Origin of the sequence: Nocardioides ginsengisoli, from assembly GCF_039537225.1 — a bacterium.
Classification (GTDB): domain Bacteria; phylum Actinomycetota; class Actinomycetes; order Propionibacteriales; family Nocardioidaceae; genus Nocardioides; species Nocardioides ginsengisoli.
The window spans coordinates 173,761-230,347 of record NZ_BAABAC010000006.1 but is presented as its reverse complement, the minus strand read 5'-3'; the positions used below and the strand labels follow the sequence as shown (position 1 = coordinate 230,347).

The following is a 56,587-nucleotide window of genomic DNA, read 5'->3' as shown; positions in this document are numbered from 1 at the left end:
GAGCAGCTTCTTGCGCAGCTTCTCGGAGATCGCGATCGGCGCGTCGGAGGTGGTGTCGACGCCGCCGCCGATGCCGGATTCGAGCTGGCCGAGCTTGATCTTGTTGGCGATGTAGTTGATCGCCTGCAGGCCGGTGCCGCAGGCCTGCTGCAGGTCGACCGCGGCGGTCTCGGGCGCGAGCTTGGTGCCGAGCACCGACTCGCGGACCAGGTTGAAGTCGCGGCTGTGCTTGAGCACCGCGCCACCGGCGACCTCGCCGATGCGTTCACCCTCCAGACCGAAGCGAGCCACCAGGCCGTCGAGCGCGGCGGTCAGCATCTCCTGGTTGGACGCGGTGGCGTAGGCGCCGTTGGAGCGGGCGAAGGGGATCCGGTTACCGCCGAGTACGGCGGCCCGACGAACAGTGTTGGCCATGCTTCTATCCTCACGCTCGGGGACCTGCAGGAGAACCGTTTGAGTGGCAGATCACGAAATGTGGACTCAGAGTTACACATCTAGTTACATAGGCTACGAGCGGGCGACGCCCGTGGACAAACCTTCCGCACCACCTCCTCACAGAATGCGACTGAGCATGAGCGACAAGTACCAGGGCTTCGTGAGCTCCCCGATCGGCAAGATCCTCGTCAAGAACCTCGGCCTTCCCAACCCGGTCGCACTCGACCGCTACACCGACGGCGACCCGCTGGTCAGCGGCACCGTCCTGGTCGGCGGCACCGGCCGCCTCGCCGAGTCGCTCCCGGGCCTGCTCGACCTGCTCGGCATCGCGTCCACCACCGCGCTCGAGGACGGCGCCAAGGTCAAGGGCATCGTCTTCGACGCCAGCGGCCTGCGCGACGCCGCCGACCTGGTCGCGCTCCGCGACTTCTTCACCCCGGTGCTGCGCAGCCTCGAGAGCTGCGCCCGGGTGGTCGTCATCGGCACCCCGCCCGAGCTGACCAAGGGCGGCGAGCGGGTCGCGCAGCGCGCGCTCGAGGGCTTCACCCGCAGTCTCGGCAAGGAGATCGGCCGCGGCGGCACGGTCCAGCTGGTCTACGTCGCCGAGGGCCAGGAGGCCGCGGTCACCAGCACTCTCGCCTTCCTGCTCTCCCCCAAGTCCGCCTACGTCTCGGGCCAGGTGGTCCGGGTCGGCGCCCACGGCCCGGCCACCACGACGTCCGTCGACGACTGGACCAAGCCGCTGGCCGGCAAGGTCGCCCTTGTCACCGGCGCCAGCCGCGGCATCGGCGAGGCCATCGCCCGGGTGCTGCACCGTGACGGCGCCACTGTGGTCGGCGTCGACGTCCCGCAGGCGGCCAGCGAGCTGCAGACGCTGATGAACGAGCTCGACGGCGACTGGCTGACCCTCGACATCACCGGCAAGGACGCCCCGCAGCGCATCGCCCACCACCTGCAGGAGAAGCACGGCGGCGTCGACGTCGTCGTCCACAACGCCGGCATCACGCGCGACCGCAAGCTCGCCAACATGGCGGCCAACGACAAGGGCGACCGCTGGACGTCGGTCATCGCGGTCAATCTCACCGCCCCCGAGCTGATCACCCGCGAGCTGCTCGACCAGAAGGTCATCAACGACGGCGGCTCGATCATCGGCGTCGCGTCGATCGCGGGCATCGCGGGCAACGTCGGCCAGACCAACTACGCCGCGTCCAAGGCCGGCGTGATCGGCTTCGTCGACAGCCTCGCCGACGAGCTCGACAACGGCATCACGATCAACGCCGTCGCGCCCGGCTTCATCATCACCCAGATGACCGCCGCCGTCCCGTTCGCGACCCGCGAGGTCGGCCAGCGCCTCAACGCGATGGCCCAGGGCGGCCTGCCGGTCGACGTCGCCGAGACCATCGCCTGGTACGCCAACCCCGCGTCGTCCGCCGTCAACGGCAATGTCGTCCGGGTCTGCGGCCAGATGATGCTGGGAGCCTGAGATGGCGCTGCCCGTCATGCTCAAGGCCGCGCTCCCCGCGGTCCCCGGCGTCAACCAGCTGCCCGGCATCAAGAAGACCGGCGGCGCGCTGCCCGACGTCACCCTGCGCCGTGACGACCTGGTCGTCGCGCGCGCCGAGGTCGAGCGGTACGCCGACGTCTGCGGCTTCCCGCACAAGGACGTCGCCCCGCTGCCCTACCTGCACATGCTGGCGTTCCCGCTGCACCTGCAGCTGATGACCGACGCACGCTTCCCGTTCCCGGCGATCGGCTCGGTGCACCTCGAGAACACCATCGTCCAGCACCGTCCGGTCGCGATCGGCGAGACCGTGTCGCTGGCGCTGCGCGCCGACAACCTGCGGGCGAGCACCAAGGGCCGCGCCTGGGACATGAACGTCACCGCGACGGTCGGCGACGAGGTCGTGTGGGAGTCGGTGTCGACCTACCTGCGCATCGGCAAGGGAGACAAGGACGGCGGCGACCCCGGCATGTCGCTGGCCCCCGTCGCGGCGAAGGGCCCGGTGTGGAGCCTCGGCAGTGACCTCGGCCGGCGCTACGCCGCGGTGTCGGGCGACCACAACCCGATCCACCTCTACCCGCTGACCGCGAAGGCGCTGGGCTTCCCGCGCCACATCGCCCACGGCATGTGGAGCAAGGCCCGCTGCATCGCGGCCCTGGAGAACCGACTGCCCGACGCGGTAAAGGTCGAGGTCGCGTTCAAGAAGCCGATCTTCCTGCCGGGCAAGGCGCAGTTCGGCGCCGCCCCCAACGGCGACGGCTGGGACTTCACGCTGGTCAACCCCAAGTCCGGCGCGCCGCACCTGCTGGGGCGCACCACCGCGCGCTGATCCTCCGTCTCACCCGGCATACCTGCTCCGTTTTCGGGCGAAGGACGACCGATATGCGGGGTGAGACGACGGTCAGTGGTGCCGGGGCGACACCTGCCTGGCCTGGTCCTCCGGCATCGGCTCGTAGTGCGCGAAGGCGCGGGTGAAGGTGCCCGCGCCTCGCGTTGCCGCGCGCAGGTCGACGGCGTACCGGATCAGCTCGCGCTGCGGCACGTGCGCGCGGATGAGGGTCCGGCCGTCGGCGACGTTCTCGTTGCCGAGCAGCCGGGCCCGCCGCGCGGACAGGTCGCTCATCACCGTGCCGACCAGGTCGTCGGGGATGAGGACGCCGACGTCGTCGTACGGCTCCAGCATCGAGACGCCCGCGGCTTCCGCCGCCTCCCGCAGCGCGAGGGCGCCGGCGCTCTGGAAGGCCATGTCGGAGGAGTCGACGCTGTGAGCCTTGCCGTCGGTGAGGGTGACCCGCAGGTCGACGACCGGGTAGCCGTTGCGCAGGCCGCGCTCCATCTGGGCGCGCACCCCCTTCTCGACGCTGGGGATGTAGTTGCGCGGCACCGAGCCGCCGACCACCTTGTCGACGAACTCGAAGCCGCTGCCCTCGGGCAGGGGCTCGACCTCGATGTCGCAGATCGCGTACTGCCCGTGGCCGCCCGACTGCTTGACGTGGCGGCCGTGCCCCTTGCCCGCGCCGGAGATCCGCTCGCGCAGCGGCACCAGCAGCTCGCGCTGCTCGACGGTGACGCCGTGGCGCTCCGCCAGCCGCTCCAGGACGACGTCGGCGTGCGACTCCCCCATCACCCACAGCACCAGCTGGCCGGTCTCGGCGTTGTGCTCGACGCGCAGGCTCGGGTCCTCGGCGGCGAGCCGGGCCAGCGCCTGGGAGAGCTTGTCCTCGTCGGAGCGGGTCGCCGCCTCGATCGCCACCGGCAGCAGCGGGTCGGGCATCGACCACGGCTTGAGCACCAGCGGGTGGTCGACGGCGGAGAGGGTGTCGCCGGTCTCGGCGCGCGAGAGCCGAGCGACGGTACCGAGGTCGCCGGCGAGCACCCGGCCGGTCGGCACCTGGGTGGCGCCGAAGGGGTGGCCGAGCGCGCCGATCCGCTCGTCCTCGTCGTGGTCCTCGTGGCCGGCGTCGGCGGCGAAGAAGGACGAGAAGTGACCGGACACGTGGACGGCGGTGTCGGGGTCGAGGGTGCCGGAGAAGACGCGGACCAGGCTGATCCGGCCGACGTACGGGTCGCCGGCGGTCTTGACCACCTCGGCGACCAGCGGCCCCGCGACGTCGCAGGCGAGGACGCCGACCGACTTGCCGGCGGGCGTGAACACCTCGGGCGAGGTCCGCTCCAGCGGCGACGGGAAGCCGTCGACGCACAGGTCGAGCAGCTCGCGCAGCCCCACGCCGGTGGCGCCGCAGACCGGGATCACCGGGTGGAAGGAGGCGCGCGCGACGGCCGTCTCCAGGTCGCCGATGAGGACCTGGAGGTCGATCTCGTCGCCGCCGAGGTAGCGGTCCATCAGGCCCTCGTCCTCGGACTCCTCGATGACCGCCTCGATCAGCTCGCCGCGGCGCGGATCGTCGGTCTCGCCGGTGATGAGTCCGATCAGACCGGACGGCGCCCCGGCGTCGGCTGAGTCGATGAGGTAGACCGGCAGCACCTTGCCGCCCAGGACGGCGCGCGCCTGCGCGACCACTGCGTCGACGTGCGCCCGGGGATGGTCGAGCTTGGTGACGACGACCGCGCGCGGCATGTCGACCTGGGCGCACTCCCGCCAGACCTGGCGCGTGCCGTCGTCGATCTCCTCGTTGGCCGCGACCACGAAGAGCGCGCAGTCGGCGGCCCGGAGCCCGGCGCGCAGGTCACCGACGAAGTCGGCGTAGCCGGGGGTGTCGATCAGGTTGACCTTCACCCCTCGGTGCGCCAGGGGCGCGACCGCCAGCGAGATCGAGCGGCCGTGCCGCCGCTCGGCGTCCTCGGTGTCGCAGACCGTGGTGCCGTCGACCGTGCTGCCGGCCCGGGTGATCGCCTTGGTGTGCGCGAGGAGGGCCTCCACGAGGGAGGTCTTGCCCGATTGCGAGGGCCCGACCAGAACCACATTGCGGATCCGATCGGGCCCGGTCGCCGCGAGGCCCTGTTCGCCTCGCTTGTCTGCGTGCTTGTCGGCCATAGGCTCACGAAACTCCTGCCGCGCCCAGGAAACAAGGGGCAAGCGGGACGCGAGCCTACGAGCGGGGCCGGATCAGCCCCTCCTGGGCGACCGTCGCGACGAGCGTGCCGTCCTGGGTGTACACGCGCCCCAGCGCGAGCCCCCGCCCGCCGCTGGCCGACGGCGACCACTGGTCGTAGAGCCACCACTCGTCGGCCCGGAACGGCCGGTGGAACCAGATGGTGTGGTCGAGCGACGCCATCTGCACCTTGTCGGGCGTGTGCCGCGGGTGCGCGGCGAGCGCGGCACCGAGGAGCGTCACGTCGCTGGCGTAGGTGAACGTCGCCAGGTGCTCGATCGGGTCGTCGCTGAGCCGGCCGTCGACGCGGATCCACGCCAGGGCCTGCGAGGGCCGGGCGGGGTCGACCGGCTCGAGCCCGTAGGCCGAGCTGCCGAGCCAGCGCACGTCGAGCGCCGCCCACTCCTTGCTCAGCCCGTCGTCGGTGCCGCGCTCGGCCATCAGGGCCATCAGGTCGAGGCCCTCCTCGGGCGCCTTGACCTCGGGCATCGCGTCCTGGTGCTCGAGGCCCTCCTCGGCACGCTGGAAGTTGAGCGACTGGTAGTAGATCGGCCGGCCGTGCTGGCGGGCGAGCACCCGGCGGGTCGAGAAGGAGCGTCCGTCGCGGATTCGCTCGACGTCGTAGATGATCGGGACGTTGTAGTCGCCGGGCAGCAGGAAGTACGAGTGCAGCGAGTGCACGTGCATGCCCTCGTCGACCGTCCGCGACGCCGCGATCAGCGCCTGCGCGGCCACCTGGCCGCCGTAGACGCGCTGCCGGATGGTCTCCGGCTGCTGGCCGCGGAACAGGTCGGTGTCGAGCTGCTCGAGGTCGAGCAGGGAGATCAGCTTCTGCGTCGCCTCCCCCATCACGCGCTCGGTCACGATGCTCCTCCGGTCTCGTCGGGGCCCTCGAGGCCGGCCAGGAACTGCTCGAACTGCCGGCCGATCTCCTCGCCCGTCGGGAGGGGCTCGTCCTCGGCGAGCAGGCTGCTGCCCTCCTCCTCGGCGCGGGCGAAGGTGTCGTACTGCTGCTCCAGCGCGGTGACGACGTCCTGGACCTCGTCGTTGGCGGACAGGTAGCGGCTGATCTCGTCCTCCCGCTCCTCGGCGAGCTCGCGGAGCTCGGTGAGGTCGATCGTCAGCCGGGCGGCCAGCTCGACCTGCTCGAGCACCGCCAGGGACGCGCGCGGGTAGTCGAGCTGCGCGAGGTAGTGCGGCACGTGGGCGACGAAGCCCTGCGCGTCGCGGTCCCACTCGCCGAGGCGCACCTCGAGCAGCGCCTGGGCGCTGCTCGGGATCCGCAGCTCGCCGCGCCACGGGCTGGTGCCGGTGAGCAGGTCGGGGTTGTTGGCGTGGTGGGTGATCGCGATCGGCCGGGTGTGCGGCACCGCCATCGGCACCGAGCCCATCGAGACGACGAGGGTGACGTCGAAGCGGTCGATCACCTCGAGCACCGCGCGGCAGAAGGCCTCCCAGCGGATGTCGGGCTCGGGCCCGTGCAGCAGCAGGTACGGCGAGCCGCCGGCGTCGCGCAGCATCCGGACGACGAGCCGCGGCGCCTCGTAGCCCTCGTAGTGGTCGCGGGCGAAGGTCATCGGGGGCCGGCGCGCCCGGTAGTCGTGGAGCTGGTCGACGTCGAAGGTCGCCACCACGACTCCCCCGCCCTCGGGCGAGGAACCGCCGACGCGCACCAGGTGCCGGGCGGCGAGCGCGCCGGCGTTGCCCGCGTCGAGGAAGCCCTCGAGCGCGACGATCATCGGCAGCGACTCGACGCCCTCGAGCTCGGGCACCTCGTCGACGATGTGGACGAGACGGGTCGATGAGGTCACGCGGAAAGCCTATTCCCTCCTACTCGGGCGCCGGCGCGAGCCTGCTGTGACGCCGTCCGTAGGCGAAGTAGACGACGAACCCGATGAGCATCCAGACCACGAACCGGATCCACGTGTCGCCGGTCAGGTTGAGCATCAGGTAGAAGCACATGAGGGTCGACACGGCCGCGACGACGGGCGCGAGCGGCGTACGGAAGCCGCGCGGCAGGTCGGGGCGGGTGCGGCGCAGCACGACCACGCCGATGCTCACCAGCATGAACGCGAACAGGGTGCCGATGTTGACCAGGTGGGCCAGCGTGGACAGGTCGACGAATCCGGCGAGCGCGGCGACGGCGATGCCCGTCGCGATCGTGATCCGGTACGGCGTCCCGTAGGTCGGGTGCACCTTGGCCAGCGCCCGCGGGAGCAGCCCGTCGCGCGCCATCGCGAAGCCGACCCGCGACTGACCGAGCATGAGGATCATCGCGACCACGACCAGGCCGATGCAGGCGCCGACCGAGATCAGGTTCGGCATCCAGTCGACGCCGGACGCCTTGAAGGCGTCGGCGAGCGGCGCGGCGCTGTTGGGGTCGATGTCCTGGTAGCTGCGCACGCCGGTGACGACGAGGCTGACCGCGGCGTAGAGCACGGTGACGATGGCGAGCGAGCCGAGGATGCCGATCGGGACGTCGCGCTGCGGGTTCTTGGTCTCCTCGGCCGTGGTGGCGACGATGTCGAAGCCGATGAACGCGAAGAAGACGATCGCGGCGCCGGAGATCACGCCGGCGAGGCCGAAGACCGCGGGCTGCAGGCCGAGCAGGCTGGTGATGAGCGGTACGTCGGCGAAGCCGCCGCTCGACGCGGGCGTGGGCTGGGCGTCGGGGATGAACGGCGTCCAGTTGCTGACGTCGATGTGCGCGATGCCGACGATGATGACGGCCGCGACGACGACCAGCTTGAGCGCGACCACGACCTGGTTGAAGCGGCTGGAGAACTTGGTGCCGCGGATCAGCATGAACGTGACGAGCAGCGCGATCACGACGGCCGGCAGGTCGATGAAGCCGTCGGCGGCCGAGCTGATCTGGGTCGGCAGCGTGACGTGCACGATGCCGAGCACCTCCTGCAGGTACGCCGAGAAGCCCGTCGACAGCGCGGCGGCGCCGACGGTGAACTCGAGGACCAGGTCCCAGCCGATGATCCACGCGACCAGCTCGCCGAGCGTGGCGTAGCTGAACGTGTAGGCACTGCCGGCCACGGGAACCGTCGAGGCCAGCTCGGCATAGCAGAGCGCCGCCAACCCGCACGCGACGGCGGCGATCACGAAGCTCAGCGCCAGCGCCGGCCCGGCGTTGCTCGCCGCGACCGTGCCGGTCAGCACGAAGATGCCGGCGCCGATGATCACGCCGACGCCGAAGACCGTGAGGTCGAGCGCGGACAGATCCTTGCGCAGCCGGTGGTCGGGCTCGTCGGTGTCGGCGATCGACTGCTCGACCGACTTGACGCGGAACAGGCTGGTCGGACTCATGGGACTCCTCGAGTGTCTCTAGCCGCTGTGTCTAGCCGCCGTAGGTGGTGGTCATCAGGGCGACGCCGCGCTGCGCGAGCTGCGCGGTGGTGACGCCGAGGACGTCGGGGATCACCGCATCCTGGTCGGCCTCGTCGCGCAGCCGGTCCATCAGCAGGAACAGCATCTGCTCACCGTAGACGCTCGCGACGTACTCGCAGACCCACCACGACAGGGCATACCACGCCTCGGCGTCGGGGCCGGCGAACTGCGCCTCACCGGGCAGGTCGCGCGCGGACGCCGCGACGGAGAGCGCGGTGGCGGGCAGCTGGCGGCGGTCGGGCGCCATCGGCCGCACCGAGACGTACTCGGCGATGCCCTCGTTGAGCCACAGCGGGATGCCGCGGGCCCGGCTGCCCAGCGTGGCGTGCGTCAGCTCGTGGCGCACCAGCCGGCCGAGCACGGACGACGGCTGGTCGAGGATACGCGGGTTGAGGAAGACCCGGTACGACGCGTCGCCGCGGCTCGGCTCGCGCACGTCGGCGGGGACGGCGATCGTCAGCCCGTCCGCGCGATCGGGGTCGCCGACGGTCTGGCCGGCCAGACCGCGCAGGAAGGCGGGGTCGCGCAGCGAGTAGACGACCACGCCCTCGTCGACCGACGCGGCGCTGCCGACGACGCTGCGCACCTCGTAGCGCCCGGTGCTCGCGGCGGAGACCACCCGGTCGGCGTAGCGACCGGTGCTGTCGTCGAAGATGCCGAGGATGCCGGGACGCTGGCGGACCTCGATCCGGCCGACGTCCCACGGCTGCGTGTTGCCGGGGTGGCCGGTCTCCCACTCGGCGTCGGTCGTCGAGGCGACGACGAGCCGCTGCCTGTCGACCGACGGCGTGAACCGGAAGCGGTCACGCGTGCGGACGGGCACGGCGTCGTAGCCGTCGAGGCGCAGCGCGACGGTGACCTCGGCCCAGTAGTCGTCGCTGCCCGCGACCGGGCGGATGGTCTCGGGGTCGACCTTGATCCGCAGCACGCCGACGGGCAGCTGCGCGATGTTGTCGAAGTAGACCTGTTGGTCGCGGACCAGCGACGCGTCCGAGCGGTCGAGGCTGCGGCGGAAGCGCGCGACGTCGTGCCGGCGCAGGCCGGCGGCGCGCAGGCTGAGTGCGCGCTGCATGAGGGTCGCGACGTCGTCGTACCCGTTGCCGGAGTAGGTGGGTGGCGGCGGGTCGTCGGAGCAGGCGGCCAGAGGGAGAAGGGCCGCCGTGAGCGCCCCGACGAGTGCAGCCCGCGCGCGCCTCGCGCTAACGCGAGCCGTCGACATCGAGGAGTGCCCGCCCCTCCGGTGCGGGCTCTGCGCTGATGTCGTGGAGGGTCTCGAGCGCGATCGCGGACGCCGACAGGCCGATCCGCTCCATGATCGCGTCGCGCTTGGCGTGGTCGAGGAACTCCTGCGGGATGCCGTGGAGCCGCACGGGCGTGCGGACGCCCGCGTCGGCCAGGGTCTGGAGCAGGACGGCGCCGACGCCGCCGACGATGCCGTTGTCCTCGATGGCGACGACGCGGCGGTGGGTGCGCGCGAGGTCGATCAGGGCGGGGTCGACCGGCTTGACCCAGCGCGGGTCGACGACGGTGACGCCGATGCCCTGGGCGATCAGGCGCTGGGCGACGTCGACCGCCGTCGGCGCCATCGCGCCCACGGAGACGACGAGCACGTCGCGCTCGCCCTCGCGGACCAGGACGTCGCAGCCGCCGGCCTTGCCGACCGCCGCGATGTCGGCGGGCGGCGGGCCCTTCGGGAAACGGACGACGGTGGGCGCGTCGGCGACCTCGACGGCCTCGTCGAGCAGCTCGCGCATCCGGGTCGCGTCACGCGGCGCCGCGAGGCGCAGGCCGGGGACGACCTGGAGCAGCGACATGTCCCACATGCCGTTGTGGCTGGCGCCGTCGTCGCCGGTCACGCCGGAGCGGTCGAGGACGAAGGTGACGCCGCACTTGTGGAGGGCGACGTCCATCAGCACCTGATCGAAGGCACGGTTGAGGAAGGTCGCGTAGACCGCGAACACCGGGTGCAGGCCGCCCATCGCGAGGCCCGCGGCCGAGGTGGCGGCGTGCTGCTCGGCGATGCCGACGTCGAAGGTCCGCTCGGGGAAGCGCGCCTGGAACTTGTCGAGGCCCACCGGGTGCATCATCGCGGCGGTGATGGCGACCACGTCGGGCCGGCGCTCGCCGATGCTGACGATGTGCTCGGCGAAGTGGTCGGTCCAGATCGGGCCCTTGGGCTTCTCGGCGCCGGTCTGGACGTCGAACGGTCCGGGCGAGTGGAACTGGTCGGCCTCGTGCCGCTCGGCCGGGTCGTAGCCGAAGCCCTTGCGGGTGATCGCGTGGACGATCACCGGGCCGCCGAAGCGCTTGGCCTGGGTGAGCGCCTGCTCCATCGCACCGCGGTCGTGGCCGTCGACGGGGCCGACGTACTTGAGGCCGAGGTCCTCGAAGAGACCCTGGGGCGCGAGCGCGTCCTTGAGGCCCTTCTTCATCGCGTGCAGCGCGTCGTAGGCCGCGGCGCCGACGCCGGGCACCGCGTTGAGGCGGCGCTTGACCACGTCGAGGACGTGCTCGTAGCGCGGGTTGGTGCGCAGGCTGGTCAGCGCCGTCGCGAGGCCGCCGATGGTCGGCGTGTAGGAGCGGCCGTTGTCGTTGACCACGATCACCAGGCGCGAGTCGTGCTGGATCGCGATGTTGTTGAGCGCCTCCCAGGCCATGCCGCCGGTGAGCGCGCCGTCGCCGATGACGGCCACGACGTGACGGTCCTCGCCGCGGATCGCGTAGGCCTTGGCCAGCCCGTCGGCATAGCTGAGCGCCGTGGAGGCGTGGGAGTTCTCGACCAGGTCGTGCTCGGACTCGGCGTGGCTGGGGTAGCCGCTGAGGCCGCCCTCGCGCCGCAGCGTGCCGAACTGCGCGGCCCGGCCGGTGACGAGCTTGTGGACGTAGGACTGGTGGCCGGTGTCGAAGACGATCTTGTCGCGCGGCGAGTCGAACACCCGGTGGACGGCGAGGGTGAGCTCGACGACGCCGAGGTTGGGGCCGAGGTGGCCGGTGTTGGTGGCCACGGTGCGGATCATCAGGTCGCGGATCTCGGCCGCGAGCTGGGTCAGCTCCTCCTCGTTGAGGGTTCGCAGGTCGCGGGGACCGGTGATCTTCTCGAGGACAGACATGGGTTCGAGTCTAGGGCGTGCTTCTCAAATCAGTGTCGTTGCGAGGGGGTCGCGGCGGCTTGGCCACATTCCTGCGGTGGTGCCGCGGTGTCTGGGCGTCCGCTTCCGGTTTGCTGAGTGCGGGGACCTTTTTACTGATGGCGTGGTGGCGCGCCGCGGTGGTCGAGCTGGTTGGCTGAGGTCGCCTGCTGGTCTCCGGCTGGTGCCGGTACACCCCTGTCCAGCGGTGGGTAGGTCGTTGCTCGTCTTATCGGCTCATGTTCGGAGTGGGTGGGTGCCGCGGTGGTCGACCTGCCACCCGAAGCCATTCAGACTCGTCCACTGATAGGTGCCGGGCATCGTCACCTCATAGCGCCACTCGGAGTGCGTCTTGGCGCGGTGGTGGCGTCGGCATAGCGGGACGAGGTTGCAGGGGCAGGTGGGTCCGCCTCGGCCGTGGGGTCGGGCGTGGTCGAGGTCACATCTGCGGGCCTTGCGGCCGCAATGCGGGAATCGGCAGGCGTGGTCGCGCAGCTCCACCTGGGTGCGGTGGCGGTCGGGGATCTCGTAGGACGTGACCGGGATGTGCTCGGCCAGGTCGATCACGGGCCGCACGACCACGGTGCCGACTCCGCCGAGCCACTCACGGACCTGCTCCGCACTCACCGGGCGGTCGTTCCACCGGGCGACCGGGTTCTCCCCGGCGAGCGTCGCCGGCGTGATGTGGACGTTGATCGAGGCCTTGCGGCCGGGGCTGCCGTCGAGGTCGACCATGAGGTCGGCGCGCGCCAGTTCGCCGACGGCCTTGGACCGGCGCACATCCAGCGACGTCGCGTCGCCCAGCGCCCCCAGCAGGCTCGCGCGGCGGGCCACCGCCTCGTCCCGGTCGCGGGCGTCGGCCGCGTCCAGCAGGCCGGACACGGAGGCCAGGCCGTTGGTGGTCGGCTCGTCGATGTCGACGTAGCGCTGGTCGGCGGCAGCCGCGCGCTCCGCCTCGGCGCGCTCGGGGTCGAAGCGCAGCACGGCCTCGGCGATCATCCGCTCGAGCTGGGCCCAGCCGACGCCGGAGGCGTTGAACAGTTGCCGGTCGACGAACGCGGCGGCCTCGGCAGACAGGGCGTGGGTCTGGTCGGCGATCTTCGCCGCCCGCCACGGCGCGAGCCGTCCGGCCATGACCGCGGCCCAGACGTTCGGCAGGCGCCACGCACAGCCGAGGACCTGGCCGACGTAGGCGCGGCCGCCGTCGGGCGAGCGGCCCAGCACGGCCACCAGCTCCATCAGCGCGAACTCCGACACCAGCGGCGCCCCGTCGCCCGCGATCGGCAGACCCGTGTCGACGAAGCCCTCCCGGATCGTCGCTGCGCCCTCGACACCGTCGACCACGTTGGCTTCAGCCCAGGTGGCGATGCGGGTCCACTCCCGGATCACCGAGGCCTCGCGGCCCGCGACTTCCGCGCGCAGCTCCGCCAGCACCGTGGCGGTGCTGGTGTCGGGAGCCGCGTTGGAAGCCATACCCCCATCCCAACAGGTTGGGCCGCCCTGGCCTACCCGCCAGCGGAGGAATTGCTGCTCCCACCCCGGATCTTGCCGAAACCGGCAATATCCGCCTCGCTACACCGTCGCTCGCGGGATCGCGGAAAGGTCGAGGCAGGCGATGGCCGGCTCGTGCAGGCTGCCCACCCAGAGTCGCCCCTCGTGCTCCCGCACGCCCGTCACCATGTGGTACGACGTGCCGTGCTCGCCCGGCGTGACGTCGATGTCGTGCACCCGGCGGCCCTTGTCGTCGTAGGCGACGGCGCGGACGGTCTGCTTGGGCTTGGGCTGCAGCGCCTCGGGGATCTTCGTGACCAGCTTGCGCAGCCGCAGCGGGCTGGTGTGCAGCCGCTCGACGAGCGGGTCGGTGGGGCTGGCGATGCTGATCCAGATCAGCCCGTCGGAGCCGCGCGCGATGTTGTCGGGATAGCCGGGGAGGTCGGAGCAGAGCCGGTCGCGCATGCCCTTGTTGGGGCCGGTGAGCCAGTGCCGGGCGACGGTGCGGGCGCCGGTCTCGGCGACGCAGACGTAGTCCTCGGCGGCCGACAGGGCGACGCCGTTGGCGAAGGCGAGGCCGTCGAGCACGGTGGTGACGGTGCCGTCGGGGTCACGGCGCAGCAGCCGGCCGGTGCGGGTGTGCTGGACGAAGTCGTCCTTCCACTGCGTGATGCCGTACTTGGTCGAGGAGTCCGACCACCAGATGGTGCCGTCGGACGCGATGGCCGCGTTGTTGCAGAACCTCATCGCGGTGCCGCCGACCTGGTCGGTGATCGGCTCGACCGCGCCGGCGGCGGGGTCGACCCAGAGCAGGCCCTTGAGCGCGTCGCAGACGAGGAGCCGACCGTCGGGGGCGAACTCGATGCCGAGCGGACGGCCGCCGGTGTGGGCCACGCGCTCGACACGGCCGCCGTCGGGGCTGATCCGGAAGATCGCGCCGTCCTCGGTGCCGGTGAAGACGCAGCCCTGGTCGGGGCCGTGGGTCGCGACGACGACGTCCTCGGCGCCGGGGCCGGGGACGGGGATGACGGTGAAACTCATCGGATCAGCTCCTGATAGCGGTCGGAGGCGAGGAACTCGGGCAGGATCCGACGGGCAGCATCCCCGATCCGGAGCGCGGGAAGGGTCGCGGGCTCGACGAACACGATCTGGCGCCCTTCGCCGAGCACGATGTCGGCGTCGGTGGCCGTCGTCGCGGCCGCATACACCCGAATCAGGTCGTCGGTGCCGTAGGCGGGGTGCACCACCGGGTACTCGCGCCACAGGCGCAGGGCCGGTGGCGCGAGCCGCAGACCCGTCTCCTCGGCGAGCTCGCGGTAGGCCGCGTCGTCGGGATCCTCGCCCTCGTCGACGTGGCCGCCGACCAGGCTCCAGCAGTCGGGCGAGATCACCGGGTGCTCGTCGCGCTCCTGCAGGAGCAGCCAGCCGCGCGGGTCGACGAGCAGCACGGACGCGAAGCGGGGCACGGGGCCAACCTACCGACCCCGTGCCCCGCTCCGGTCAGGGCGCGCGCTCCGTCACGGCACGAGCACGTAGAACCGCATCAGGTCGTGCTCGATCGGCGCGATCCGCACGTCGGCGAAGCCCGCCTCGGCCGCGTACTTGCGCAGCACCGACGGCCGGAAGAGCGCGCCGGTGCCCGCGGAGTCCGGCTCGGCCATCCCGACCGGCAGGCAGTGCAGCACGCTGGCCGCGCCGAGCAGCCGCTCGATCGGCGAGCCGTCGGGTGCGAACTCCTCCTCGGCGCGCTCGTCCATCACCAGGACCCGGCCGTCGGGCCGCAGCGCGCGTCGTACCGCCTGCAGGGCCGCAACGGGGTGGGCCATGTCGTGCAGGCTCTCGAAGAAGAACGCCACGTCGTACGACGCGACGCCGTGGTCGCCGTCCGAGGCCACCACCTCGAACCGGGCGCGGTCGCCCACGCCCGCCTCGAGCGCATGGGCCCGGGCGTCCATGACCGAGGCCTCGTCGAGGTCGATGCCCTGCGCGAGCAGGCCGTCGTAGCCCTGCGCGAGCGAGATCGTCGACCAGCCCACTCCGCAGCCGAGGTCGAGCGCCCGGGCGCCGTCGCGGCGGAGCAGCGCGTCGACGTCGGGCAGCGACGGCAGCCAGTCGTCGACCAGCCGCTGGGTGAAGTCGGCCTTGTTGAACAGGCCCTGCCCCTCACGCACGTCGTCGCCGTAGGCGCCGAACGACATGCCACTGCCGGTGCGCCAGGCCTCCAGCACCTGCGGCAGCGACGTCCCGCAGCCGCCGGCCAGCAGCGCGAGCGCGCCGCCGTACAGCGGGCCGGCGGGGTCGCCGAGCACCGCCTGCTGGTCGTCGGACAGGTGGTAGGAGCGCTGCTCCGGCGCGGCGGCCGGGTCGGCGACGGAGACGAGTCCGGCGATGGTCTGCTGCTCGAGCCACTCCCGCACGTAGCGCTCGATCACGCCCGAGCGCGCGGAGACCTCCGCGGACGTGCCGGGCAGCGCGTCGTACAGCCCCAGTCGGCGGCCGAGCCAGACCGTCGCCATCTCCAGCGACCCGAGCGTCTGCCCGAAGAGCCGCTCGAGCAGCTCCTCGGCGCTCATGCCGACACTCCCACCGCCGTGCCCGTGATCCGCGCCTCCGCCTCGGCGTCCCAGGAGCCGGCGCAGGTGCAGACCAGCCGGCTGATCCGGCCGCCGGTGACGGTAGCGAGCACCGTCCCCACCGAGAGGTATGACGTCTCGCCCGTCGTGCGCCAGCGGTACTCGGCCGCGAACCCGGCCGGTGTGGGCTGGACGTCCCAGGTCTCGATCGTGTGCCCGGGGCCGTCGCTCGCGAGGATGCCGGTCAGCTCGGCGGGCCCGGTGGCGTGGACGAGCGCCTGCGGGAACATGCCGACGAAGGCGACGTCGTCGGTGTAGGCCGACGCGGTGGCCTCCGAGCGCTCGATGTCGGCCCGGAAGACGTCGGCGAGCGCGACCCGCTCGTCGTGGCCGCTCAGCGGCTCGAGGTCCACGAAGGACGGCGGCCCGGCGAGCAGGCCCCGGAGCCGGGCGGCGAAGGCGTCGGTCTCGGGCAGCGCGGAGTTGACCATCGCCGACGCATAGGAGTCGAACTCGGCGACGACCACGACGTGGGTGGGGTCGGTGCGGTCGACGTAGGCGTGCTCGCGGAGCAGGGTCCGCCGTCCGGCGGTGTCGGCACGCCACTGGGCGGCCAGCTCGTCGATCTCGGCCATGCGGTCGGCGCGGTCGAGGTGGATGTCCTGGATCTGGATGAACGACATGACGGGCCTCCTGGGTCCGGGGGTGGTGGGTGGTGACACCCGGAAGGCGTGAGGTAGCGCCTCACACCGGAAGGTCAGGTCTCCCAGCTGACCGGCTGCTCGGGGTCGTAGCGGCAGAAGGAGCCGGTCCGGACCGACCGGCCCAGGTGCGCCCCCAGAGCCGGGTGGACCTCCTCGATCCGCCGGATCGCGTCGCGGATCCGCCAGGTGACGGCGCTGCGGGCGCGCTCGGCCGCCGCGCCGGTACGGCGGGCCCGGCCGCCCAGGCCGTAGGCCGCCCCGAGCTCGGCCACCAGGAAGGCCCGCTCCTCCTCGGCCTGCGTCCGGGCGTCGGCGTCGCCGTCGACGGCGGCACGGTCGATGTCGTCGTCGAGCTCGGCGAGCCGGCGCTTGTAGGCCGCACGGGCCTGCTCGTCGAGGACCGGGCCGGTGTCACCCTCGGGCGGGGCGCCGCCGGGAGCGCCGGCCAGATCGAGGGCGTGGGTCTCGCTGCCGGGACGGGCGAGCAGGACCTGGAGGTCGCTCATCCCCTTCACGTGCCGGACCACCGCCGCGGTGCCGGCGAACGCCACCTGCCACAGGTCGCCGTCGCGCCGGAAGCGGTTGGGCGCCTCGACCGGCTGGACGTCGACCGCCTCCCGAGCCCGCGCGAGCGCGGCCTGCGCCTCCCGCACGTGCACGCCGGCGAGCACCGCTCCCGAGGCTGCCGCGGCCGCCTCCGCCTGCTTGAGGTGGGTCTCCGCGGCGTCGAGATCGCCCTCCAGCAGGGCCAGCTCGCCGACCAGGCGCGACACCGGTCCGATCGCGCCGGCCGCGATCCCGTCGACGCCGAACCGGTGCGACCAGGGCTCCAGCGCCCGCCGGACGACGGCGGCGGCCGCGGGCGGGTCGTCGTACCGGAGGGCGGCGATGGCCAGCAGGCAGAGGTTGGAGACCATCTCGGCGTCGTCCTCGAGCGAGGCGACGGCGGCGGCGATGCTCGGGAGGGCCGCCGCGCGGGCGACTCGCGGCTGTCCGGGGAAGAGACTGACGAAGCCCTGGCCGGCCGGTGCCGTCTCGGCGAAGACCTCGATCAGGCCGCGCAGCTCGCGCAGGATCTCCTCCTCCTGGTCGGTCTCGATCGCGATCCAGCTGCGCTGCACGGACGCGAGGATCACCGCGTTGTGGCTGCCGGCACGGCGGCCGATCCGCTCGGCCTCGTCGGCGCACTGCCGGACCAGCGCGAGGTCGCCCTCCAGGTGGGCCACGAAGCCGCGGAAGAGCGGCACGTACCAGCTGTAGATCGGCTGCCGCAGTGCGCTCGCCGCAGCCTCGAAGGCAGACATGTCCGCCCGCGCGGCCGTCGTCCTCCCCTGCTCCAGCAGGGCGACGATCCGCAGCCGGAGGCCGAGCAGCTCGAGGCCGCGGTCACCGGCGGCCCGGGCCCGGTCGACGACCTCGCCGGCGTCGGCCTCGCGCCGCTCCGAGTGCGCGGGCCCCGCGATGATGTCGCAGCGCGCGGCCAGCGCGTGCGCGATCGCCCGCGGATCGCCGAGGCGGCGGGCCAGGGCGACCGCCTCCTCCGCCAGCTCGGTACGGCGCGCGGGCGTGCCGGAGAACGAGGCCGCGACCGAGAGCCGGGCCAGCAGGTGGGCGCGGGTCACGCTGTCCGCGTCGCCGAGCGCGGCGAGCGCCTCCTCGAGCAGGTCGAGCTGGGCGCGGTCCCACAGCCGGATCTCGAAGCCCGCCTGCCCCGCCGCGAACCCGAGCGCCGCCTCGGCCAGCCCCTCGGCGTCGCCCGCGGCCCTGGCCAGGCGGGCCGACTCCAGGAAGTCGGCGCGCGCGGCGTCGAGGTCGTCGTAGGCGAGGACGGCGGCGCCGCGGTCGAGCAGGATCCGGCGGCGGACGTCGTCGGCGGGCGGGCACGCGGCCAGCGCGGCGGTGAGATGCTCGGCGGCCTCCTCGTAGGCCATCCGGTCCATCGCGGCATCGGCGGCGCGGCGGCTCATCGCGACCGCCTCCTCGGCGGGGACGAGCGGCAGCGCCCGGTGCAGGTGCTGGGCGACCTCGGCGGCCGCGGTCGGGTCGCCGTCCAGCCGGTCGGCGAGGAGCGCGGCGACGGCACGGTGGAGCTCGCGGACCCGCGTCGCGGGCACCGAACCCGCGACCGCCGCCCGCACCAGGGGGTGCGGCAGCTCGACCCGACCACCGACGTCGCGGGCCAGGCCGGCGGCGACCGCCTCGTCGAGCAGGGCGGCGACCGTCGCGGGCGGCTGCCCGGTGAGCCGCTGGACGACGTCCAGGCTGCTCGCCGTACCGGCCACGGCGGCGGCGACCAGCAGCTCGTGACACGGCTGCGAGACCCGGCCGAGGCGACGGCGGATGACGGCGACCGCCGAGCCGGGCACCTCCGCGAGCACGGCCGCATTGCCGCGGTCGGCGGCCAGCCGGGCCAGCTCGCCGACGAAGAGCGGGTTGCCGCCCGACCGCTCCCGCACCGCATCCGCCTCGTCGGCGCTGAGCACGACGCCGCCCTCGGCGCGGACCAGCTCTCGGACGGCGTCGGCGTCGAGCCCGGTCAACGGCACCGGCTCGGCGCAGGTCGCGAGCTCCGCGGCCAGCTCGGCGATGGCCGGGTCGGGCGCCGCCTCGTGGTCGCGCCAGCCGGCGACCACGAGGACCGGCCGGTGCGCGAGGGTGCGCTCGACGAAGCCGAGCAGCCGCAGCGAGCCGGCGTCGGTCCAGTGCAGGTCGTCGAGGACGACGAGCACCGGGGCGCCGTCCGCCAGCCGATCGAGCGTCGCGGCGACCGACTCGAAGAGCGCGAACCGGTCGACGCCCGGCGCCAGCGCCTCGCGACCGCCCGGGACGTCGCGCAGGACCTGCACCCACAGCCAGAACGGCGGCGTCCCCGGGTCGTCCCAGCCGGTGCCGTGCAGCACGCGGAAGCCGTGGGCGGTGGCGATCCGCCGGGCCTCGCCGAGGATCCGGGTCTTGCCGATGCCGGCCTCGCCGCTCACCCAGACCAGCCCGCCCTGGCCGGCCGCGGCGCGCCCGATCCGGTCGGTCAGGCGTTCGCGCACGCCGTCGCGGCCGAGGAGCAGCGGCTCGGCCGGGAGGGCCATGCGGTCAGGCTACTCGCGGGCGAGCCACCCGGGGAGCGAACGCGGATCCGGCGCGGGCAGGTGGTCGGCGTCGTACGTCCAGCGGGGGCCGGACCGCACCAGCGCGTCGAGCGCAGCGAGCAGCCGGTCGACGTCGTCGCTGTCGGTGCCGACGCCGACGCTCGCCCGGACGGCGGTCGCGCCGCTGTTGAGCCGGGCGAGCAGCGGGTGCGCGCAGAACCGCCCGGCCCGGACGGCGACGCCGTGCTCGGCCGAGAGGTACTGCGCGACCAGCGAGGCCGGCCGGCTCGCCAGCGTGAACGTCGCGAGCCCGAGCGTGTCGGTCGCGTCGTCCCAGATCCGCAGCACCCGCGCGCCGGGCAGCTCGGCGAGTCCGTCGCGCAGCCGCTCGCCCAGCGCGCTCTCGTGCGCGGCCTGCTCGCCCGGGTCGAGCGCGCCGAGGGCCTCGCACGCGGCGGCGATCGCGACCGCGCCGACGACGTTCGGCGTCCCGCCCTCGTGCCGTGCCGGGAGATCGGCCCAGGTCACCTCGTCGAGCGTCACCGCGCGCACCGCTCCCCCACCCGCCAGGTACGGCGGCGCGGCGGCCAGCCAGTCCGGCCGGCCGACGAGCACCCCGGCGCCGTAGGGGGCGTAGACCTTGTGCCCCGAGAAGGCGAGGTAGTCGATGCCGAGCGCGCCGATGTCGACGCGCCGGTGCGGGACGAGCTGGGCGCCGTCGACCGCGATCCGGGCGCCGTGCCGGTGCGCGACCTCGGCCAGCCCGGCCAGCGGCAGCAGCTCGCCGGTGACGTTCGAGGCGCCGGTGACGGCCAGCAGCGCCGGCAGCGCGCGGGCCAGGTCGTCGTCGGGCGCGGCCACCGTCGCGGCGAGCGTGGCGCTCGCCGCGACGGTGCGCCGCCGGCCCGCGACCCGGGCCCACGGCAGCAGGTTGGCGTGGTGCTCGAGGTCGAGGACGACCACGTCGCCCGGCACCGCCGACGCGAGCAGGTTGAGCGCATCGGTCGTGTGCCGGACCAACTGGACGCTGTCGTCGTCCCGCGCCCCGACGAAGCGGGCGATGGTCCGCCGCGCCGCGTCGAGGGCGGCCGTGCTGACGGCCGAGCCGAAGCCCGCGCCGCGGTTGACCGACGCGTAGTACGGCAGCAGCTCGGCCACTCGCGCGGTCACGCTCGCCAGCGCGGGCGCGCTGGCGGCGATGTCGAGGTTGGCGTACGGCGCACTCCCGCCGGTCACCAGCGGGACCCGGAGGTCCGCGCCGGTGACGGGCAGGAGCGGCCGGACCGCCTCGGCGGTCCGGGTCGCCTGCTGGATCACCTGGCGACCTTGAGCGACGTCGTCGCCGAGACGGCCGCCCGGTAGGAGCCGGCGCCGGCGTACTTCACGCCGACCTTCCAGGTGCCCTTCGCCAGCTTGGGCAGGGCGACGGTGACGACGCCCTTGCTCAGCGTCCCGGTGACGGTCTTCGTCGAGCCGCCCTTGGTGAGGGTGACCTTGACCGTGCCGGTGGCCGCCGCCAGCCCGGACGGGACGGAGATCGTGACCCGCCCGGCGCCGGCCTTCTTGGAGGTCGGCTTCTTCGTCACCGCGAACGCGACCTTCGACGGCGCGATGGCCGTGACCGTGTAGGACACCTGCGTCTGCGAGCCGGACCGGTCGGATCCGCCGTCGTAGACCAGCTTGGCCGTGTAGCGCTGGGCCGCGAGGGTGCGCGGCAGGCTGAACGTCGCGACGCCCGCCTCGACCGGCCGGGTCTGCGCGGCGCCGACGCCGGTCAGCGTCACCGAGCCGGTCGGCGTGACGCCACCGGGGCTGCTCACCGTCACCTTGATCGTGCCGGCCGTGCCGTAGGGGGTCGTGACCGACGCGGCGCTGCTGATGGTCAGCGCCTTGCCGACCGTGAGCTGCACCGGCGCCGAGGTCGACGAGCCGTAGGCGCCGTCGCCCGCGTACGACGCGGTGAGGGTGTAGCTGCCCGCGGGCACCGTGCCGGGAACGGTGAAGGTGGCCGTCCCGTCCTGGATCGGAGCGCTGATCGCTCCGCCCGGCAGGCCCGCGAGGCTGACCTCGCCGGTGGCGCCGGCCGAGACGGTCGCGGTGATCGTGCCGCTCTTGCCGTAGGTGAGCGTCGGCGCCGCGCCGAGGGTGGTCGTCGAGGTCTTCGCGACCACCTTGAGGGTCTGCTCGGTCGCCCCGGCGTCGACCCGGCCGGCCGCGCCGCCGCCGTACTCGTAGCGGAGGGTGTGGTCGCCGGCGGTCAGCGTCGGCAGCGCCAGGTCGACGGCGGCCGTGCGGTCGGCGCTGACGTCGGCCTCGCCGATCTTGGTGCCGTCGAGCAGCACCTGGACCGACCCGCCGAGCGCGCGGCTGCCGGTGAGCGGGGCGAGGGTGGCTCCCGCCGTACGGTCGGAGAAGAAGCCGGTGTAGTCGGTGTCGACCTTCACCTGCGCGGTCAGCCGGCCCGGGCTCTCGACCGAGACCGACGCCGGGGCGCCGGTGACGGCGACCGAGCTGTCGTAGCCGCCGGCCACGCCCACGATCACGTCGCGGATCTGGTCGATGGCCTCCTTGGCGAAGTTGCGCTGGTTCTGCAGCGAGTTCTGGCCGACCTCGGTGGTGACGTTGACGTTGCCGCGCAGCCGGTCGGGGTTGGCCGCGTCGTAGGTGGCGTCCTTGCCCTGGGTGAACCAGACCTCGCTCATGTACTCGACGTTGCCGGCGAACGTGCCGCCGTCGGGGTTGGTCCAGTCGCTGCGGATCGCCTGGTCGCGCACCGGTGCGGGCCGGCCGCGGTCGGTGGCGTCCTTGTCGTAGGACAGCAGGTGGCCGACCTGGATCTTGCGGGCCAGCTTCTCGGTGCCGCCGACGTCGTACTTGACCGGGCTGGTGCTCTGCGTGCCCGGCTCGTCGGTGGTGATCCGGTACTGGGTCTTGGCGTTGCTCAGCTTGTCGAGGATCCGCCCGTAGAGGAACGCCGGCCGGGTCTTGCGCGAGACGCCGCCCACCGTGCGGAAGGAGTTGTCGCGGATGTGCTTGTCGAGCGTGCCACTGTTGCCCGTCGAGTCCAGCGAGAAGTCGAAGTTGTAGACCTTCTTGATGCCGTACTGGCGGGCGTAGTCGGCGGTCTGCTTGATGATCGCCGCCGTGTTGTGACACCAGGTCCCGCCGAACAGGATGACGAACTCGCCGTCGCTGTCGAGGATGTTGAGCAGCTCCGGGTAGGTGATGTTCTCGATCCGGAAGTCGTCCTCGTCGCCGTTGGTCAGGTCGTCGGCGGCATTGAAGATGTCGCCGCCGAAGCGCGCGCGGTTGGCCGTCTCGACGGCCGGGTCGGCGTTCTTGACGTAGCGCTCGTAGTGGCGCCGGTTGTGCTCGGTGCTGATGAAGTCCCACTGCGTGTCGACGTCGAGCGAGGCCGAGGTGAGGACCCGCTTGACGTCGTTCTCGTACGCCGTGACGGCGTCGGGGGTCGACAGGTCGGGCGCGGTGGTGAGCGCGTCGACGATGCGCGCGTTGTCGCCGCCCGCGGCGTCGTACACGAAGAGATAGGGGTGCTGCGGCGCGACCCGCTGGTCCGGCTTCGCCGGGTCGTCGGCCAGCGTGAACGGCGTCTCGGCGTCCTTGCCGAGATAGCTGGTGACGAGCCGCTCGCCGAGGTCGAGGAACTGGTCCTTGCCCGCGTTGTCGGCGCTGTCGAGGTCGTAGCCGGTCAGGTCGAAGATGCTGAGGTCGTCGCCGTCGAGGTTGGGGTCGAAGTTGTAGATCTTCTCGATGCCCTGCGCCTCGGCCACCTTCTCGATGTGGCCGATGGTCTGCTGGAGCTCAGGGTCCTCCGGGCCGCCGATGACGAAGGCCCACTTGCCGGTGTTCTTCTTCAGCAGGTACTCGAAGCGCTCGAAGGTGACCGTCTCGAAGACGCTGCCCTTGTCGAGCGCGGGGAACTTCGCGTCGAACCAGTCGACGGTGGCGCCATGGGTGGGGGCGGGTAAGGGCGGCGTGGTCTGGGCACTCGGGTGCTGCGGCGTCGCGTGCGCGAAGCCGGGCGTGGCGAGCAGGGGCGCGACCGCGAGCGCGGCGACGGTGCCGAGCGCGGCGGCACGCCGCAGGAGGGTGCGGTGGTTCATCGGGGGGATTCGCTTTCGTGTCGGGGTGCTGCGTCGTGGGGGTGTCGGGTGCGGGCTCAGGACACGTGCGGCACCACCTTGTGCGCGGCCAGCGGGCCGCGCGGACGACGGCGTCCGCGCACCACGTGCCAGACCAGGGAGAGCGCGCCGGCACCGCCGAGCGCCCCGAGGATCGCGAGACCGGCGTGGTCGGGGATGGGGGTCGCGGGCTCGTCGGACGAGGCGGCGTCGGCCTTCTCGGTGTCGCCGGCGACGGGGGCGGCGACGGTGACCGGGCTCGCGGCGACCTGGGCGCCGTCGTACAGGACGACGAGCTCGTGGTCACCCGCCGCGACGGTGGCCGGCACCACGACGTCCGCGGTGAATCCGCCGGCGTCGTCGGTCTTGACCTCGCCGAGCGGGACCGGGTCGGAGTGCAGCTCGAGCGCATAGCCCTCGATCCGCGGGGCGAAGCCGGTGCCGGTGACGGTGACGGTCGCTCCGGGCGTCAGGTCGCCGGTCACGGTGACGGTGCCCTGCACCGTGGTCGGGTCGACGCCCACGACGACGGGCTCGGACGGCGGCGAGCCGGCCGACTCCCCCGCCGCGTTGCGGGCCCAGACGGCAGCGCGGTAGCTGCCGGGGTCGACGTTCTTGAAGACGTACTCCAGGGTGTCGGCGTCGGTCTCGACCGCGGCCTGGCCGGTGAACCGGAGCAGGTAGCCGGTCACCTGCTCGATCTCCGCGTTCGGCGAGGCCGCCCACGAGACGGTGACGGTGCCGCCGTCGACCTTCAGCGTCGGCGCGGCCAGCGCGGACGGCGCCCCCGGGGCGACCTCCTCGGTCGGCTCGGACGTGGCGCCTGCCTGCGGCGTCGGCGTCGACCCGCTCGTGCCGCCGCCGGGCTCGGCGCTCGGCTTCGCGCCGGGCTTCGGACTCGGCTTGGGGTCGGGCTTGGGCGTCGGGGTCGGCGTCGGCTTCGGGGTGGCCGGCTTGTCGCCCTTGTAGCTGTAGCTGCCCGCCGGGTACGACGTCTTGCCGTTGTGGTTGGGGTAGATCGGGTGCTGGTTGCCGTCGAGCTCGCAGTCCTCGATCCAGAGGCAGGTCACGTCGTCGAGGCAGGGGAACTCGTCGCCGCCGTCGACCCAGCCGTCGGCGTGCGCGGCCGGGGCCGGCCCGAACGAGACGGCCAGGGTGGCCGCGATCGCGGCGGCGGGCAGCAGGGAGAGGATCCGGTGGGATCGCCGGATGGTCATGCGGTTGCTCCTGTGGGGACGGGGGTGCTGGCGGTGGCGCCAGTGCGGGGGGGTGGGCAGGGCGCAGGCGCCGATGGGGACGCCCGGGTCGGTGATCTCGGTGAGCTCGGTGCGCTCGGTGAGCGCGTCGATTCCCTCGAGGTCGTCGGGCACGTCCAGCTCGTCGAAGACCGCGTCGTCGAGGCGCCCCTCCTGGCGGGCGACGATGGTGGCCGCGACCGCGGCCGAGGTGACGTTGTCGAGCGTGCGCGCCATGTCGGCGACCATGCTGATCGGGAGCGTGATCGCGACCAGCTCGAGCGGGAGTCCGGCGGCGGTGAGGACGGTGGTCGCGGTGATCGTCGCGGTGCCGGGGACGCCCGCCGTACCGACGGACACGATGACGCCGAGCAGCGCGAGGACGACGTAGTCCTGCACGCCCCACGAGATGCCGAGCGCGTTGACACCGAAGACGGCCAGCAGGATCGGCCAGACGCCGGCGCAGCCGGGCATGCCGATGGTGGTGCCGAGCGGGGCGGTGAAGCCGGCGATGTCGGACGGGACGCCGATCCGCTCGCGCAGCAGGCGGGTCGTGACGGGCAGGGTGCCGGCGCTGCTCTGGGTGGTGAACGCGGTGAGCTGGGCGGGCAGCAGCTTGCGGAAGAAGCGGACCGGGTTGACGTCGGCGAACACCCGCAGCAGCACGCCGTTGATGACGTAGGCGTGGAAGAGGCACGCGAACCAGGCCACGCCCAGGACGCCGAGCAGCGAGACCATCTGCGACCACTGGCCCGCGGCGCGCGCGGTGGCGACGGCGGTGAGCGACAGCACGGCGTACGGCGTCAGCGCGATCACGAAGCCGACCGCGCGGTAGATGATCTCGCGCAACGCGTCGATGAAGCCCTTGAAGGGCGCGACCGTGGCCGGCGCCTTCTCCGCGAGGAGCGCGTAGGCGACCGCGAGCAGGACGCTGAACACGATGATCGGGATGACGTTGTTGTCGGCGATGTCGCCGACGATATTGGTCGGGAAGAAGTCGACGAACACCTCGGTGAACGGCTTCTTGATGTTCTCCAGCGCCGACGTGTTGGTCTCGCCGAGCGTCAGGTCGGCGCCCTTGCCGATGCCGAGCTCGAGGGTCAGGCCCAGCGTGAGCAGCACGGCGAGCGCGTTGAGGCCGAGCAGCCAGCCGACCGAGCGGGCGCCGATGGTGCGCAGCTGGGCGGTGGTGCCGAGCGAGGTGATGCTGGACAGGATCGAGACCATGATCAGCGGCGCCACGATGGCGAGCAGCAGGTTCAGGTAGACCTTGCCCACCGGCTCGACGTAGTCGAGGTGGCCCCGGAAGACCACCCCGACCCCCACACCGAGGCCCAGCGCGCCGATGGTCAGCAGGCTGAAGCTCACCCGCGCCCGGCCGAGCACGTAGATCCCTGCGCACAGTCCCAGCGTCACCAGCAGCGCGGCGACGGCATACCCGCTCATGGCGGTCCCTCCCTCGTGCGGCGTACCCGTTCGCCGCTTTAGTCGATTACTTTGCTCGACTTAAAGACTAGAGGGTTCTCCAGGGTGCTTCGCGCCAAAAGTCCCGAAATGCGAACAGCCATCCCGAGATCCGGGATGGCTGATCGGTGGGGCCTATCAAGGCGGCGGGTCAGACAGCGGCGCCGCTCTCGCCACTCTCGCCGGGCGCGGGCGGCACCACGTCGGGATCGATCCCGCCGTTGCAGGAGGCGAACGGCTCGGGCGCGGTCTCCCCCGCGCCGAAGCGGGCGATGAAGGCCGTGATCCGCGGATCGTCCGGCCCCGTCAGCGCGAGCTGCCGGCCCCAGACCGTGATCACGACCGGCGCGTCCTGGCCGGGGTACGGCGACAGCAGGCCGTTGGCCGGCAACAGCGCGGCGAGCGCCCGGACGCCGTCGGCGTCGACCCGGTCGGGCCGGTAGGTCAGCCAGGTCGTGCCGTGCTCGAGGTCGTGGACCGCGGCGGTCTCGGGCAGCGGCTCGTCGTATGCGCCGCACTCGATCCAGTACGGCGCGTGGTCGCCGCCGACCGCGGGCGACTGCGGGTAGGCGTGGGCCTCGCCGATGCGCAGGTGCTGGTTGGTCAGGCCGTCGTACTGCCGCACGGCGTCGAGCCCGCCCGTGCCGCTCGTCCCCCGCCCGGCCGCCGGCTCGTCGTCACGGCCGAGCAGGACGGGGACCAGCACCGCCGTGCCGATCAGGAGGATCGCCACGATCACCGCCAGCGCGACCGGCAGCACCCGGCTCCGCTGGGGCGCCGGCGGCGGAAACGGCGGGAGGAGCGGGGGCGGGAACGGCGGGGGCGAGGGCGGGGGCGGGGGCGGCGGGAACGCCGGCGGTGGCGGCAGCTCGCTCACGGCGCCACCGTCATCCCAGGAGCGCGTTCACGCGCTCGACCTTCGCGGTCAGCTGTCCGGTGAATCCGGGTCGGATGTCGGCCTTGAGCACCAGGCTCACCCGCGGCGACACCGCAACGACCGCGTCGGTGGCGCGCTTGACGACGTCCATGACCTCGTTCCACTCGCCCGAGTGGGTATCTTGTGACATGTGGGCCGGAGCGACCGGCTCGGGTAGACGAAGGACACGGGCATGAGGGTAGTCGGCTACGCGCGGCTCTCGCGGGCGAGTGAGGACTCGACCTCGATCGAGAAGCAACACGAGATCCTCACGAAGACGGCCGAGGCGCGCGGCTGGACCCTCGTCGGGATCGAGACCGACGGCGACGTCTCCGCCACGAAGAGCCGACTCGACCGGCCGGGGCTGACCGCCGCGCGCGATGCCGTCGCGTCCGGGCTCGCCGACGCGCTCCTCTGCTGGCGGCTGGACCGCGTTGCGCGCTCTGTCGTGGACATGGGGACGCTCCTCGACGAGGGCCTTCAGATCGTCTCGGCGACGGAGCCGCTCGACACGACTACTCCGATGGGCCGGGCGATGGTCGAGGTCCTTCAGGTCTTCGCCGCTCTAGAGTCCCGCACGACAGGCGAGCGCGCCCGCGCAACGAAGGCGTTCCTGAAGTCTCGTCGCCGATGGGGTGGCGGCCCGCGCCCCTACGGCTACACGCCGGTCCCGGCCGAGGACGGCGTCGGAAAGGTCCTCGTCGTGAACGAGGCCGAGCGCGCCGTAGTCCGTCGCATCTTCGAGGCCCTCGACTCCGGCGCATCTGTGAACGGGCTCGCCCGTGCACTGAACGCTGACGGCGTCTCTACGCCTACCAGCCGGGGAACGTGGCTCCCGGCGTCCGTGCTGAACCTTGCCCGCGCCCTGCACGTCTCCGGCTACCTGACCGAGGCCGCTCGGCTCGATGAGCGGGGCCGTCCCGTCGGCCGTGAGCGTCGGCCGGTCCTCGACGAGGACGGCGAGCCGGTCCGTCCGTGGGAGCCGCTCCTCGCCGATGACCTCGCCGAGCGCGTCCGCGCGAGAGTCACGAGGGAGGCCCTCGACGAGGCGCGCTCTGCCGCGACGAAGGCAGGCCGCGAGGGTGCGAACCGTCGCCTCCTCTCGGGCCTTGCCTACTGCCCATGCGGCGAGCGGCTCCTCGTCCGCTCTCGGCGTGGTGGCACCTTCTACGGGTGCCGTGGACTGGCCGAGGGCTCGCACGTCCTCGCCGATGCCGAGAAGGTAGACGAGGTCGCCGAGCGGCTCTTCCTCGGCTCCTTCTCGGGGACGGCCGTCGTCGAGACCGTGGCGACCGTGAGCGTCTCCGACGAGGTCGCCGAGATCGACCGGCACCTCGCCGCCGCTACCGGCGAGATCACGCGTACGTCGACCGCCGACCTCCCGGTCCTCTTCGCCCGGATCGCCGACCTGACTGCCGAGAAGGAACGGCTCGAAGCCTCCTCGGCGAAGGTGACGACCCGCACGACGACCACGCCCTACGGCGAGGCGTGGGACGGCTGGACGGTCGCCGAGCGGCGCGAGCACCTGTCCGCGCTCGGCGTCCGCGTGGACGTTCGTCCCGCTCGTCAGCGCGGCGCGTGGGACGACTCCCGCGTCGTGCTGGACGTCCCCGGCGCTGACTATCTCGCCGGTCAACTCGACTGACGCCGCGTTTACACGCCGCCCCCTCGAAGCCCCGCCCCGGTACCGCACCGGAGCGGGGCTTCGGCGTTTGCACTCGCTCTCGCCGGGCCGGAGGCCGCTCGAAGCGCCGGAGGACGCCGGGCGGAGCCGTCGCGTGAGTGCAGAGTTCCGTAACGGTGTAGAGAACGTCCTTCTCCTCTATTCCGTCTTCTAGGCGAGCAACCTAGAGAAGGAATACGAGAAGACGACGACTTCTACACCGTTACGCAACTCTGCACTCCTCGGGTGAGCACGCTCGCCGGGCTGGCGGACTCCTCCGACACGCGATCGCCACACCAACCGCCGCTCGTGTCGCGTGAGCAGCCTCGCGACCTCAGGCCCACTCCTTCCCTGTCAGAGGCCCCTAGAGAAGCGCGACCGGCGAGTCGGCAGAAAACGTAGCGGGCAGCCTTCGGGCTTCTGGCCGACTTCTCGTCCGTCACCTCCCCGGCCCCGGCGTGTTCGTGGTTGTCGCGTCGGGGCCGGGTCGAGGGCCTTCGGCTCTCGCAACCACGACAACCACGACAACCACGACAACCACGACAACCACGACAGGACCGACCCATGACACTCACTCTCGACGCCGAGGCCGTAGCCCGGCTCACCCCGACTCACGAGCCCGTCACATGGACGATCGACGACGACGGAGCCTCCGTCTACGTCCGCCTCCCAGCCCCTCGACGGCTCGCCGAGTGCGTCACCATCCCCGGCGCGATGCGCGACGGCGCTTCCGTCGTCCGTGACGGCGACGCCCTCTCGCTCTACGACCTCGCCTCGACGCTCCGCGCGCTCCTCGTCGCCCTCCCGGACCGGGACGCCGTTTACACCTACTACGGCGACCTCCGGACGGCGGCGACCGCGAAGAGCGGTCGTATGGCCTCCTACTGCCTAGACGTCGTGCGGGCCGCTCGCGCCGGACTGGACCCTGTCCCGCCGCCCGTTCCCGCTGAGCGCGCGCCACGTCCCCCAGGGAAGACCGGAGCGCAACGCGTGAAGGAGCACCGCGACCGCCTGAGGGCCGACGAGATCGCGTCGGCGCGGGCGTTCCTCGACCTCGTCCGGCCTCTCCTGGTCGAGGGTGAGCAGAGGGACGCTCGCGACCTCTACGCCGCCGCCGTGAAGAACATCGGGCGTCGCCTCGGCGAGTCGATCACCGCTGACGATGACTCCGACGTCTGGGCCGTCCCCGGCCGGACGCTCTTCTACGCGGTCGCCGACGAGGTCCTCGGCGACCGTGTCCGCCGCTCGCGTGGCTTCGTTTATCTCATCCGCCGTTTCATCGCCCTCCTGAAGGAAGCCACCGTGAACGCTCTGACCGCCGCTACCGAGATCCTCGGACACGGCCCCCGCACCGCCGAGGAGGCCGAGCAGTACGCCGACGCGCGCGTGCGGGAGGTCCTCGACCTCGCGGCCTCGTGGCCTCGCCCGTCGTCGTACGACGAGCGCGTCCTCGCGCTTCCGCCGAGCCTCGCGTTCGCGATCGCCGGGGCTGAGGACGCCGCCGTCGTCTCGACGTTCGGCCTCATGGGTCGCGAGCACCTTCGGCGTCACCCGGAGGACCGACCCGAGATCGGCGCGTTCGCGCTGGCGCTGAGGACCGGGGACCCCGACGGGCTCGTCTCTCAGGTGCGCGCCTACTGCGCTGAGCGCCTACGTGCTGAGGACGTCGCGTGAACGCCGTCGCGCGCCCCTGCGTCGTCTGTGGCGAGCCGTTGGCGTATTCGGGCCGGGGCCGTCCGCCCGTGGCGCACGCGGGCTCCTGTGCCCGCACCCGCGCGAACGAGGTCGATGAGGGCCGGCGCTCGCATCGCATGGCCGCGATGCTGACCGACCCGGACAGCCGAGGATCCGCCCCGCTTCCTCATCGTGACGTCGCGGGACACCGCTGGTCTAGCGACTTCGACCCGGACACCATGAGCGTGCTCTCGCTTCCCCGGCGTGACGTCCTGGCCCTCGGTGAGCACCCGGAGAAGACGCACACCGACGAGGCAGAAGCATTTTGGGAGGCCCGTGTCGAGGCGGCTCGGCGCAAGTTCCGCGACCTCGACGACCCGGCCGACCTCGTCGGGGTGACCGTGCTCCGTTCATGGAGTGAGACCGGCTGAGTTCCTCCGTGCCATGACTTATGGAGGGGAGCGCGCTCCGGTTCGCGCGCTCCTCTCTCCTCCTCAGGGGAAGAGGTAACCCCCGACCTCGCCGCTTGTGAGGTCGGGGGCTCTCTTCAGCCCCAACAACGACCGTCACAGCTTCTAGGAGGTGACCCCCGATGACGAAGACCGACACATGCCGATCGTGTGGCTCTCCGATGGAGCCCGGCAAGCGCCGCGAGCGCCTCACATGTTCTAACCGATGTAGAGCCCGGCTCTCCCGCGAGAGCCGCGCCGATCGAGAGGACGCGATCCTCGCGATGACCCTCGACGCGCTCCGCTCCGCTTCGGCGCTCCTGCCCGACGGCTAGCCCGGTTTACACGCCCTCACGAAGGAGGCCCCATGAAACATGCTGACCTGCTCGCCGCTCTCGCCGACGAGGCCGCTCGCTTCCACGCTCGGCGCGCCGCCGCTGACGCCGCGATCACCGCCCGAGAGAGCCGCTCTGCCGCTGGCTCCGAGGCCCTCTCCGCGCTCTTCGAGGCTCCCGCCGAGCGAGATCACCAAGAACAGACGGCCGCCCCTGCGAGCGCTCCTCCGGTGCCGTCCGGCGAGCGCGACTGGACCTCGACGGATGCCGCGATCGAGGCCGCTCGCGCAGCCGCAACCCCGACCGCCGACCCGGCTTCGGCCGCGTCCTCCGAGCCCGGCACAGACGCCGCGTTGCTCGCGATGCTCAACCCCGCCCCTGAAGGAGAGACCCGCCCGTGACCGTTCCCGACCACATCGCCGCCCGGCAGGAGTTCCGCGAGGTCACGTCCGCCGCGCAGGCTCACGCCCGCACCGCTGACCGCCCCGAGGTGCTCGCCGACGCTCGTCGCGCCACTCTGGCGTCCGCGACGACCCGCCTCCGTCCCGTCACGGGCGCTCTTCGCGTCCTTCAGCAGTACGGCGGCACCGTTCCGGAGCCGCTCGCCGCCGCCCGCGACCGCGTCCGGGATGCTCGCCTCCTCGCCGTCGAGACGCGCGTCGCTCCGGCGTCTGCGCTCGCCCGGACTGTCATCGAGTCCGAGGACATGAGTGCCGCTCTGAAGACTGTCGCGAAGACCCGCGCGGCCGACGTCGCTCGCGCCGAGATCACCGCAGACCTGCACGCCGCCGCCGTCGAGCGCGCCCTCGCAACGTTCTACAAGCACTCCGACGAGATCGCGGACGCGATCCTTGCCTCGCCGGTCCTCGCCTCGGCGTACGCCGACGTTGTCCGACTGGTCGGGGACGTCCCGGCGTCAGCCCTGGCCGAGCCCCGCGCCGACGATCTCGACCTCGTTGCCCGCGTGTTCCTGCTCCGTCGCGCGGCGACCCCGTTCCAGACCCTCCGGGTAGCGCTGACGACCTCGGCGCTCCTGCCGGAGACCGACCTGCCGGGCGCTGAGCACCTCCTCTACGCCGACCCTGCCGACGCCGACCCTGAGGCCGTGCGGCGTGCCCTGAAGGGTGTCCGTCCCGGCGTCCCGGACGTCAACGTCTGGACCGTCTCGGCGACCTCGCTCCCGGCCGGTCGCCCTCTGGCCGCTCAGGGCGTCCCGGCCGCGATCCTGCACTCGACGCCCGGCGTCGTGTTCCGTCGGTGCCTGACGGTCGAGGACTTCGAGGCTCGCGCTCGGCGTGCGCTCGGCGGCACCGTGACGCCGTCGGGGCCGTCCTTCGTCGAGGACGAGGCCGCGCGAGCGGGGCTCGTCCTGTGACCCCGCCCCCTGTTCAACAGGAGCCCCCGGTCCCTGACTTCGACGCCCTCGGCAACCTCGCCGCTCAGCACGGCGTCATGCGCGATGCCCGAGGACGCATCCTCTACACGCCGCTCGACGCTTCCGACGAGGAGATCCTCGACGCGCTGGCCCGCGCCGACGAGGCCGACGCCCGCGCTCTCGCCGAGCGTGCTCGCCTCGGTATCCGGAACGCCTTCGGCCCCGGCTGGTCGGAGGTCTGAGGCTGGCTCAGTCGAGGTCGCTTGACGTTCGCTCGGCGCTCCCGCGCTGGTCGTCGTCGAGCGCCTCGGCCGAGGCAGGCACCCCTGGGCACCCAACCCTCCCCCCACCCCGTCCGCCCACTCCCGGCATTGAGCACTTGTGTTCACGGCTGAACGCACCGTGTCCGAACTATCGAGGTCGAACGCCGCTCTCTACCCCTCACCAAGGAGGACCCATGAGCACCACAACCCCGAGCCCGACAAGGGCTGACCGCTTCCGAGCCCGCGTCGCCGAGGAGTACGACCTCGACTCGCTCGGCCCGGCCGACGTCGAGGCCCTCGACGAGATCGCCGTCGCGATGCGGATGCTCGACACGATCCGCACAGCGCTTGCCGACGCTCCGCTCGTCGAGGTCCGGCAGGGCGGCGCTCGCGTCTCGCCGCTCGTCGTCGAAGAGCGTCTCCGCGCCTCGGCGCTCTCGGCGGCGCTGGCTCGCTTCCCCGTCCTGGCCGACGAGGACTGACGCGATGCCTGCCGCTCGCCGGACCGTGAAGCGCCGTCGCCGTGCAGGCTCCGGCGTCGTCGGCCCGCCGCCGCGCTTCGACTTCGAGCGCGAGCAGTTCGATACGTCAGGCCCGCTCACGACCGGCGAGTGGTACGCCCGCGAGTCGGCCCGCTTGAAGGCCGCTCACGCCGCCTATCTCGTCGCCGACGCCGCATGGTCCCGCCACGCGTCCGACGTCCTCGGCGTCGCGCTCGGCTGGCTCGACGTCGTCCAGGCCGAGAACGCCGACGAGGTCTGGCCGGAGTGGTCAGTCATCCCCGACGACGTCCGGCACCTCTGCACCCCCGACACCCCGAAGGAGAACCCATCGTGACCGACCCCGATCCGATCACCCTGCAAGGCCCGCACGTCACGGCCGCGCTCCCAGAGGTGAAGCGCCTCGTCTTCGACTACATCGCCGAGCGGCATGGGCCGGGCGTCGAGCGGGTCGCCGTCGAACGGATGCTCCTCGCGCACGGTCACCATCCCGGCGCGGCGAAGGTGATCCTCGACGAGTGGCGCGAGGCTGGGGCGTTGGCGATCCAGACGACCACCCGAAACACGCTGAACCACTACCGAATCAGCGCGGGATCAGCGCCGCCGACGCGGCGCTCGTCGAGGCTGGTCGTTCACAGCTGACGCGTTCTGCTGACACACAAGAGCCCCGCTTCTGCTGACTTCCTCAGCGGAGGCGGGGCTCTCGTCGTTTCGTCCGGCTCTGTCGAGCGGTCACGTGTCCGTCGTGGATTGCTCCTTCGGCGCGCGCTGGCGAGCCTTCTCAGCGAGCGCCCGGTAGTGCGGCCACGAATGCCATTGGGTCGTCTTGTAGCGGGCTTCGATGAAGAACTTGGCGGGCTCGATCGAGCGAGTTAGGGAGTTGCCCCACTCGTCGAGGACGGTTGCCTCGTCGATCCATCCGTTGTCGACGTAGAGAGCGAGAACGTCGAACATCGCGAGCGCTCGGTAGACCTGAGTGAGGGTGTCCTCGTGGTAGACGAGGGCTTCCGCGTGCTTCGGCTCGCGGATCTCGTAGAGCGCACGACGGCCCGCCACGACGCCCGGCTCCAAGAGCGTCTCGTGCATCCGCAGGAAGAGATCTCGCTTGTCCAGTCGGCGAGCACGCCGGAAGTTCACGACGCCGAGGAAGAGCGCCCCGCCCGAGACGAACAGAGCGAGCACCGTCAGCACGTCGCGAACCGTTGAGTTGCCGTCCGTCGGCGCCTTGGCCGCGAGGAACATCAGGTCCACGCTGGGCACACTAGTTCCGTCCCTAGCGCCGCGTCGCCGACGACGTGCTCGATCCGCACCTGCGATCATCCGAAGGTGACCGACAGTGCATCCGTCTCGCGGCTCTCCCCGAAGGACGCCGAGGACGAGGCCGCCCGTTTCCTGGCTCTGCAACTCGCCCCCCGTATTGACGCGCTGGCCGAGTACGCGAACGGGCAAGGCGCTTCCACCGTTTCGGCCGAGAGTCCGCTCGCCGGAGACGACGCGGCGGCCGACCCTTTCCAGGTCTCACACACCGCGTGGCACGGCATCGCCCACGCCGTCGACAACCTTCAGGCGTTCCGTCGCCTGACGGTCAGCGGAGAGGGCGACCACTTCGACGTCAGCACGCACCCGTTCGCGGCGTACCCGCTCCTCAGGGCCGCACTCGAAAACGCCTCGGTGGCCCTGTGGCTCCTGGCCCCCGAGGATGCAGACGAGCGACTCACCCGCCGCTTCCGCCTTGTTCTTCAGGACGCGGCCCACGGTGACGACGTCGCACGACTTATGGGCCACGAGCCAACCACTTACGAGCGGCGGGTGGAGCGCGTGTCGGGTCTGATCGCCAACCGCCCTAGTGTGGACCTCGCGGCCTGCAAGAAGCGTGCCGGGTTCCGCGCGATCGTTCCCGAGGCGGCGGAGGGAACGGGGACCGACGCCAATACCGCGTCCGTTGTCTGGCGGCTCCTGAGCGGTCTCACCCACGGCGACCAGTGGGCCAGCCTCGCCTGGGCTGAACGCGAACAGGTCGACCTCTCCGCTGACGGGACGGTCTTCACCGTCCGGATGACCGCTTCGCTGGCGAACACCGCCAACATGGCCCGTTACGTCGTCGCGCTCGCCGAATCCTCCACTCGTGCCTTCGAGATGCGGAAGGCACCCGTCGACTCGGACGCGTAAGACGTCCGCGCTTCGTAAGATCGCCTTCGTGAAGCGACTGAGCACAGAGGCTTACCAGGCCCTACGCGACTCGCTCGCCGTGATGACGTGGTTCAAGCGGCCGTTCCAGACGTTCCTCCGGACGGCTCTTCGCGATCACCCCGAACTCCTGGCCGGGCTGGACTTCGACGGCTCGACGAAGCGCGAGGTCGCCGACGACCTCGTCGGCCGTCTTATCGCCCAGGAGGAGCGACTTCAGGATGTGACGATCCGCCTCATGTTGGAGGTCGCCGCCGTCGACCGCTTCCCAGATATCGAGAGACTCGAAGAGCCCGACCGGTCCCTTCGGCTCTCCGAGGCGCGCGACGCGGTCGCGCACATGAAGGCGATGACCGAACGCTTCGCCGACCGGGTCGCCGAGCAAGAGCGCCTCGCCGCTGAACGCGAGTCCCACAAGGCGCACGCCGTCGCGCTCCGGCAGTTCGAGGACGATCTCGCCGACCTGAAGGAACGCTTCCTGACCCTCAGCGCGGCGACCGACGCTCGCCAACGGGGCTACGACTTCGAGAAGTTCCTCGCCGACCTCTTCAAGACCTTCGACATGGAGCCGCGCCTCGGCTACTCGACCGACCTCGAACAGATCGACGGCTCGCTGACGTTCGACACGGACGACTACATCGTCGAGGCGAAGTGGATCAAGGAGACCGTGAGCCGCGAGACCGCCGACGCCTTCGCCGCGAAGGTGCGCCGGAAGGGCAAGAACGCCCTCGGCCTCATCATCGCCGTGAACGGCTTCTCTGGCCCGGCGCTCAGCGCCTACTCCGAGAAGACGCCGTTCCTCGCAGTCGACGGCGGCGACCTCTTCCTCGTGCTCGACAGTCGCATCCGGCTCGACGACCTCTTGAAGGCGAAGAAGCGGCACGCGAACGAGACTGGCTCGTGTCACCTTCCGGCGTCCGCCGTCGTGAACTAGTTCCCTTCGGCGGCGCGGCGGGCGATCATCTCGTCGAGCCGCTCTCGGTACGGCGTCGCCAGAGCGATCCACTGGTCGAGCGGCCGGTCGCTGAGCGACTCGGCGGCTTCGCCCGGCGTCCGATCGCGGAGGTCGATCACGTAGTCGGCTCCGTCCGAGCGCCATGCAACGACGGGCCACTTCCGGCGCTCCGAGTTCGTCACGCCGATCCAGAACTCGTTATCGGGCTTCACCGCGCGGCCGATCGAGGGGTACTCGTCAGCGTGCGCCCATTCCCGCCACGCGTGCGAGAACGAGAACTCGATATCGAGTTTCCACGAGGACACGCGCCTGACTCCGAGAGCCGCGAGCCCGAGTCCGAGCCCCTCGACAACCTCCGCGACCTGATCCTTCTTGCTCGCCATGCCGCGACCCTATCGACGGCCCGCCGACGGTCTTGCACGCCGAGCGGTGCCTCATCCCGCTCAGCCGTCGCGAAGCGCTTCCTCGACCCGTGCGACCTTGCCGTCGAGTTCGCCGTCGTGTCCGGGCCGAATGTCGGCCTTGAGCACGAGGGAGACTCGCGACCCGTACGGAGCGACCGCCTCGGTCGCTCGCTTGACGACGTCGAAACAGGCGTCCCATTCGCCTTCGATCGTCGTAAACATTGCGTCGGTTCGGTTCGGGAGACCGGACTCGCGGACAACCTTCACCGCGGCCGCTACTGCCTCAGTGACCGACCCGTCTTCGCGGCCAGTCCCGCTGGGCGCAACGGAAAATGCTACGAGCATCAGATCACCTTCCTAGCGCGTGCGAACGAACCTTGAGCCTTGTCACGTTGTAACCACTCCCCCTCGATCGTCGTGAACATCGAGGTGAGCTCGAACGGGAGACCGGACTCGCGGACGACCGCCACGGCAGCGGCGACGGCCTCCGCGACGGAGCCGTCCTCGGCGGTGGCGGACGGCGCAACACTGAAGGCGACGAGCATCCACCGAACCTAGCAATCTGCCGCCTAGAGCTCGGCCTCGGCCCGCTCCATCTGCGCGATCGTCCAGTCGAGGCTCGCCCGGATCTCGGCGTCGGCCAGCTCGCCCTCGATGTCTCGGAGCTCCTTTATCCCCTCCGCCAGGACCCGCTTCGCCTCTGCCCGGTCGCGCGTCGCGACCGCGGCATAGGCACAGATCTGGACCCGCTGGATCACCTCGTGTGCCAGCGCGTCGAGCTGATCGGTGGACATGTCCAGACCCTAGGAGAGCCGCCTGCGGCCGGCATCCCGAGAATCGGGCAAGCCTCGCTCAGCCGGGCCCACCACCGGCGCTCAGCACGGCGCGTCCGGCGCCCAGCGCTCGACCAGCGCACGGAAGCCCGCCTCGGCCGCGGCCCGCAGCGCCGGGGACGGCGCGGACGGGTGGTCCGGCTCGGCGGCGAAGACCGCCTCGACCCAGGCGGCGATCGCGCGCGGGACCGGGGCGACGCCGAGCTCGCGGGTGCGCGACTTCAGCAGCCGCAACTCCTCCACCTCGTCCCGTACGGCGGCCGGCACGTCTGCCTGCGCGATCAGCTCGTCGAGGTTCATCGGCGGGACGCCGTCGTGCTCGTCGAGCCAGCGCAGCGTCACCGCGGGCCGGACCGCATAGAACACCCGCTTGAGCCGCACCATCAGCTGGTCAGCATCACCGGAGGCGACCGCGCCCGCCCACTGCGCGCGCCCCACGTGCAGGTAGTGCCGCCGCAGCCGTCCGGGGTCGACCACCTGCCCGACCAGGTCGAGCAGGTCGTCACGGAAGGCCGACGAGCCCGTGTAGACCCAGGGCGAGCGCAGCCACTCGCCCACGGTGGCGTTGCCGGCGGTGGCAAGGCGCACCGCCTTGGCGACGTCCCAGCCGTTGACGTCGAGCAGACCCTCGAGCGGCGTCTCGATCACGTCCCGCGCCGGCCACAGGGCCAGATAGGACTCGCGCGGACGGACGAAGAAGAACCGGCAGTCGTAGTCGCTGTCGGGCGAGGCGAAGCCCCACGCCCGGCTGCCGCTCTCGATCGCCCACGGCACCCGCACGCCGTACGACGACGCGACCGCGGCCAGGCGCCCGTCGATCGCCGCCACCATGGCGGGGTCGAAACTCTCGGGGACGACGCGCATGCGCCGAACCGTAGACCGGAACGCGTCCGGCCCGCACCCGAGATGCCGAACGGCCCGCCCCTCACGCGGAGGGACGGGCCGTTCGAGCGGAGCGGATCAGCCGCGCAGCAGGTTGCGCAGCACGTACTGCATGATGCCGCCGTTGCGGTAGTAGTTGGCCTCACCGGGGGTGTCGATGCGGACGACCGCGTCGAACGAGACACCCGAGTCGGTGGTGACCTTGACCGTCGACGGCGTGGTGCCCTCGTTGAGCTCGGTGATGCCCGAGATCGAGAAGGTCTCCTCGCCGGTCAGGCCCAGCGACTCGGCGTTCTCGCCGGCCGGGAACTGCAGCGGGATGACGCCCATGCCGATCAGGTTGGAGCGGTGGATGCGCTCGTACGACTCGGCGATGACGGCCTTCACGCCCAGCAGCGACGTGCCCTTGGCGGCCCAGTCGCGCGACGAGCCCGAGCCGTACTCCTTGCCCGCCAGGACGACGAGCGGGATGCCCGCGGCCTGGTAGTTGACGGAGGCGTCGTAGACGGTCGTGACCGGACCGTCGGCGACGGTGAAGTCGCGGGTGAAGCCGCCCTCGGTGCCGGGCGCGATCTGGTTGCGCAGGCGGATGTTGGCGAACGTGCCGCGGATCATGACCTCGTGGTTGCCGCGGCGCGAGCCGTAGGAGTTGAAGTCGCGCGGCGCGACGCCGTTCTCGGTGAGGTACTTGCCCGCGGGCGAGTCGGCCTTGATCGAGCCGGCCGGCGAGATGTGGTCGGTGGTGACCGAGTCGCCGAGCTTGAGCAGGACGCGGGCGCCGTCGATGTCGGTGACCGGGTTGGGCTGGTCGGGCATGCCGTCGAAGTAGGGCGCCTTGCGGACGTAGGTCGACGACTCGTCCCACGTGAAGGTGTTGCCCTCCGGGGTGGGCAGCGAGCGCCAGCGCTCGTCGCCCTTGAAGACGTCGGCGTACGACTCGGCGAACATGTCGGAGTTGATCGCGCTGGCGATGGTCTCCTCGACCTCGGCCGGCGAGGGCCAGATGTCCTTGAGGAAGACGTCGTTGCCGTCGGCGTCCTTGCCCAGCGCGTCGTTGAACAGGTCGACGTCCATCGAGCCGGCCAGCGCGTAGGCGACGACCAGCGGCGGGGAGGCCAGGTAGTTCATCTTGATGTCGGGGCTGATCCGGCCCTCGAAGTTCCGGTTGCCGGAGAGCACCGAGACGACGGCGAGGTCGTTCTCGTTGACCGCCGCGGAGACCTCGGGGATGAGCGGGCCCGAGTTGCCGATGCAGGTGACGCAGCCGTAGCCGACCAGGTTGAAGCCCAGCTTGTCGAGGTACGGCGTGAGGCCGGCCTTGTCGTAGTAGTCGCTGACGACCTGCGAGCCGGGGGCGAGGGTGGTCTTGACCCACGGCTTGCGGGTCAGGCCCTTCTCGACGGCCTTCTTGGCGAGCAGCGCCGCGCCGATCATGACCGACGGGTTGGACGTGTTGGTGCAGGAGGTGATCGAGGCGATCGTCACCGCACCGTGGTCGAGCGTGAAGGTGGTGCCGTCCTCGAGGGTGACCTCGACCGGCGACGACGCGCGGCCGCCGTCGGCGGGCGCCGCGGAGAGGTGGTTGCTCGGGGCCGGGGCGCCGTTGGCCTGGTGGGGGTCGTGCGACGGGGCGTCGGACGCCGGGAAGGACTCCTCGACGGCCTCGTCGTAGCCCTGCGCGTCCTGGGGCGCACCGGCGTAGTCGACGAGCGCGCCGCGGAAGGCCTCCTTGGCCTCGGACACGAGGACACGGTCCTGCGGGCGCTTCGGGCCGGCGATCGACGGGACGACGGTCGCCAGGTCGAGCTCGAGCTTCTCCGAGTAGCGCGGCTCGGCCTCCGGGTCGAGCCACAGGCCCTGCTGCTTGGCGTACTGCTCGACGAGCGCGATCTGCTCCTCCGAGCGGCCGGTCAGGCGCAGGTAGGTGGTGGTCTCCTCGTCGATCGGGAAGACCGCGATCGTGGAGCCGAACTCCGGCGACATGTTGCCGATGGTGGCGCGGTTGGCCAGCGGCAGCGCCGCGACACCCGGGCCGTAGAACTCGACGAACTTGCCGACGACGCCGTGCTTGCGGACCATCTCGGTGATGGTGAGCACCAGGTCGGTGGCGGTGGAGCCCTCGGGCAGCGAGCCGGACAGCTTGAAGCCGACGACGCGCGGGATGAGCATGGAGACCGGCTGGCCGAGCATCGCGGCCTCGGCCTCGATGCCGCCGACGCCCCAGCCGACGACGCCGATGCCGTTGACCATGGTGGTGTGCGAGTCGGTGCCGACGCAGGTGTCGGGATAGGCCTGAATCACCTCAGCGCCGTCGGCTCCCTCACTTGGACGGGTGAAGACGGTGCGTGCCAGGTGCTCGATGTTGACCTGGTGGACGATGCCGGTGCCCGGCGGCACGACCTTGAAGTCGTCGAAGGCGCCCTGGCCCCAGCGCAGGAACTGGTAGCGCTCGCGGTTGCGCTCGTACTCGATCTCGACGTTGCGCTGGAAGGCCTCCGGCGAGCCGAAGACGTCAGCCATGACGGAGTGGTCGATGACCATCTCGGCCGGCGCGAGCGGGTTGATCTTGGTGGCGTCGCCGCCCAGGTCGGCCATCGCCTCGCGCATGGTGGCCAGGTCGACGACACAGGGGACGCCGGTGAAGTCCTGCATGATCACGCGCGCCGGCGTGAACTGGATCTCCTTGTCGGGCTGGGCGGTCTCGTCCCAGCCGGCGAGGGCCTTGATGTCCTCGGCGGTGATGTCCGCGCCATCCTCGGTGCGGAGCAGGTTCTCGAGGAGCACCTTGAGCGAGAAGGGCAGGCTCTCGACGTCGAGACCCTCGCCCTTGACCGCGTCGAGGCGGAAGATCTCGTAGGCCTTCCCGTTCACGTCCAGGGTGCTCTTGGCACCGAAGCTGTTCTTGCTGGCCATCCGCGTCTCCGTCCTCGTCGAACTTCGTCCGATGTCGTCGCTGTGTTGTCGCTGGTTGTCGCTGTGTTGTCGCTGTGTTGTCGCTAGCTCGTGGCTAGGCCTGTCCTCTGCATCCTGCCGCCGCGCTGCGCGACGGGGATAGTGAGGCAGACCTAAGTTCTGCAGAGCTCGGGGATCCGATATCTCTTGACGTCAAGATACACGGGATCGAGTCAGATTTCCATCATCCTCGGCGAACTGAGTCCGGTAGAGCTCCTCGTAGCGGCCGCCCGCGAGCAGCAGCTCGGCGTGCGTTCCCTGCTCGACGATGCGGCCCTCCTCGACGACGGCGATCAGGTCGGCCGCGCGGATGGTCGAGAGCCGGTGGGCGATCACCAGCGCGGTGCGCCCGGCCAGCGCCTCGCCCAGAGCGGCCTGGACCGCCGCCTCGGACGTCGAGTCGAGCGACGCCGTCGCCTCGTCGAGGATGACCACCCGCGGCTGCTTCATGAGCAGCCGGGCGATGGTCAGCCGCTGCCGCTCGCCGCCGGAGAGCCGGTAGCCGCGCTCCCCCACCACCGTGTCGAGGCCGTCGGGCAGCGTGCGCACGAGGCTGCCGAGCCGCGCCCGCTCGAGCGCATCCCACAGCTCCTGCTCCTCGGCGTCGGGGCGGGCGAGCAGCAGGTTGCCGCGGATCGAGTCGTGGAAGAGGTGACCGTCCTGGGTGACCATGCCGACCGTCGCGCGGATCGCGTCGGCGGTGAGGTCGCGGACGTCGATCCCCGCCAGCCGTACGGCGCCCGCGTCGACGTCGTAGAGCCGCGAGACGAGCTGCGCGATGGTCGACTTGCCGGCGCCCGAGGACCCGACCAGGGCGACGACCTGACCCGGCTCGGCGCGCAGCGAGATCCCGTGCAGGACCTCCTCGCCGCCGCGCGTGTCGAGCGTGGCGACCGCCTCGAGCGAGGCCAGCGAGACCTTGTCGGCGGCCGGGTAGGCGAAGCGCACGTCGTCGAGCTCGACCGCGACCGGCCCCTCGGGGACCTGGTTGGCGGCGCCGGGCCGGTCCTGGATCAGCGGCACCAGGTCGAGCACCTCGAAGACCCGCTCGAAGCTGACCAGCGCGCTCATCACCTCGACCCGCGCGCTCGCGAGGGCGGTCAGCGGCGCGTAGAGCCGGGTGAGCAGCAGCGACAGGGCGACGACATCACCGGCGTTGAGCGTGCCGGACAGGGCGAGCGCCCCGCCCACGCCGTAGACGACGGCGATGGCCAGCGCCGACACCAGCGTCAGCGCCGTGACGAAGGTGGTCTGCACCATCGCCGTACGGACGCCGATCTGCGCGACCCGCGCGGCCCGCGCGGCGAACTCGGCCGACTCCTGCGCCGGGCGGCCGAACAGCTTGACCAGGGTCGCGCCGGGCGCCGAGAAGCGCTCGGTCATCTGGTTGCCCATCGCGGCGTTGTGGTCGGCCGCCTCGCGCTGGATGCCGGCCAGACGGCGGCCCATCCGGCGCGCCGGCATCACGAAGACCGGCAGCAGCACCAGCGCCAGCAGCGTCACCTGCCACGAGATGCCGAGCATGACGATCAACGTCAGGACCAGCGTCACGACATTGGCCACGACACCGGACAGAGTCTGGCTGAACGCGCGCTGCGCGCCGATCACGTCGTTGTTGAGCCGGCTGACCAGGGCGCCCGTGCGGGTGCGGCTGAAGAAGGCGATCGGCATCCGCTGCACATGGTCGAAGACCGCCGTGCGCAGGTCGAGGATCAGCCCCTCGCCGATGCTCGCCGACAGCCACCGGCCGATCAGCCCGAAGCCCGCGTCGGCCACCGCCAGGCCGGCGATCGCCAGCGCCAGGCTCACGACGACACTGCGGCTGTCGCCGGCGACGATCGCGTTGACGACCTTGCCGGCCAGCACCGGCGTCGCCACGGCGAGACCGGCGCTGACCACGCTCAGGACGACGAAGCCGATCAGCTTGCGCCGGTGCGGCCGGGCGAACGCGAGGATGCGCCGCGCGGTCGCTCCGCTGAACGCACGCTCCTCGTCGGGGCCGTGCATCCCGCGGTACACCTGACTCCAGGCGATGGACTCCATGCTCATGGGAGTGACGTTAGAACCTCAAGCCGACTTGAGGACAACTCGTTCTGTTCGCCTGTGGAGAACAGGGCCTCCCCCGGCGGTCCTAGAGGACGACGGTGGGCTTCACCCGGCTCGGCGTCCAGACCTTCTGGCGCCGCGCGACCACGCTGGTGAGCACCAGGGCGCCCACCAGATAGGCCGCCAGCACCAGCACCGCGCTCATCGCCCGGGCCGGGTCGCCGCCGTACATCAGCTGGCGGAGGCCGTCGACGGCATAGCTCATCGGTAGCACGTCGTGCAGCCAGTGCAGGGGCTGCGGGATCGTCTGCCACGGGAAGGTGCCGCCCGCGGTGACCAGCTGGAGGACCATCAGCACCAGCGCCAGGAACTGGCCGGGCGTGCCGAGCAGCGCGTTCATCAGGTGCACGATCGCGACGAAGGTCGCCGAGATCAGGATCATGAACAGCCAGGTCCGCACCCCCTCGACCACCCCGACGTCGAGCACCAGCGCGACGACGGCGAAGGCCAGCGTCATCTGGGTGACGCCGATGAGGGCCGGCGGCAGCCAGCCGCCGACCGCGATCCGCAGCGGATGCTGGTCGGCCGCGAGCGCGCGCGACGACAGCGGGCGGACCAGCAGGAAGAGGACGTAGCCGCCGATCCACGCGGCAAGCGCCAGGAAGAAGGGCGCCAGGCCGGCGCCGTAGTTGCGGGCCTGCGCCTTGTTGGCCGCCCGTACGTCGATCGGGCTGGCCACCGTCTCGGCGATCCGCGCCCGCGACCGCTCGGTGGTCTCGGGCACCTTCGTCACGCCGTCCTCGAGCCCGGACCGGAGCTGGCCGGCGCCCTTGGTCAGCTGCTCGAGCCCGCTGCGGAGCTGGACCGCGCCGGTGTGGAGCGTGCCCGCGCCCTCGGCGAGCGTGCCGGCGCCGGTGGCCAGCTTGCGCGAGCCGTTGCGGGCCTGGTTGATCCCGTCGACCAGCGCCGGCGCGGAGCGGGCGAGCTGGTCGGCGCCGTCGGCGACCTGACCGGCGCCGCGGGCGAGCTGGTTGAGCTGGCTGCGGACCGCGCCGGCCTTGGCGTCGGTCTCGTGGACCCGCTTGCCCACCCGGTCGTAGATGCGCAGCACGGAGTCCTGCTGCGCCTGGTCGAGGCCGAGCTGGGCGAGCCGGGCAGCGATGTCGGTCCGGCCGCCGTCGTAGGCGGTGCGGGCGGTGTGGACCGCCCCGGCGATCCGGTTGCCGGCGTCGGCGACCTTGCGGTCGCCCGCCGCGACCTGCCGCGCGCCGTCGGCGAGGCGGCGCGCCTGGGCCGGCAGGCTCGCCGTCCGGGTGGAGAGCGTGGTCAGCCCGTCGCGGAGCTGGATCGCGCCCTGGTGCAGGTCGTCGGCGCCGCCCGCGAGGCGGCCGCTGCCGTCGGCGAGCTGACGAGCCCCGCCCCGGGCCTCCGTGAGGCCGTCGTACAGCTTGCCGGCGCCGTCGGCGCCCTGCTGCAGCCCCGTACGGACGTCGGCGATGCCGACCAGGAAGGCGGCGACCGCCTCCTTCGAGACCCGCTCGGAGATCGCGTCGCGGACCTTGGTCGCCACGGTGTTGGCGATCGTCGTCGACAGGTAGGAGTTGGCGTCGTTGGTGAGCATCTTCAGCTTCGCCTGCTCGGGATCGGTGCCCGACGCACTGGTCAGCGCCGCGGAGAAGTCACGCGGGATGATCAAGGCGAAGTCGAAGGTACCGTCGTCGACACCCGCCTGGGCGGTCTTCCGGTCGACCTCGTGCCAGCCGAAGTCGTTCGACTCCAGCAGCTGGTCGGCGACCTCGCGGCCGGCCTTCATCGGCGTCCCGTCGAGCCCGGTCGCGCCGGTGTCCTCGACGACGAGCGCGGTCGGCACCCGGTTGAGCGCGGCGTACGGGTCATGGTTGGCGTAGAGGTAGAGGCCGGCGTAGATCGTCGGCACCGTGACCAGGGCGAGCACCGTGATCCGGCCCATCCGGATGCTCAGCAGCCGGGACAGCTCGGTCCAGGCGATGCGCAGGGCGGTCATGCGAAGGACTCCTCGCTCGTGTCGTCACTGGGGTGGGCGCCGCCGATCGCGGCGAGCCGGGCGGCATGGCCGGCCAGGTCGACCGCCTCGCTGACGGTGACCAGGACGCCGAGCCCGCGCTCGGCCGCGGCGTGCGCGACCGGCCACCACTCCCGGCGGTGCAGGCCGTGGCGGTCGGGCGAGACGATGACGAGGAACTCCGCGCCCGGGCGGTCGGCCCCCAGCTCGGCGAGCGCGCGCAGCCGGTCGATCGGCGCGACGTCCTCGGTGTGGACGGCGGGGCTGGTCTCCAGGCCGTGCTCGCGCAGCCAGGCGGACGTCGCGCCGGGCCCGGCCGGCCGCCCGGCCATGGCGAGCTCCTCGCCCACGATCACCCGGAACGGTACGGCGTCGTCCGGCTCGGTCACGCCCGGCACGTCGACCAGGACGACCGCCCGCTGCCGCAGCGCCGGCGCCGGGTCGCCGCCCAGCCGCACGCTGCCGGCGGTCAGCTCGAGCCGCCCCGCGAGCGCGAGCGCCAGCGCGACATTGCCGTGTCCCGGCCGACCGACGGCGACGACGACCTCGCCCGGGATCAGCTCGACCGTCGTCGGCGCGAGCAGCCCGTCGACGGTGCCGGCCATCAGCTGGAGCCGCGGCGGCGGGGGCGGAGGCGTCGGGATCGGGTCCGGCTGGGGCTCCGGTGTCGTCATGGCCGCTTAGTCTGCCGAAAAAACTTCCGGGGGCGCCTGTCGTAGTGACTGTGACCTGTTCGTGGAGAGGATGTCAGCGCCCCCAACCGACCCAGGAGGTCACCATGCGCACCCTGATCTACACCGCCTTCGTCTCCGTGGACGGCGTCGTCCAGGGCCCCGGCCCGGAGGACGGCTACCGCAACGGCGGGTGGACCTTCCAGGGCATCGACTTCCTCGAGGACGTCTACGAGCTCAAGGGCCGCGAGCAGGAGGAGGCGAGCGCGCTGCTGCTCGGCCGGGTCAGCTACGAGGCGTTCGCGCCGGTGTGGCCGACGATGACCGCGGAGTTCCCGAAGTACAACGCGATGCCCAAGTACGTCGTCTCGACCACGCTGAAGGAGGACGACCTGGTCGACGACTGGGGCGACATCACGATCCTGCGCTCGATCGACGACATCGCCGCGCTCAAGGAGACCGACGGCGGCCCGATCTCGATCCACGGCTCGGCGAGCCTCGCCCGCGGGCTGGCCGACGCGGGCCTGATCGACCGCTACCACCTGCTCGTGTTCCCGTGGGTCCTCGGCGCGGGCAAGCGGATGTGGAGCGAGACCGACAAGGACCGGCAGAAGCTGGCGCTGGTCGAGAGCGCGTCGTACGCGAACGGGGTGCAGAAGCTCTGCTACGAAGTGGTGCGATGAGCTAAGCGGGGCGGGTGGCCCCGGGCGTAAGGATGGTGTGAATGCACTCTTGCCCGGAGGGACGATGACGACGGGACCCACCCCCGACGGCTTCGATGCCTGGGTGCGACCGCACCTGACCACGCTGCACCGGTACGCCGCGCGGCAGGTCGGTCCTGCCGACGCCGACGACGTCGTCCAGGATGCGCTCGTACGGGCGTGGCAGCGCCGCGCGACGTACGACGCGGCCCGGGGCGCCCCGCTCCCCTGGCTGCTCGCGATCGTCCGCGACCGCTCCCGGCGCCATCGCACGCGGCGGCGGGTCGTCCTCGACCTCGCCGCCGTGGGCGACCCGGCCGCCGAGGACGCCCGCGCCGACCTCGACCTCGAGCGCGCGATCCGGCGGCTGCCGGCGCGCCAGCGCGAGGCGGTCGACCTCTACTACTTCGTCGGCCTCGACGTGACGACCGTCGCCGAGGTCATGGACTGCGCGCCCGGCACGGTCCGGGCCACCCTGCACCAGGCCCGCGGCACGCTGCGGACCCTGATCGGAGACGACCATGTCTGACCACGACGACCTGCACCAGCGGCTGAGCGACGCCGGCCGGCGCTGGCGCGAGGGTCTCCCGCCGGCCACCGAGGCGGTCCGGCACGTCGCGCCGCCCCAGCGCGGCCCCCGGCGCTGGACGGTGCCCGTGGCGGCGGCGGCCGCGGCGGCCGCCGTCGCGGCGATCGCCGGCGCGTCCGTCGTCCTGCGCTCGGGCGACGACCAGAGCCCGAAGCCGCCGGTCGCCACCCAGCCGACGCCCACGCCGACCCCCACTCCGCCCCCGACGCCTCCGACCGGCCCGCCGCCGAGCCCCACCGGCCCGGTCGCCTGCGGACCCGACGACCTGGTCGCCGGAGCGCCGCAGACCGAAGGCGCCGCCGGGACCGCGGTCATCATCGTCCCGCTCACCCTGGCCGCCGGCGCGGAGCCGTGCACGATCGAGGGCTACCCCGACGTCGCCCTGCTCCAGCACGGCACCGACCTCGGCCTGACCGGCACCCACAACACGGCGTTCCCGCCGAGCCGGATCCGGATGGCGCCCGGCGCCACCGCAGACGTGTCGATCGGGTGGGCCGTGAGCCACTACTGCGGCAACGTCGACAACGACCAGATCCGGATCACCCTCCCCGGCGGCCAGATCCTGACCGTGCCCGGCTTCGGCCAGAGCTCGTGCTCGCCCGGCGAGCAGGGCAGCCCGCCGTGGGTCACCTCGGTCACGAGGCAGTGAGCAGCGCCGGACACCCGACCGCGCATGTAACTCGGTGTCCATGCATCCACCACGGGGTCATGACCGGTAACGACACCGTGGTGGATGCCCGAACGCTGAGGTAGATGCCGAACACGGTGGTAGATGCCCGAGCGCGGCGGTGGATGCCCGAACACCGTGGTGGATACCCGAACACCGAGTTACAAGCGCGCCCGCGCGTCGCCGCACGGCACCGCGACGATCTCCACCGCGCATGTAACTCGGTGTCCATGCATCCACCAGGGGGTCATGACCGGTAACGACACCGTGGCGGATGCCCGAACGCTGCGGTAGATGCCGAACACGGTGGTAGATGCCCGAACGCCATGGTGGATACCCGAACACCGAGTTACAAATGCGGCCGGGCACCGCCGTACTGCACCAGGACGGCCCGTCGGGCCCGCCCCGAACCGCACCCCCGGATGCGTGTTACGCCGGCGCTCTCAGCCGGAATCGCCCCGCCGCAGCTCAGCACCGCCGGTCTCGAGCAGCGCGACACACTCCACGTGATGGGTCATCGGGAACAGGTCGAAGGCCCGCAGCGTCCGCAGCCGATAGCCATGCTCGCCGAAGATGGCGACGTCCCGGGCGAGCGCGGCGGGGTCGCAGGCGACGTAGGCGATCGCGCGGGGACGGCGGCGGACGATCTCTTCGACGACGGCGCGCTTGGCGCCCACCCGCGGCGGGTCGAGGACGACGAGGTCGGCGGTGTCCCACTCCGGCGGGAGCCCGCCGGCCAGGACGGCGGCGACGTCGCCGGCACGCGCCAGCACGCCGGGGACGTTGCGCTCGGACAGCCGGGAGGCCTCGGGGTCGCCTTCGACGGCGGCCACCCGGCCACCCGGCCCCACCGCGTCGGCGAGGAAGCGGCTGAAGAGGCCGACGCCGGCGTAGAGGTCGATGGCCGACTCCCCCGGCTGCGGCTCCAGCGCCTCGAGGACGGCCTCGACCAGGGTCTCCGGGGCGCCGGGGTGGACCTGCCAGAAGCCGCCGTCGGCGACCTCGAAGCCCCGCCCCCGCACCTCGTACGACGGCCCGGTGGGCGCCTCGAGCAGGCACTCGTCGACGGGCAGCACGTCGTGGGAGCGGTGCTTGCGCATCCCGCGGCCCCCGCCCCGCAGCTCGACGTACCGCTGGCGGGTGCGCCAACGCAGCCCGTCGACGTCGCCCGGCACGGCCTCGACGGTGACGTCGACGTCGAGCTTGGCGACCCGGCGCAGCTGCTCGGCGACGACCGCGGCCTTGAGGTCGCGCTGCGCGTCGAGTGCGACATGCTGGAAGTCGCAGCCGCCGCAGAGCCCGGGGCCGGCGTACCGGCACGGGGCGGCCACCCGGTCCGGGGAGGCGGTGAGGATCTCGATCGCGTCACCGCGCCAGAACTTGTCGCCCTCGGTGCCCTCGGTGAGCTCGACGAGGACCTTCTCGCCGGGCAGCGCGTGGCGCACGAAGATCACGCGGTCGTCGGCGCGGGCGACGAAGTGGCCGCCGTGCGCGACCGGTCCGACCTCGACCTCGAACCGGCGTCCGACCACGGACGCGCCGCGCGGCTTGCGGGTGCGGGTGTGGCGCCTCACGAGCGCGGGACCTGGCGGTCGCGGTCCTGGGCGACCCGGCCGCGGCGCAGGTCGCCGGGCCGCACCCGGTGCTCCTCGCGCTCCTCGCGCTCGAGCGCGATCCCCGACGACCGCAGCTGGTAGGGCACCGACGTCACCATCACGCCGGGCGTGAACAGCAGTCGGCCCTTGAGCCGCAGGGCGGTCTGGTTGTGCAGGAACTGCTCCCACCAGCGGCCCACGACGTACTCGGGGATGTAGACGGCGACGACGCCGCGCGGGTTGGCCCGCCGGATCGCCGTGGCGTACTCGACGATCGGCTTGACCACCTCGCGGTACGGCGAGTGCAGCACCTTGAGCGGGATGCCGGTGTTGCGGTCGTCCCACTCCTCCAGCAGCCGCGCGGTCTCCTTCTCGTCGACCGACACGTAGACGCCCTCGAGCGAGTTGGGCCGGGTCGCCTTGGCGAACGCCAGCGCGCGCAGCGTCGGCTTGTGGAGCTTGGAGACGAGCACGATCGCGTGGACGCGGGTCGGCAGCGCCTTGTCGGTCTCGTCGGCGGCGAGCTCGCGCTCCACGTTGTCGTAGTGGCCCTTGATGCCCTTCATCACCGCGAAGAAGAAGCCCATCGCGAGGACCGTGATCCACGCGCCGGCGAGGAACTTCGTCAGCAGGACGACGACGAGCACGACCGCGGTGAACGACAGGCCGATCGCGTTGATCGTCCGCGAGCGGTAGATCTTGCGCCGCACCGCCGAGTCGCGCTCGGTCTCCAGGGCCCGGGTCCAGTGCCGGATCATGCCGAGCTGGCTGAGGTTGAAGGAGACGAAGACGCCGACGATGTAGAGCTGGATCAGCTTGGTGGTCTCGGCGTCGAAGGCCACGATCAGGATGATCGCCATCAGCGCGAGGAAGACGATGCCGTTGCTGTAGGCGAGCCGGTCGCCGCGGGCGCCGAGGGCGCGGGGCGCGAGGCCGTCCTTGGCGAGGATCGAGCCGAGCACCGGGAAGCCGTTGAAGGCGGTGTTGGCGGCGAGCACCAGGATGATGCCGGTGACCGTCACGACGAAGTAGAAGCCGGGGCTGAAGTTGTGGAAGACCGCCTCGGCGATCTGGGCGATCACCGCGTGCTGGTCGTAGCCGGCCGGCACCGGGGCGCCGTTCATGGTGAGCCGGCTCAGCTCGTGCGGGTCGACGTAGCGCAGCCCGATCTGCTTGGCGAGCACGATGACGCTGATCATCATGGTCACCGCGATCAGGCCGAGCAGGAGCAGCGTGGTCGCGGCGTTCTTGCTCTTCGGCCGCTTGAACGCGGGGACGCCGTTGGAGATCGCCTCGACACCGGTCAGCGCCGCACAGCCCGACGAGAACGCCCGCGCCAGCAGCACGATCAGCCCGAACGTCGACAGCGGCTCCTCCCACCCGGGGCGCGGGGTGATGTCGAGCCCGGCGCTCTCGGCCTGGGGCAGCGAGCCGCCCAGCGCCTGGAGCAGGCCGTAGGCGCACATGCCGAGGATCGCGAACATGAAGAGGTACGTCGGGATCGCGAAGAAGGTGCCCGACTCGCGGATGCCGCGCAGGTTCATCGCCATCAGCACCAGCACCAGGATCACGGCGATGAGCGCCTCATGATCCTGGAAGGCCGGTATCGCCGCCGATGCGTAGTTGGCGCCCGACGAGATCGACACCGCGACGGTGAGGACGTAGTCGACGAGCAGCGCGCTGGCGACGGTGATGCCCGCCGTACGGCCGAGGTTGACGGTGGCCACCTCGTAGTCGCCGCCGCCCGACGGATAGGCGTGCACCGTCTGCCGGTAGGACATGATCACGGCCGTCATCACGATGGCGACGGCGATGCCGATCTTCCACGACCAGATGTACTGGGACGCGCCCGCGATGGCCAGCATGATGAAGATCTCGTCCGGGGCGTAGGCCACCGACGAGAGCGCGTCGCTGGCGAACACCGGCAGCGCGATCCGCTTGGGAAGCAGCGTCTCCCCGAGCTGTGCACTGCGCAGCTTGCGCCCGAGCAGGATGCGCTTCGATACGTCACCGACACCCACGAGCGACAACGGTAGGGCATCGCCCCCGGCTTCACCGCGTCCGCTCGGTCGTGGGTTCACTCGGGTGACCGTTCGGGGCGCGACTGCTATAGCGTTCTCACGTGCATGTCGTGATCATGGGCTGCGGCCGCGTCGGCTCGACGCTCGCGCGGAGTCTCGAGGACCGCAACCACACCGTGTCGATCATCGACACCGAGCCGGACGCCTTCCGGCGGCTCGGTCCGGGCTTCAACGGTGACAAGATCCCCGGCATGGGCTTCGACCAGGAGGTCCTGGAGAAGGCCGGCATCCGCCGCGCCGACGCCTTCGCCGCCGTCTCGAGCGGTGACAACTCCAACATCATCGCCGCGCGCGTGGCCCGCGAGACCTTCGGGATCCAGCAGGTCGTCGCCCGGATCTACGACCCGGGCCGCGCCGAGGTCTACCAGCGGCTCGGCATCACCACGGTCGCGACCGTGCGCTGGACCGCCGACCAGGTGCTGCGGCGGATCCTGCCGGCCGGCGCCGAGCCCGACTTCCGCGACCCCTCCGGCACCATCCGGGTCGACCACATCCCCACCCCCGAGGTGTGGGTGGGCGCCCGGGTCGGCCAGCTGCAGGAGCAGGCGCGCTGCCGGGTGGCGTGGATCGACCGGCTCGGCGAGGGCATGCTGCCCGACCGCGAGAGCGTCATCCAGGAGGGCGACATGCTCCACCTGGTCACCCGTGAGGAACACGCCGACCAGGCGTACGAGGTGCTCGGGCGCGGTCCCGAGCACGAGGGCTGAGGAGGACGACGATGCGCGTCGCAATCGCCGGAGCAGGCGCCGTCGGGCGCTCCATCGCCCGTGAGCTCATCGAGAACGGGCACGAGGTGCTCCTCATCGACAAGTCCCCCGCGTCGATCCGCCCCGAGCGGGTCCCGGACGCCGAGTGGCTGCTCGCCGACTCGTGCGAGCTGTCGTCCCTGGAGGAGGCGCGGCTCGACAAGTGCGACGTCGTCATCGCCGCCACCGGCGACGACAAGGCCAACCTGGTGACCTCGCTGCTGGCCAAGACCGAGTTCGGCGTCCCGCGCACGGTCGGCCGGGTCAACCACCCCAACAACGAGTGGCTGTTCACCGAGGCCTGGGGCGTCGACGTCAACGTGTCGACCCCGCGGATCATGTCCGCGCTGGTCGAGGAGGCGGTGACGGTCGGCGACCTGGTGCGGCTGTTCACCTTCCGCCAGGGCAACGCCAACCTGGTCGAGATGACGCTGCCCGCCGACTCGCCGTACGTCGGCAAGGAGTCGGGGCTCATCCCCCTGCCCGAGAACTGCGCGCTGGTCAGCATCCTGCGCGACAGCCAGGTCTACGCGCCGACGCCGGAGCAGCCGGTCGAGTCGGGCGACGAGCTGCTGTTCGTCGTCCCGGCCGAGGCCGAGGACGAGCTCGAGCGGCTGCTCGCGCCGGGCTCGCACCCCTGACCCTCACGGGCAGCGCGCAGCCGTCGCTCGCCGGCGGCTACGCGGGACGTGTCTCCAGCGGGGTCGCGTTGCGCGCCAGCAGCCAGATCATCCCCGACCACGAGGCGATCCGCAGCGCCCAGCCGAGGCCGGTGCGCAGGATCAGGATGAGGACGACGGCCTGGTCGGCGTCCATCGTGCCCTGGTGGCCGAGCAGCCAGACCGGTCCCTGCAGCAGGACGCCGACGGCGCCGGGCAGCAGCATCACCCAGGTCAGCCGGTTGCAGAGCCGGACGATCTGCCGGTCGTCGTGCCAGGCGGTCGGGTCGCCGGTGACGCTGCCGAGCATGAAGCCGAGCATCGGCCAGCCCGCCAGGCAGGACGCGCCGAGGACGACGGTGTAGCCGAGGCTGATCAGGATGCCGGGCAGGAAGAAGGCCAGCGCCTGGTCGGACTCGGAGCCACCGGAGCTCTCGGCCCACCGCACGAACACCCAGCCGATGCCGATGCCGAAGATCGCGTTGAGCACGAACTGGGTGCTGCCGCGCTGGACGACGCGCAGCAGCAGCGCGGCGCCGGCGACCACCAGGCTCGCGACCAGGGCCCACTGCAGCTCCTTGGTCGTCAGCCACAGCAGGGTGAAGACGATGCCGGGGACCGCCGCCTCGGCCATGCCGCGCCGGCCGCCGAGGGCGGTCGCCAGCTGGCGTCGCACCAGCGCCTCCACGGTGTCGACGCCGAGATGGGCGTGGGCGGGAGCGGCGGCAGGGGTGATGTCGTCGGCGGGGTCTTCGGTGCTCACAGCAGCTCGTAGCGAGGGTTGTAGAGGATGCGGGAGTCGTCGGTGCGGCCGAGCCGGCCGGTGACCTCGATCGAGCGGCCCGGGCCGATGCCGGCGATGCGCCGGCGGCCGAGCCAGATCACGGTGACCACGCCGGTGCCGTCGTACAGCTCGGCCTCGAGGGCGGGGACGCCGCCGCGCGGGCGCAGCGTGACGGTGCGCAGCGAGCCGCGCAGGGTGACCTTCTCGCGGTCGGGGGCCTCGTCGATGCTGACGACGCCCTTCCCACTGAAGGTCTTGCGCAGATCGCGCGCCTCGGCCTCGTCGGGATTGGCCCACTTGCTGATGGTGCGCCGCAGCCGGCTCTTGGTACCCATGGCTAGCTCGCGTTGACGGCCTTGGGCTCGGCGCCTTCGGGCAGGGTCAGCGGCAGCTGCTCGCCCACCGGCATCGCGTGGGCGCCGCGGCGGACCACGACCTGGGCGATCGCGGCCTCCCACTCCGCGGCCGCATCGGGCTCGCGGGCGGGCTCGCCGAGGAAGGTGGCGCGCAGCAGCCAGCGGGGGCCGTTGACGCCGATGACGCGGGAGATCTGGGTGCCGGTGGCGCCGTCGGCGCGGGTCATCCGCACCTCGCAGACGAGCTCGGTGCCGAAGCGGCCCTCGCGCTCGGTGGCGGTGCCGCCGCGGCGGGCGGCGTCGGCGGCGATCTGGGGCCGGATCTCGCTCCAGAGGTCGCCGTGGCGGGGCGCGGCGAACGCGCGCAGCTCGAGGGCGCCCTCGTCGGTGGCCAGCAGCACCGCGCGGACCTCGCCCGTCTGCTCGTCGACCTGCACGCGCAACTCACGGTCGGCCAGCGGCGCGACCAGCAGCGAGCCGAGGTCGAGCCGGGCCACCCCGTCGTCGGGGAGGTCGTCGACGTCGTAGGGACCGTCGAAGACGCCGTCGGCCGTCGCGTCGGTGGTCTCGCCGGTCTCGTCGGCGGCCGGGGCGTCGGTGGTCTCGTCGACCTCGATCCCGTCCGCGTCGGCAGCCTTGCGCCGCAGCCTCACTGTGTCCTCCTCATCGGCCGAGGCCTCCGGTCGCGAAGCCTCCAGTAGAACCGTAGCCGCCACTGCCACGAACGCTGTCAGGAAGGGCGTCGACCGCCACGAACCGCGCACGCTCGACGCGCTGGACGACGAGCTGCGCCATCCGGTCGCCGCGCCGCAGGCTGATCGGCTCGAACGGGTCGTGGTTGATCAGCAGCACCTTGATCTCGCCACGGTAGCCCGCGTCGACGGTGCCGGGGGTGTTGACGATCGAGAGCCCGTGCTTGGCCGCCAGGCCCGAGCGCGGGTGGATGAGCGCGACGTATCCCTCGGGCAGCGCGATCGCGATCCCGGTCGGGATGAGCGCCCGCTCCCCCGGCTTGAGGGTCACGTCGACACCGGCCACGAGGTCGGCGCCGGCGTCGCCCGGGTGGGCGTAGGCGGGCATCGGCAGCTCGGGGTCGAGCCGCTGGACGGAGATCACGAGATCGTCGGGCACGGGGGCACCCTAACCACCCCTCGCGACGGATGCCCGATCAACGGATGGGATCATCTCTCCGTGAGCGAGAGCGCGGGGACCGTCTACCAGGAGCGCCTGCGCGTCCCGCTGCGCTGGTGGGCCCAGGGCACCATGCTCGTCGCCACCACCTGGCTGGTCCTGATCGTCGCGCTCGCCGAGAAGGCCCCGTGGCTGGCGTGGACGGTCACCGGCCTGGCCGTGCTCGGCCTCGCCGCCGCCCTCCGCTCGTACGGCGGCGCGCGGATCGTCGTCGCCGACGGCTGGCTGCACGCCGGCCGCGCCCGGATCGAGGCGACCTACGTCGGCACCGCGGAGGCCCTCGACGCCGAGCAGACCCGCCGGGTCTCCGGCCCCGAGGCCGACGCCCGGGCCTACCTGCTGCTGCGGCCCTACCTCAAGCGGTCGGTCAAGGTCGAGATCGTCGACCCGGCCGATCCGGCGCCGTACTGGCTGGTGAGCTCGCGGCACCCGCGGGCCCTGGCCGGCGCGATCAACGACCTCCACCACTCCGTCGGCAGCGGGGCCCGGGAGCCGGGCCGATAGGCTCGGCCTCATGGCAAACGACAGCTCCAAGGTCTGGTCGGCGTTCTCCCTGGTGGCCGCGCTCGGCGCGGCGGCCGTGGCCAAGAAGGGCCTCGACACCGGCTGGCGGGCCGCCACCGGCAAGCAGCCCCCGGCCAACCCCGCCGACCCCGACGTCGACGTCTGGGAGGCGGTCGCGTGGGCCGCGGCGAGCGGCACCCTGGTCGCGCTCGCGAAGATGCTGGCGCAGCGCCGGGCCGCGGGCTACTACCTCAAGTCGACGGGCCAGCTGCCGCCCGGGCTGCGCAAGGGCGACGCCTGACGGAGCGACCCCGGCTGCCCGCCGGGCAGCAACGGGCAGCAACGGGCAGACAGAGGAAACGG

The 56,587-nt window shown here is 72.0% G+C and carries 54 protein-coding genes (1 of these 54 cut by a window edge); 20 read left to right on the top strand and 34 right to left on the bottom strand.

Annotation, left to right across the window (positions count from 1 at the left end):
• Positions 1-414, bottom strand: the start of a protein-coding gene (locus AB4880_RS04640) for an acetyl-CoA C-acetyltransferase (RefSeq protein WP_367918032.1). The gene continues 867 nt to the left of window position 1, outside the view; 414 of the gene's 1,281 nt are visible here — the first part of the coding sequence; the start codon lies at positions 412-414; its stop codon lies off the left edge, out of view.
• A 157-nt stretch (positions 415-571) separates the two neighbouring features.
• Here AB4880_RS04640 and AB4880_RS04635 point away from each other — a divergent pair, with 157 nt between their 5' ends.
• Complete coding sequence (locus AB4880_RS04635) at positions 572-1,918, top strand: 3-oxoacyl-ACP reductase (protein WP_367918031.1); 1,347 nt, start codon at positions 572-574, stop codon at positions 1,916-1,918.
• A gap of 1 nt (position 1,919) precedes the next feature.
• On the top strand, positions 1,920-2,765 hold the full coding sequence (locus AB4880_RS04630; RefSeq protein ID WP_367918030.1) for a MaoC family dehydratase: 846 nt from the start codon (positions 1,920-1,922) through the stop codon (positions 2,763-2,765).
• A gap of 72 nt (positions 2,766-2,837) precedes the next feature.
• On the opposite strand, the gene AB4880_RS04625 is transcribed toward AB4880_RS04630, so the two are convergent.
• The 17 genes from AB4880_RS04625 to AB4880_RS26085 all read right to left on the bottom strand — a co-directional run bounded on the left by AB4880_RS04625 (position 2,838) and on the right by AB4880_RS26085 (position 27,383).
• Positions 2,838-4,931, bottom strand: a complete 2,094-nt coding sequence (locus tag AB4880_RS04625) for an elongation factor G-like protein EF-G2 (protein ID WP_367918029.1) — start codon at positions 4,929-4,931, stop codon at positions 2,838-2,840.
• A 55-nt stretch (positions 4,932-4,986) separates the two neighbouring features.
• Entirely contained in the window at positions 4,987-5,853 is an 867-nt protein-coding gene (locus AB4880_RS04620; RefSeq protein WP_367918028.1) for an acyl-CoA thioesterase, read from the bottom strand.
• Positions 5,850-6,800, bottom strand: a complete 951-nt coding sequence (locus tag AB4880_RS04615; protein WP_367918027.1) for a PAC2 family protein — start codon at positions 6,798-6,800, stop codon at positions 5,850-5,852. The genes AB4880_RS04620 and AB4880_RS04615 overlap by 4 nt, the downstream gene beginning before the upstream one ends.
• Before the next feature lie 19 nt (positions 6,801-6,819).
• Positions 6,820-8,304, bottom strand: a complete 1,485-nt coding sequence (locus tag AB4880_RS04610; protein WP_367918026.1) for an amino acid permease — start codon at positions 8,302-8,304, stop codon at positions 6,820-6,822.
• A gap of 31 nt (positions 8,305-8,335) precedes the next feature.
• The gene (locus tag AB4880_RS04605) at positions 8,336-9,457 is read right to left on the bottom strand and encodes a gluzincin family metallopeptidase (protein WP_367918025.1); all 1,122 of its coding nucleotides are present in this window, start codon (positions 9,455-9,457) and stop codon (positions 8,336-8,338) included.
• Between the two features lie 127 nt (positions 9,458-9,584).
• On the bottom strand, positions 9,585-11,495 hold the full coding sequence (gene dxs / locus AB4880_RS04600) for a 1-deoxy-D-xylulose-5-phosphate synthase (protein WP_367918024.1): 1,911 nt from the start codon (positions 11,493-11,495) through the stop codon (positions 9,585-9,587).
• Positions 11,496-11,750: 255 nt separating this feature from the next.
• Positions 11,751-12,986, bottom strand: a complete 1,236-nt coding sequence (locus AB4880_RS04595) for an HNH endonuclease signature motif containing protein (protein ID WP_367918023.1) — start codon at positions 12,984-12,986, stop codon at positions 11,751-11,753.
• A gap of 99 nt (positions 12,987-13,085) precedes the next feature.
• Positions 13,086-14,045, bottom strand: coding sequence for an SMP-30/gluconolactonase/LRE family protein (locus AB4880_RS04590; RefSeq protein WP_367918022.1), 960 nt, complete (start codon positions 14,043-14,045; stop codon positions 13,086-13,088).
• Complete coding sequence (locus AB4880_RS04585; RefSeq protein WP_367918021.1) at positions 14,042-14,470, bottom strand: NUDIX domain-containing protein; 429 nt, start codon at positions 14,468-14,470, stop codon at positions 14,042-14,044. The genes AB4880_RS04590 and AB4880_RS04585 overlap by 4 nt, the downstream gene beginning before the upstream one ends.
• Positions 14,471-14,521: 51 nt before the next feature.
• Positions 14,522-15,577: a class I SAM-dependent methyltransferase gene (locus AB4880_RS04580; protein ID WP_367918020.1), complete on the bottom strand. Its 1,056-nt coding sequence runs from the start codon at positions 15,575-15,577 to the stop codon at positions 14,522-14,524.
• The gene (locus AB4880_RS04575; protein ID WP_367918019.1) at positions 15,574-16,260 is read right to left on the bottom strand and encodes an NIPSNAP family protein; all 687 of its coding nucleotides are present in this window, start codon (positions 16,258-16,260) and stop codon (positions 15,574-15,576) included. The genes AB4880_RS04580 and AB4880_RS04575 overlap by 4 nt, the downstream gene beginning before the upstream one ends.
• A 74-nt stretch (positions 16,261-16,334) precedes the next feature.
• The gene (locus AB4880_RS04570) at positions 16,335-19,364 is read right to left on the bottom strand and encodes an ATP-binding protein (protein ID WP_367918018.1); all 3,030 of its coding nucleotides are present in this window, start codon (positions 19,362-19,364) and stop codon (positions 16,335-16,337) included.
• A 9-nt stretch (positions 19,365-19,373) separates the two neighbouring features.
• Positions 19,374-20,681: an aminotransferase class V-fold PLP-dependent enzyme gene (locus tag AB4880_RS04565; protein WP_367918017.1), complete on the bottom strand. Its 1,308-nt coding sequence runs from the start codon at positions 20,679-20,681 to the stop codon at positions 19,374-19,376.
• Positions 20,678-23,488: an Ig-like domain repeat protein gene (locus AB4880_RS04560; protein ID WP_367918016.1), complete on the bottom strand. Its 2,811-nt coding sequence runs from the start codon at positions 23,486-23,488 to the stop codon at positions 20,678-20,680. The genes AB4880_RS04565 and AB4880_RS04560 overlap by 4 nt, the downstream gene beginning before the upstream one ends.
• A gap of 56 nt (positions 23,489-23,544) precedes the next feature.
• On the bottom strand, positions 23,545-26,187 hold the full coding sequence (locus AB4880_RS04555) for a cation:dicarboxylate symporter family transporter (RefSeq protein ID WP_367918015.1): 2,643 nt from the start codon (positions 26,185-26,187) through the stop codon (positions 23,545-23,547).
• 169 nt (positions 26,188-26,356) lie between these two features.
• On the bottom strand, positions 26,357-27,082 hold the full coding sequence (locus tag AB4880_RS04550; RefSeq protein WP_367918014.1) for a thioredoxin-like domain-containing protein: 726 nt from the start codon (positions 27,080-27,082) through the stop codon (positions 26,357-26,359).
• A gap of 10 nt (positions 27,083-27,092) precedes the next feature.
• Positions 27,093-27,383, bottom strand: coding sequence for a thiamine-binding protein (locus tag AB4880_RS26085; protein WP_379228637.1), 291 nt, complete (start codon positions 27,381-27,383; stop codon positions 27,093-27,095).
• On the opposite strand from AB4880_RS26085, the gene AB4880_RS04540 reads away from it, so the two are divergent.
• The 9 genes from AB4880_RS04540 to AB4880_RS04500 all read left to right on the top strand — a co-directional run bounded on the left by AB4880_RS04540 (position 27,315) and on the right by AB4880_RS04500 (position 34,022).
• Positions 27,315-28,766 carry a recombinase family protein gene (locus AB4880_RS04540; protein ID WP_367918013.1) on the top strand — a complete coding sequence of 484 codons (1,452 nt, stop codon included), beginning with the start codon at positions 27,315-27,317 and terminating at the stop codon, positions 28,764-28,766. The two genes, AB4880_RS26085 and AB4880_RS04540, sit on opposite strands and share 69 nt — an antisense overlap.
• A gap of 582 nt (positions 28,767-29,348) precedes the next feature.
• Positions 29,349-30,458 carry a hypothetical protein gene (locus AB4880_RS04535; RefSeq protein ID WP_367918012.1) on the top strand — a complete coding sequence of 370 codons (1,110 nt, stop codon included), beginning with the start codon at positions 29,349-29,351 and terminating at the stop codon, positions 30,456-30,458.
• Positions 30,455-30,889 (top strand): hypothetical protein, encoded by a 435-nt coding sequence (locus tag AB4880_RS04530; RefSeq protein ID WP_367918011.1) that lies wholly within the window; start codon positions 30,455-30,457, stop codon positions 30,887-30,889. The genes AB4880_RS04535 and AB4880_RS04530 overlap by 4 nt, the downstream gene beginning before the upstream one ends.
• A gap of 385 nt (positions 30,890-31,274) precedes the next feature.
• Positions 31,275-31,643, top strand: a complete 369-nt coding sequence (locus AB4880_RS04525; RefSeq protein WP_367918010.1) for a hypothetical protein — start codon at positions 31,275-31,277, stop codon at positions 31,641-31,643.
• The gene (locus AB4880_RS04520; protein WP_367918009.1) at positions 31,640-32,617 is read left to right on the top strand and encodes a hypothetical protein; all 978 of its coding nucleotides are present in this window, start codon (positions 31,640-31,642) and stop codon (positions 32,615-32,617) included. The genes AB4880_RS04525 and AB4880_RS04520 overlap by 4 nt, the downstream gene beginning before the upstream one ends.
• Positions 32,618-32,694: 77 nt before the next feature.
• A complete protein-coding gene (locus AB4880_RS04515) occupies positions 32,695-32,859 on the top strand; it encodes a hypothetical protein (protein ID WP_367918008.1) in 165 nt (54 codons plus the stop codon).
• 215 nt (positions 32,860-33,074) lie between these two features.
• Positions 33,075-33,362: a hypothetical protein gene (locus tag AB4880_RS04510; RefSeq protein ID WP_367918007.1), complete on the top strand. Its 288-nt coding sequence runs from the start codon at positions 33,075-33,077 to the stop codon at positions 33,360-33,362.
• 4 nt (positions 33,363-33,366) lie between these two features.
• Positions 33,367-33,717 carry a hypothetical protein gene (locus AB4880_RS04505; RefSeq protein ID WP_367918006.1) on the top strand — a complete coding sequence of 117 codons (351 nt, stop codon included), beginning with the start codon at positions 33,367-33,369 and terminating at the stop codon, positions 33,715-33,717.
• Positions 33,714-34,022 (top strand): hypothetical protein, encoded by a 309-nt coding sequence (locus AB4880_RS04500; protein WP_367918005.1) that lies wholly within the window; start codon positions 33,714-33,716, stop codon positions 34,020-34,022. The genes AB4880_RS04505 and AB4880_RS04500 overlap by 4 nt, the downstream gene beginning before the upstream one ends.
• A gap of 90 nt (positions 34,023-34,112) precedes the next feature.
• On the opposite strand, the gene AB4880_RS04495 is transcribed toward AB4880_RS04500, so the two are convergent.
• Complete coding sequence (locus AB4880_RS04495; protein ID WP_437440491.1) at positions 34,113-34,622, bottom strand: DUF4760 domain-containing protein; 510 nt, start codon at positions 34,620-34,622, stop codon at positions 34,113-34,115.
• 84 nt (positions 34,623-34,706) lie between these two features.
• On the opposite strand from AB4880_RS04495, the gene AB4880_RS04490 reads away from it, so the two are divergent.
• Both AB4880_RS04490 and AB4880_RS04485 read left to right on the top strand, forming a co-directional pair.
• Positions 34,707-35,549 carry a hypothetical protein gene (locus tag AB4880_RS04490; protein ID WP_367918003.1) on the top strand — a complete coding sequence of 281 codons (843 nt, stop codon included), beginning with the start codon at positions 34,707-34,709 and terminating at the stop codon, positions 35,547-35,549.
• A gap of 28 nt (positions 35,550-35,577) precedes the next feature.
• Positions 35,578-36,501: a restriction endonuclease gene (locus AB4880_RS04485; protein WP_367918002.1), complete on the top strand. Its 924-nt coding sequence runs from the start codon at positions 35,578-35,580 to the stop codon at positions 36,499-36,501.
• On the opposite strand, the gene AB4880_RS04480 is transcribed toward AB4880_RS04485, so the two are convergent.
• The 9 genes from AB4880_RS04480 to AB4880_RS04440 all read right to left on the bottom strand — a co-directional run bounded on the left by AB4880_RS04480 (position 36,498) and on the right by AB4880_RS04440 (position 46,354).
• Complete coding sequence (locus AB4880_RS04480; protein ID WP_367918001.1) at positions 36,498-36,905, bottom strand: hypothetical protein; 408 nt, start codon at positions 36,903-36,905, stop codon at positions 36,498-36,500. The two genes, AB4880_RS04485 and AB4880_RS04480, sit on opposite strands and share 4 nt — an antisense overlap.
• A gap of 60 nt (positions 36,906-36,965) precedes the next feature.
• The gene (locus AB4880_RS04475; RefSeq protein WP_367918000.1) at positions 36,966-37,271 is read right to left on the bottom strand and encodes a thiamine-binding protein; all 306 of its coding nucleotides are present in this window, start codon (positions 37,269-37,271) and stop codon (positions 36,966-36,968) included.
• Entirely contained in the window at positions 37,271-37,471 is a 201-nt protein-coding gene (locus AB4880_RS04470) for a thiamine-binding protein (RefSeq protein ID WP_379228632.1), read from the bottom strand. Before AB4880_RS04470 ends, AB4880_RS04475 begins: the two co-directional genes overlap by 1 nt.
• 24 nt (positions 37,472-37,495) lie before the next feature.
• A complete protein-coding gene (locus AB4880_RS04465) occupies positions 37,496-37,720 on the bottom strand; it encodes a hypothetical protein (protein WP_367917999.1) in 225 nt (74 codons plus the stop codon).
• An 81-nt stretch (positions 37,721-37,801) separates the two neighbouring features.
• Complete coding sequence (locus AB4880_RS04460; RefSeq protein ID WP_367917998.1) at positions 37,802-38,623, bottom strand: nucleotidyltransferase domain-containing protein; 822 nt, start codon at positions 38,621-38,623, stop codon at positions 37,802-37,804.
• Positions 38,624-38,719: 96 nt separating this feature from the next.
• Positions 38,720-41,554: an aconitate hydratase gene (locus AB4880_RS04455; protein ID WP_367917997.1), complete on the bottom strand. Its 2,835-nt coding sequence runs from the start codon at positions 41,552-41,554 to the stop codon at positions 38,720-38,722.
• 192 nt (positions 41,555-41,746) lie between these two features.
• The gene (locus AB4880_RS04450; protein ID WP_367917996.1) at positions 41,747-43,642 is read right to left on the bottom strand and encodes an ABC transporter ATP-binding protein; all 1,896 of its coding nucleotides are present in this window, start codon (positions 43,640-43,642) and stop codon (positions 41,747-41,749) included.
• Positions 43,643-43,724: 82 nt separating this feature from the next.
• The gene (locus AB4880_RS04445; protein WP_367917995.1) at positions 43,725-45,662 is read right to left on the bottom strand and encodes a YhgE/Pip family protein; all 1,938 of its coding nucleotides are present in this window, start codon (positions 45,660-45,662) and stop codon (positions 43,725-43,727) included.
• Positions 45,659-46,354 carry a hypothetical protein gene (locus AB4880_RS04440; protein ID WP_367917994.1) on the bottom strand — a complete coding sequence of 232 codons (696 nt, stop codon included), beginning with the start codon at positions 46,352-46,354 and terminating at the stop codon, positions 45,659-45,661. The genes AB4880_RS04445 and AB4880_RS04440 overlap by 4 nt, the downstream gene beginning before the upstream one ends.
• Before the next feature lie 104 nt (positions 46,355-46,458).
• Between AB4880_RS04440 and AB4880_RS04435 the strand changes: the two genes are divergently transcribed.
• From AB4880_RS04435 to AB4880_RS04425, 3 genes are all read left to right on the top strand, one after another.
• Entirely contained in the window at positions 46,459-47,034 is a 576-nt protein-coding gene (locus AB4880_RS04435; RefSeq protein ID WP_367917993.1) for a dihydrofolate reductase family protein, read from the top strand.
• Positions 47,035-47,098: 64 nt separating this feature from the next.
• Positions 47,099-47,581, top strand: a complete 483-nt coding sequence (locus tag AB4880_RS04430) for an RNA polymerase sigma factor (RefSeq protein ID WP_367917992.1) — start codon at positions 47,099-47,101, stop codon at positions 47,579-47,581.
• A complete protein-coding gene (locus AB4880_RS04425) occupies positions 47,574-48,290 on the top strand; it encodes a DUF4232 domain-containing protein (RefSeq protein WP_367917991.1) in 717 nt (238 codons plus the stop codon). Before AB4880_RS04430 ends, AB4880_RS04425 begins: the two co-directional genes overlap by 8 nt.
• Positions 48,291-48,751: 461 nt before the next feature.
• On the opposite strand, the gene AB4880_RS04420 is transcribed toward AB4880_RS04425, so the two are convergent.
• A complete protein-coding gene (locus tag AB4880_RS04420; RefSeq protein ID WP_367917990.1) occupies positions 48,752-49,882 on the bottom strand; it encodes a class I SAM-dependent RNA methyltransferase in 1,131 nt (376 codons plus the stop codon).
• Positions 49,879-51,924, bottom strand: a complete 2,046-nt coding sequence (locus tag AB4880_RS04415) for an APC family permease (RefSeq protein ID WP_367917989.1) — start codon at positions 51,922-51,924, stop codon at positions 49,879-49,881. Before AB4880_RS04415 ends, AB4880_RS04420 begins: the two co-directional genes overlap by 4 nt.
• A gap of 116 nt (positions 51,925-52,040) precedes the next feature.
• On the opposite strand from AB4880_RS04415, the gene AB4880_RS04410 reads away from it, so the two are divergent.
• A complete protein-coding gene (locus AB4880_RS04410; protein WP_379228672.1) occupies positions 52,041-52,691 on the top strand; it encodes a potassium channel family protein in 651 nt (216 codons plus the stop codon).
• Positions 52,692-52,702: 11 nt separating this feature from the next.
• On the top strand, positions 52,703-53,371 hold the full coding sequence (locus AB4880_RS04405) for a potassium channel family protein (protein WP_367917987.1): 669 nt from the start codon (positions 52,703-52,705) through the stop codon (positions 53,369-53,371).
• 37 nt (positions 53,372-53,408) lie between these two features.
• On the opposite strand, the gene AB4880_RS04400 is transcribed toward AB4880_RS04405, so the two are convergent.
• From AB4880_RS04400 to dut, 4 genes are read right to left on the bottom strand one after another with little or no spacing between them, the layout of a single operon-like run.
• Positions 53,409-54,152, bottom strand: coding sequence for a DUF3159 domain-containing protein (locus AB4880_RS04400; protein ID WP_367917986.1), 744 nt, complete (start codon positions 54,150-54,152; stop codon positions 53,409-53,411).
• Positions 54,149-54,508 (bottom strand): OB-fold nucleic acid binding domain-containing protein, encoded by a 360-nt coding sequence (locus AB4880_RS04395; RefSeq protein ID WP_367917985.1) that lies wholly within the window; start codon positions 54,506-54,508, stop codon positions 54,149-54,151. The genes AB4880_RS04400 and AB4880_RS04395 overlap by 4 nt, the downstream gene beginning before the upstream one ends.
• A 2-nt stretch (positions 54,509-54,510) precedes the next feature.
• The gene (locus AB4880_RS04390) at positions 54,511-55,182 is read right to left on the bottom strand and encodes a DUF3710 domain-containing protein (RefSeq protein ID WP_367917984.1); all 672 of its coding nucleotides are present in this window, start codon (positions 55,180-55,182) and stop codon (positions 54,511-54,513) included.
• Positions 55,183-55,192: 10 nt separating this feature from the next.
• A complete protein-coding gene (gene dut / locus AB4880_RS04385) occupies positions 55,193-55,660 on the bottom strand; it encodes a dUTP diphosphatase (protein ID WP_367917983.1) in 468 nt (155 codons plus the stop codon).
• A 60-nt stretch (positions 55,661-55,720) separates the two neighbouring features.
• On the opposite strand from dut, the gene AB4880_RS04380 reads away from it, so the two are divergent.
• Together AB4880_RS04380 and AB4880_RS04375 are read left to right on the top strand one after the other, a co-directional pair.
• Positions 55,721-56,224: a DUF3093 domain-containing protein gene (locus tag AB4880_RS04380; RefSeq protein WP_367917982.1), complete on the top strand. Its 504-nt coding sequence runs from the start codon at positions 55,721-55,723 to the stop codon at positions 56,222-56,224.
• A 10-nt stretch (positions 56,225-56,234) separates the two neighbouring features.
• Positions 56,235-56,525: a DUF4235 domain-containing protein gene (locus tag AB4880_RS04375; RefSeq protein ID WP_367917981.1), complete on the top strand. Its 291-nt coding sequence runs from the start codon at positions 56,235-56,237 to the stop codon at positions 56,523-56,525.
• The last annotated feature ends 62 nt before the right edge of the window (positions 56,526-56,587 follow it).

Bases quoted from the DNA above. Each gene is read 5' to 3' on its own strand.
- AB4880_RS04475 (WP_367918000.1), bottom strand. From the start codon at position 37,271: ATGCTCGTAGCATTTTCCGTTGCGCCCAGCGGGACTGGCCGCGAAGAC.
- AB4880_RS04580 (WP_367918020.1), bottom strand. From the start codon at position 15,577: ATGAGCGCCGAGGAGCTGCTCGAGCGGCTCTTCGGGCAGACGCTCGGG.
- AB4880_RS04445 (WP_367917995.1), bottom strand. From the start codon at position 45,662: ATGACCGCCCTGCGCATCGCCTGGACCGAGCTGTCCCGGCTGCTGAGC.
- AB4880_RS04605 (WP_367918025.1), bottom strand. From the start codon at position 9,457: ATGCAGCGCGCACTCAGCCTGCGCGCCGCCGGCCTGCGCCGGCACGAC.
- AB4880_RS04440 (WP_367917994.1), bottom strand. From the start codon at position 46,354: ATGACGACACCGGAGCCCCAGCCGGACCCGATCCCGACGCCTCCGCCC.
- AB4880_RS04495 (WP_437440491.1), bottom strand. From the start codon at position 34,622: ATGTTCCTCGCGGCCAAGGCGCCGACGGACGGCAACTCAACGGTTCGC.
- AB4880_RS04395 (WP_367917985.1), bottom strand. From the start codon at position 54,508: ATGGGTACCAAGAGCCGGCTGCGGCGCACCATCAGCAAGTGGGCCAAT.
- AB4880_RS04480 (WP_367918001.1), bottom strand. From the start codon at position 36,905: ATGGCGAGCAAGAAGGATCAGGTCGCGGAGGTTGTCGAGGGGCTCGGA.
- dxs (WP_367918024.1), bottom strand. From the start codon at position 11,495: ATGTCTGTCCTCGAGAAGATCACCGGTCCCCGCGACCTGCGAACCCTC.
- AB4880_RS04575 (WP_367918019.1), bottom strand. From the start codon at position 16,260: ATGTCGTTCATCCAGATCCAGGACATCCACCTCGACCGCGCCGACCGC.
- AB4880_RS04375 (WP_367917981.1), top strand. From the start codon at position 56,235: ATGGCAAACGACAGCTCCAAGGTCTGGTCGGCGTTCTCCCTGGTGGCC.
- AB4880_RS04410 (WP_379228672.1), top strand. From the start codon at position 52,041: ATGGGCTGCGGCCGCGTCGGCTCGACGCTCGCGCGGAGTCTCGAGGAC.
- AB4880_RS04460 (WP_367917998.1), bottom strand. From the start codon at position 38,623: ATGCGCGTCGTCCCCGAGAGTTTCGACCCCGCCATGGTGGCGGCGATC.
- AB4880_RS04515 (WP_367918008.1), top strand. From the start codon at position 32,695: ATGCGCGATGCCCGAGGACGCATCCTCTACACGCCGCTCGACGCTTCC.
- AB4880_RS04570 (WP_367918018.1), bottom strand. From the start codon at position 19,364: ATGGCCCTCCCGGCCGAGCCGCTGCTCCTCGGCCGCGACGGCGTGCGC.
- AB4880_RS04525 (WP_367918010.1), top strand. From the start codon at position 31,275: ATGAAACATGCTGACCTGCTCGCCGCTCTCGCCGACGAGGCCGCTCGC.
- AB4880_RS04630 (WP_367918030.1), top strand. From the start codon at position 1,920: ATGGCGCTGCCCGTCATGCTCAAGGCCGCGCTCCCCGCGGTCCCCGGC.
- AB4880_RS04560 (WP_367918016.1), bottom strand. From the start codon at position 23,488: ATGAACCACCGCACCCTCCTGCGGCGTGCCGCCGCGCTCGGCACCGTC.
- AB4880_RS04540 (WP_367918013.1), top strand. From the start codon at position 27,315: ATGAGGGTAGTCGGCTACGCGCGGCTCTCGCGGGCGAGTGAGGACTCG.
- AB4880_RS04505 (WP_367918006.1), top strand. From the start codon at position 33,367: ATGCCTGCCGCTCGCCGGACCGTGAAGCGCCGTCGCCGTGCAGGCTCC.
- AB4880_RS04595 (WP_367918023.1), bottom strand. From the start codon at position 12,986: ATGGCTTCCAACGCGGCTCCCGACACCAGCACCGCCACGGTGCTGGCG.
- AB4880_RS04635 (WP_367918031.1), top strand. From the start codon at position 572: ATGAGCGACAAGTACCAGGGCTTCGTGAGCTCCCCGATCGGCAAGATC.
- AB4880_RS04590 (WP_367918022.1), bottom strand. From the start codon at position 14,045: ATGAGTTTCACCGTCATCCCCGTCCCCGGCCCCGGCGCCGAGGACGTC.
- AB4880_RS04455 (WP_367917997.1), bottom strand. From the start codon at position 41,554: ATGGCCAGCAAGAACAGCTTCGGTGCCAAGAGCACCCTGGACGTGAAC.
- AB4880_RS04535 (WP_367918012.1), top strand. From the start codon at position 29,349: ATGACACTCACTCTCGACGCCGAGGCCGTAGCCCGGCTCACCCCGACT.
- AB4880_RS04555 (WP_367918015.1), bottom strand. From the start codon at position 26,187: ATGAGCGGGTATGCCGTCGCCGCGCTGCTGGTGACGCTGGGACTGTGC.
- AB4880_RS04470 (WP_379228632.1), bottom strand. From the start codon at position 37,471: ATGCTCGTCGCCTTCAGTGTTGCGCCGTCCGCCACCGCCGAGGACGGC.
- AB4880_RS04435 (WP_367917993.1), top strand. From the start codon at position 46,459: ATGCGCACCCTGATCTACACCGCCTTCGTCTCCGTGGACGGCGTCGTC.
- AB4880_RS04625 (WP_367918029.1), bottom strand. From the start codon at position 4,931: ATGGCCGACAAGCACGCAGACAAGCGAGGCGAACAGGGCCTCGCGGCG.
- AB4880_RS04425 (WP_367917991.1), top strand. From the start codon at position 47,574: ATGTCTGACCACGACGACCTGCACCAGCGGCTGAGCGACGCCGGCCGG.
- AB4880_RS04510 (WP_367918007.1), top strand. From the start codon at position 33,075: ATGAGCACCACAACCCCGAGCCCGACAAGGGCTGACCGCTTCCGAGCC.
- AB4880_RS04610 (WP_367918026.1), bottom strand. From the start codon at position 8,304: ATGAGTCCGACCAGCCTGTTCCGCGTCAAGTCGGTCGAGCAGTCGATC.
- AB4880_RS04450 (WP_367917996.1), bottom strand. From the start codon at position 43,642: ATGAGCATGGAGTCCATCGCCTGGAGTCAGGTGTACCGCGGGATGCAC.
- AB4880_RS04465 (WP_367917999.1), bottom strand. From the start codon at position 37,720: ATGTCCACCGATCAGCTCGACGCGCTGGCACACGAGGTGATCCAGCGG.
- AB4880_RS04430 (WP_367917992.1), top strand. From the start codon at position 47,099: ATGACGACGGGACCCACCCCCGACGGCTTCGATGCCTGGGTGCGACCG.
- AB4880_RS04405 (WP_367917987.1), top strand. From the start codon at position 52,703: ATGCGCGTCGCAATCGCCGGAGCAGGCGCCGTCGGGCGCTCCATCGCC.